Annotated in this window: 62 protein-coding genes; 19 read left to right on the top strand and 43 right to left on the bottom strand. The window is 68.4% G+C overall.

Annotated features, from left to right (window positions below; all coding sequences use genetic code 11):
• Positions 1-71 precede the first annotated feature (71 nt).
• Entirely contained in the window at positions 72-410 is a 339-nt protein-coding gene (locus KAH28_RS10765) for a hypothetical protein (RefSeq protein WP_290576474.1), read from the top strand.
• A gap of 85 nt (positions 411-495) precedes the next feature.
• Here the strand turns inward: KAH28_RS10765 and KAH28_RS10760 are convergent, their stop codons facing one another.
• The 21 genes from KAH28_RS10760 to rrtA all read right to left on the bottom strand — a co-directional run bounded on the left by KAH28_RS10760 (position 496) and on the right by rrtA (position 15793).
• Positions 496-1695, bottom strand: coding sequence for a zonular occludens toxin domain-containing protein (locus KAH28_RS10760; protein ID WP_290576472.1), 1200 nt, complete (start codon positions 1693-1695; stop codon positions 496-498).
• A gap of 3 nt (positions 1696-1698) precedes the next feature.
• Positions 1699-2037: a hypothetical protein gene (locus KAH28_RS10755; RefSeq protein WP_290576470.1), complete on the bottom strand. Its 339-nt coding sequence runs from the start codon at positions 2035-2037 to the stop codon at positions 1699-1701.
• Positions 2038-2040: 3 nt separating this feature from the next.
• Positions 2041-3507, bottom strand: coding sequence for a hypothetical protein (locus tag KAH28_RS10750; RefSeq protein ID WP_290576468.1), 1467 nt, complete (start codon positions 3505-3507; stop codon positions 2041-2043).
• A gap of 114 nt (positions 3508-3621) precedes the next feature.
• Complete coding sequence (locus tag KAH28_RS10745; RefSeq protein WP_290576466.1) at positions 3622-3885, bottom strand: hypothetical protein; 264 nt, start codon at positions 3883-3885, stop codon at positions 3622-3624.
• Positions 3870-4121 (bottom strand): hypothetical protein, encoded by a 252-nt coding sequence (locus KAH28_RS10740; RefSeq protein WP_290576464.1) that lies wholly within the window; start codon positions 4119-4121, stop codon positions 3870-3872. The genes KAH28_RS10745 and KAH28_RS10740 overlap by 16 nt, the downstream gene beginning before the upstream one ends.
• A gap of 1 nt (position 4122) precedes the next feature.
• A complete protein-coding gene (locus KAH28_RS10735) occupies positions 4123-4515 on the bottom strand; it encodes a hypothetical protein (protein WP_290576463.1) in 393 nt (130 codons plus the stop codon).
• 2 nt (positions 4516-4517) lie between these two features.
• Positions 4518-4793 carry a single-stranded DNA-binding protein gene (locus KAH28_RS10730; RefSeq protein WP_290576461.1) on the bottom strand — a complete coding sequence of 92 codons (276 nt, stop codon included), beginning with the start codon at positions 4791-4793 and terminating at the stop codon, positions 4518-4520.
• Positions 4778-5479: a hypothetical protein gene (locus tag KAH28_RS10725; protein WP_290576459.1), complete on the bottom strand. Its 702-nt coding sequence runs from the start codon at positions 5477-5479 to the stop codon at positions 4778-4780. The genes KAH28_RS10730 and KAH28_RS10725 overlap by 16 nt, the downstream gene beginning before the upstream one ends.
• 32 nt (positions 5480-5511) lie before the next feature.
• Positions 5512-5928, bottom strand: coding sequence for a hypothetical protein (locus KAH28_RS10720; RefSeq protein WP_290576458.1), 417 nt, complete (start codon positions 5926-5928; stop codon positions 5512-5514).
• Entirely contained in the window at positions 5925-6128 is a 204-nt protein-coding gene (locus KAH28_RS10715) for a hypothetical protein (RefSeq protein ID WP_290576457.1), read from the bottom strand. Before KAH28_RS10715 ends, KAH28_RS10720 begins: the two co-directional genes overlap by 4 nt.
• Positions 6129-6663: 535 nt before the next feature.
• Positions 6664-7014, bottom strand: a complete 351-nt coding sequence (locus KAH28_RS10710) for a PilZ domain-containing protein (RefSeq protein ID WP_290576456.1) — start codon at positions 7012-7014, stop codon at positions 6664-6666.
• Complete coding sequence (locus KAH28_RS10705; RefSeq protein ID WP_290576454.1) at positions 7001-7993, bottom strand: hypothetical protein; 993 nt, start codon at positions 7991-7993, stop codon at positions 7001-7003. The genes KAH28_RS10710 and KAH28_RS10705 overlap by 14 nt, the downstream gene beginning before the upstream one ends.
• Positions 7990-8613, bottom strand: a complete 624-nt coding sequence (tmk, locus tag KAH28_RS10700; protein ID WP_290576494.1) for a dTMP kinase — start codon at positions 8611-8613, stop codon at positions 7990-7992. Before tmk ends, KAH28_RS10705 begins: the two co-directional genes overlap by 4 nt.
• Complete coding sequence (gene mltG, locus KAH28_RS10695; RefSeq protein WP_290576452.1) at positions 8613-9626, bottom strand: endolytic transglycosylase MltG; 1014 nt, start codon at positions 9624-9626, stop codon at positions 8613-8615. The genes tmk and mltG overlap by 1 nt, the downstream gene beginning before the upstream one ends.
• Positions 9614-10459 carry an aminodeoxychorismate lyase gene (gene pabC, locus KAH28_RS10690; RefSeq protein WP_290576450.1) on the bottom strand — a complete coding sequence of 282 codons (846 nt, stop codon included), beginning with the start codon at positions 10457-10459 and terminating at the stop codon, positions 9614-9616. The genes mltG and pabC overlap by 13 nt, the downstream gene beginning before the upstream one ends.
• Entirely contained in the window at positions 10456-11754 is a 1299-nt protein-coding gene (locus tag KAH28_RS10685) for a chorismate-binding protein (RefSeq protein WP_366918171.1), read from the bottom strand. Before KAH28_RS10685 ends, pabC begins: the two co-directional genes overlap by 4 nt.
• 40 nt (positions 11755-11794) lie before the next feature.
• On the bottom strand, positions 11795-13039 hold the full coding sequence (gene fabF / locus KAH28_RS10680) for a beta-ketoacyl-ACP synthase II (protein WP_290576446.1): 1245 nt from the start codon (positions 13037-13039) through the stop codon (positions 11795-11797).
• A gap of 41 nt (positions 13040-13080) precedes the next feature.
• Positions 13081-13326, bottom strand: coding sequence for an acyl carrier protein (gene acpP / locus KAH28_RS10675; RefSeq protein ID WP_290576444.1), 246 nt, complete (start codon positions 13324-13326; stop codon positions 13081-13083).
• 156 nt (positions 13327-13482) lie between these two features.
• A complete protein-coding gene (gene fabG, locus KAH28_RS10670) occupies positions 13483-14211 on the bottom strand; it encodes a 3-oxoacyl-ACP reductase FabG (protein ID WP_290576442.1) in 729 nt (242 codons plus the stop codon).
• 10 nt (positions 14212-14221) lie between these two features.
• Complete coding sequence (gene fabD / locus KAH28_RS10665; RefSeq protein WP_290576440.1) at positions 14222-15151, bottom strand: ACP S-malonyltransferase; 930 nt, start codon at positions 15149-15151, stop codon at positions 14222-14224.
• A gap of 6 nt (positions 15152-15157) precedes the next feature.
• Positions 15158-15793: a rhombosortase gene (gene rrtA / locus KAH28_RS10660; RefSeq protein WP_290576438.1), complete on the bottom strand. Its 636-nt coding sequence runs from the start codon at positions 15791-15793 to the stop codon at positions 15158-15160.
• A 54-nt stretch (positions 15794-15847) separates the two neighbouring features.
• Here rrtA and gspG point away from each other — a divergent pair, with 54 nt between their 5' ends.
• The 13 genes from gspG (at position 15848) to KAH28_RS10595 (ending at position 27519) form a co-directional block, all read left to right on the top strand.
• Positions 15848-16273 carry a type II secretion system major pseudopilin GspG gene (gene gspG / locus KAH28_RS10655; RefSeq protein WP_290576436.1) on the top strand — a complete coding sequence of 142 codons (426 nt, stop codon included), beginning with the start codon at positions 15848-15850 and terminating at the stop codon, positions 16271-16273.
• A gap of 3 nt (positions 16274-16276) precedes the next feature.
• Positions 16277-16792: a type II secretion system minor pseudopilin GspH gene (gene gspH / locus KAH28_RS10650; RefSeq protein ID WP_290576434.1), complete on the top strand. Its 516-nt coding sequence runs from the start codon at positions 16277-16279 to the stop codon at positions 16790-16792.
• Positions 16789-17172 carry a type II secretion system minor pseudopilin GspI gene (gspI, locus tag KAH28_RS10645; RefSeq protein ID WP_290576432.1) on the top strand — a complete coding sequence of 128 codons (384 nt, stop codon included), beginning with the start codon at positions 16789-16791 and terminating at the stop codon, positions 17170-17172. Before gspH ends, gspI begins: the two co-directional genes overlap by 4 nt.
• Complete coding sequence (gene gspJ / locus KAH28_RS10640; RefSeq protein ID WP_290576430.1) at positions 17169-17900, top strand: type II secretion system minor pseudopilin GspJ; 732 nt, start codon at positions 17169-17171, stop codon at positions 17898-17900. The genes gspI and gspJ overlap by 4 nt, the downstream gene beginning before the upstream one ends.
• Positions 17897-18862, top strand: coding sequence for a type II secretion system minor pseudopilin GspK (gspK, locus tag KAH28_RS10635; protein ID WP_290576428.1), 966 nt, complete (start codon positions 17897-17899; stop codon positions 18860-18862). The genes gspJ and gspK overlap by 4 nt, the downstream gene beginning before the upstream one ends.
• A gap of 197 nt (positions 18863-19059) precedes the next feature.
• A complete protein-coding gene (gene gspL / locus KAH28_RS10630) occupies positions 19060-20268 on the top strand; it encodes a type II secretion system protein GspL (protein ID WP_290576426.1) in 1209 nt (402 codons plus the stop codon).
• 6 nt (positions 20269-20274) lie between these two features.
• A complete protein-coding gene (locus tag KAH28_RS10625; protein WP_290576424.1) occupies positions 20275-20802 on the top strand; it encodes a type II secretion system protein M in 528 nt (175 codons plus the stop codon).
• A complete protein-coding gene (locus KAH28_RS10620) occupies positions 20799-21557 on the top strand; it encodes a type II secretion system protein N (protein WP_290576422.1) in 759 nt (252 codons plus the stop codon). Before KAH28_RS10625 ends, KAH28_RS10620 begins: the two co-directional genes overlap by 4 nt.
• Positions 21554-22006 (top strand): NUDIX hydrolase, encoded by a 453-nt coding sequence (locus tag KAH28_RS10615; RefSeq protein ID WP_290576420.1) that lies wholly within the window; start codon positions 21554-21556, stop codon positions 22004-22006. Before KAH28_RS10620 ends, KAH28_RS10615 begins: the two co-directional genes overlap by 4 nt.
• Before the next feature lie 4 nt (positions 22007-22010).
• The gene (gene mnmA / locus KAH28_RS10610) at positions 22011-23099 is read left to right on the top strand and encodes a tRNA 2-thiouridine(34) synthase MnmA (RefSeq protein ID WP_290576418.1); all 1089 of its coding nucleotides are present in this window, start codon (positions 22011-22013) and stop codon (positions 23097-23099) included.
• Positions 23100-23245: 146 nt separating this feature from the next.
• Complete coding sequence (gene acnA, locus KAH28_RS10605) at positions 23246-25897, top strand: aconitate hydratase AcnA (RefSeq protein ID WP_290576416.1); 2652 nt, start codon at positions 23246-23248, stop codon at positions 25895-25897.
• A gap of 54 nt (positions 25898-25951) precedes the next feature.
• Positions 25952-26728 (top strand): SDR family NAD(P)-dependent oxidoreductase, encoded by a 777-nt coding sequence (locus tag KAH28_RS10600; RefSeq protein ID WP_290576414.1) that lies wholly within the window; start codon positions 25952-25954, stop codon positions 26726-26728.
• A 23-nt stretch (positions 26729-26751) separates the two neighbouring features.
• Positions 26752-27519 carry a ParA family protein gene (locus KAH28_RS10595; RefSeq protein ID WP_290576412.1) on the top strand — a complete coding sequence of 256 codons (768 nt, stop codon included), beginning with the start codon at positions 26752-26754 and terminating at the stop codon, positions 27517-27519.
• 19 nt (positions 27520-27538) lie between these two features.
• Here the strand turns inward: KAH28_RS10595 and KAH28_RS10590 are convergent, their stop codons facing one another.
• From KAH28_RS10590 to KAH28_RS10580, 3 genes are read right to left on the bottom strand one after another with little or no spacing between them, the layout of a single operon-like run.
• Positions 27539-27916, bottom strand: coding sequence for a MazG nucleotide pyrophosphohydrolase domain-containing protein (locus KAH28_RS10590; RefSeq protein WP_290576410.1), 378 nt, complete (start codon positions 27914-27916; stop codon positions 27539-27541).
• Positions 27913-28548 (bottom strand): CoA pyrophosphatase, encoded by a 636-nt coding sequence (locus KAH28_RS10585; protein ID WP_290576408.1) that lies wholly within the window; start codon positions 28546-28548, stop codon positions 27913-27915. The genes KAH28_RS10590 and KAH28_RS10585 overlap by 4 nt, the downstream gene beginning before the upstream one ends.
• Entirely contained in the window at positions 28545-28898 is a 354-nt protein-coding gene (locus tag KAH28_RS10580; RefSeq protein ID WP_290576406.1) for a pilin assembly protein, read from the bottom strand. The genes KAH28_RS10585 and KAH28_RS10580 overlap by 4 nt, the downstream gene beginning before the upstream one ends.
• Before the next feature lie 211 nt (positions 28899-29109).
• On the opposite strand from KAH28_RS10580, the gene KAH28_RS10575 reads away from it, so the two are divergent.
• Positions 29110-29694, top strand: a complete 585-nt coding sequence (locus KAH28_RS10575; RefSeq protein ID WP_290576404.1) for a class I SAM-dependent methyltransferase — start codon at positions 29110-29112, stop codon at positions 29692-29694.
• On the top strand, positions 29691-30200 hold the full coding sequence (locus KAH28_RS10570; RefSeq protein ID WP_290576402.1) for a histidine phosphatase family protein: 510 nt from the start codon (positions 29691-29693) through the stop codon (positions 30198-30200). The genes KAH28_RS10575 and KAH28_RS10570 overlap by 4 nt, the downstream gene beginning before the upstream one ends.
• 6 nt (positions 30201-30206) lie before the next feature.
• On the opposite strand, the gene tsaB is transcribed toward KAH28_RS10570, so the two are convergent.
• The 18 genes from tsaB to KAH28_RS10480 all read right to left on the bottom strand — a co-directional run bounded on the left by tsaB (position 30207) and on the right by KAH28_RS10480 (position 52680).
• Positions 30207-30944, bottom strand: coding sequence for a tRNA (adenosine(37)-N6)-threonylcarbamoyltransferase complex dimerization subunit type 1 TsaB (tsaB, locus tag KAH28_RS10565; protein WP_290576400.1), 738 nt, complete (start codon positions 30942-30944; stop codon positions 30207-30209).
• Positions 30941-32911 (bottom strand): ATP-dependent DNA helicase, encoded by a 1971-nt coding sequence (locus KAH28_RS10560; protein WP_290576398.1) that lies wholly within the window; start codon positions 32909-32911, stop codon positions 30941-30943. Before KAH28_RS10560 ends, tsaB begins: the two co-directional genes overlap by 4 nt.
• Positions 32904-33491: a tetratricopeptide repeat protein gene (locus tag KAH28_RS10555; RefSeq protein ID WP_290576396.1), complete on the bottom strand. Its 588-nt coding sequence runs from the start codon at positions 33489-33491 to the stop codon at positions 32904-32906. Before KAH28_RS10555 ends, KAH28_RS10560 begins: the two co-directional genes overlap by 8 nt.
• On the bottom strand, positions 33488-35770 hold the full coding sequence (mrcB, locus tag KAH28_RS10550; RefSeq protein WP_290576394.1) for a penicillin-binding protein 1B: 2283 nt from the start codon (positions 35768-35770) through the stop codon (positions 33488-33490). Before mrcB ends, KAH28_RS10555 begins: the two co-directional genes overlap by 4 nt.
• 99 nt (positions 35771-35869) lie before the next feature.
• Positions 35870-36595 carry a phosphate signaling complex protein PhoU gene (gene phoU / locus KAH28_RS10545; RefSeq protein WP_290576392.1) on the bottom strand — a complete coding sequence of 242 codons (726 nt, stop codon included), beginning with the start codon at positions 36593-36595 and terminating at the stop codon, positions 35870-35872.
• Between the two features lie 164 nt (positions 36596-36759).
• The gene (gene pstB, locus KAH28_RS10540; protein ID WP_290576390.1) at positions 36760-37590 is read right to left on the bottom strand and encodes a phosphate ABC transporter ATP-binding protein PstB; all 831 of its coding nucleotides are present in this window, start codon (positions 37588-37590) and stop codon (positions 36760-36762) included.
• Positions 37591-37603: 13 nt separating this feature from the next.
• On the bottom strand, positions 37604-39286 hold the full coding sequence (pstA, locus tag KAH28_RS10535) for a phosphate ABC transporter permease PstA (RefSeq protein ID WP_290576388.1): 1683 nt from the start codon (positions 39284-39286) through the stop codon (positions 37604-37606).
• An 8-nt stretch (positions 39287-39294) separates the two neighbouring features.
• Positions 39295-41592, bottom strand: coding sequence for an ABC transporter permease subunit (locus tag KAH28_RS10530; protein ID WP_290576386.1), 2298 nt, complete (start codon positions 41590-41592; stop codon positions 39295-39297).
• 173 nt (positions 41593-41765) lie between these two features.
• Positions 41766-42728, bottom strand: a complete 963-nt coding sequence (locus KAH28_RS10525; RefSeq protein WP_290576384.1) for a phosphate ABC transporter substrate-binding protein PstS family protein — start codon at positions 42726-42728, stop codon at positions 41766-41768.
• Positions 42729-42832: 104 nt separating this feature from the next.
• Entirely contained in the window at positions 42833-43975 is a 1143-nt protein-coding gene (locus KAH28_RS10520) for a porin (protein ID WP_290576382.1), read from the bottom strand.
• Positions 43976-44075: 100 nt separating this feature from the next.
• Positions 44076-45413: a phosphate regulon sensor histidine kinase PhoR gene (phoR, locus tag KAH28_RS10515; RefSeq protein ID WP_290576380.1), complete on the bottom strand. Its 1338-nt coding sequence runs from the start codon at positions 45411-45413 to the stop codon at positions 44076-44078.
• Positions 45414-45469: 56 nt separating this feature from the next.
• Positions 45470-46168 (bottom strand): phosphate regulon transcriptional regulator PhoB, encoded by a 699-nt coding sequence (gene phoB, locus KAH28_RS10510; protein WP_290576378.1) that lies wholly within the window; start codon positions 46166-46168, stop codon positions 45470-45472.
• An 84-nt stretch (positions 46169-46252) separates the two neighbouring features.
• On the bottom strand, positions 46253-48853 hold the full coding sequence (pepN, locus tag KAH28_RS10505; protein WP_290576376.1) for an aminopeptidase N: 2601 nt from the start codon (positions 48851-48853) through the stop codon (positions 46253-46255).
• A gap of 13 nt (positions 48854-48866) precedes the next feature.
• Positions 48867-49988 carry a beta-ketoacyl-ACP synthase III gene (locus KAH28_RS10500; protein WP_366918170.1) on the bottom strand — a complete coding sequence of 374 codons (1122 nt, stop codon included), beginning with the start codon at positions 49986-49988 and terminating at the stop codon, positions 48867-48869.
• Positions 49989-50060: 72 nt separating this feature from the next.
• Positions 50061-51449, bottom strand: a complete 1389-nt coding sequence (locus KAH28_RS10495; protein ID WP_290576372.1) for a hypothetical protein — start codon at positions 51447-51449, stop codon at positions 50061-50063.
• Positions 51449-52036 carry an NADPH-dependent FMN reductase gene (locus KAH28_RS10490; RefSeq protein ID WP_290576370.1) on the bottom strand — a complete coding sequence of 196 codons (588 nt, stop codon included), beginning with the start codon at positions 52034-52036 and terminating at the stop codon, positions 51449-51451. The genes KAH28_RS10495 and KAH28_RS10490 overlap by 1 nt, the downstream gene beginning before the upstream one ends.
• Positions 52033-52338 carry a hypothetical protein gene (locus KAH28_RS10485; protein WP_290576368.1) on the bottom strand — a complete coding sequence of 102 codons (306 nt, stop codon included), beginning with the start codon at positions 52336-52338 and terminating at the stop codon, positions 52033-52035. The genes KAH28_RS10490 and KAH28_RS10485 overlap by 4 nt, the downstream gene beginning before the upstream one ends.
• Positions 52339-52341: 3 nt before the next feature.
• Positions 52342-52680, bottom strand: a complete 339-nt coding sequence (locus KAH28_RS10480; protein ID WP_290576366.1) for a hypothetical protein — start codon at positions 52678-52680, stop codon at positions 52342-52344.
• Positions 52681-52695: 15 nt separating this feature from the next.
• On the opposite strand from KAH28_RS10480, the gene KAH28_RS10475 reads away from it, so the two are divergent.
• Positions 52696-53205, top strand: coding sequence for an alpha/beta fold hydrolase (locus KAH28_RS10475; RefSeq protein ID WP_290576364.1), 510 nt, complete (start codon positions 52696-52698; stop codon positions 53203-53205).
• 132 nt (positions 53206-53337) lie between these two features.
• Complete coding sequence (locus KAH28_RS10470; protein ID WP_290576362.1) at positions 53338-54315, top strand: hypothetical protein; 978 nt, start codon at positions 53338-53340, stop codon at positions 54313-54315.
• A 30-nt stretch (positions 54316-54345) separates the two neighbouring features.
• On the opposite strand, the gene KAH28_RS10465 is transcribed toward KAH28_RS10470, so the two are convergent.
• Complete coding sequence (locus KAH28_RS10465) at positions 54346-54798, bottom strand: thioesterase family protein (protein ID WP_290576360.1); 453 nt, start codon at positions 54796-54798, stop codon at positions 54346-54348.
• An 80-nt stretch (positions 54799-54878) separates the two neighbouring features.
• On the opposite strand from KAH28_RS10465, the gene KAH28_RS10460 reads away from it, so the two are divergent.
• Positions 54879-55346 (top strand): hydantoinase/oxoprolinase N-terminal domain-containing protein (locus tag KAH28_RS10460; RefSeq protein ID WP_290576358.1); only part of this gene is annotated, 468 nt, incomplete at its 3' end.

Here is a 55346-nt window from a genome sequence, read left to right as displayed (position 1 = left end):
TAATATCTATTATGCGCCATGCGCCGTATCCGCCGGGTGATTTCGCGCCGCATCGGCGCTACGCTCCGCGCATGGAAAACGAGCGCATGGGCTTCTGGGATTGGTTCATCGCTGGCTTCGCCTTCACCCTCGGCGCCAGCGCGGCCGGCATGATTCTCGGGTTGCTCGGCCTCTGGCTTTTCGTCAAGGGTCTATCGGTCGCGCTCCCGACAGCAGACCGCGCTTCGCCGGTGTCGCTTCCGAAAATCTCGCAGCCGATTGAGCGACAGCCACGGACTCGCACCATCGATGTGCCGATCCCGCCGCAGTCGCGCGAGGAATGTCTAGAGCTGACCGGGGGCGTCGCGAACGAGATATACGACGCCTGCCGGCAAGGACGGCTCGTGGAGAAAAAGACGATCACCAAGTAGCGCACCGCCGATGTGCGGGCCTGCCCCCGTTCCCACAAGTCCGACTCCCTATAAGGAGGTCGGCCGTGTGGAAACCGGGACAGCCTCAGCCTTCGCCGGCCGCCTTCGCCGGATCGTAGCTGCCAGGTGGTCGGCGCATCGACAGCGCCGATTCGCGGTCGCCGCTCCACATCGTGACCAGCTCGCCATCGATCTCGCATTGCCAGTCGCCGGCATCGGTGGCTTCGCACAGGTCGCCGGATATGCGGCGGTCGCCGGTGGTGCTCGCGATGATGGCAATGCCCGGCCGGCCGGCTGGCTTGATGACGCCCTTCAGCCGCCACCGCTTTGACAGTTCCGGTTCCTTCGGCTCTGGCGGTGCGTGCTGCTCAGCCGCTATAGCGGTCGTGCCAGGTGGCAACGGCTGGTACTGCGGCGCTGGTTGCTGCTGGATCGGCTGCGGGGGTTGCTCGGCGGGTTCTGGCTCGGCAACGCCGGGCGGCTCCTTCGTCGCCGCTCCGGCGCTGCCGAGCGCCTTGAACTGCGAGTAGACCCCGGTCACGAGGAACGGCAGGACACAGGCGGCGGCGATGGCCGCCTTGATCCGGAAGTTGCCCCAGATCGTGGCCCGCTTGTCGACCTTGTTCTCGAGGCCGGCTTCGAAGGTGGTGCCCTCCTCGGTCTTGGCGTGGGTCACGTAGCAGTCGCCGATTTCCTGCTTGAACTTGCCGTAGCACGCCCGCGTGAACTGCTTTTCGCGCGGCTTGTCGAGGCTCTGGGCGCGCTTGTAGATGTCGACGCGGAAGCGGTTGCTGGCGCCCACGTCGTCCAGCTTGGTGTGGATGTAGGTACTTTCCACGAGCGCCCTGATCCAGTACGCGACGGCGGTGCCGAGGTCCTGATCGATGATGAGGATTTCGGCGGCGCGGTGCGGCTCGGTCGGTTCCAGACGCTGGCGGTGCTCCTTGAAGAAGCTCAGGTGCTTGCGCGGAACCTTGCTGACGGGCACGCCGCTGGGCCAGTACTGCCAGACCTCATCGATGATCGAGACGGCACCCGAGGGCGTCAGCTCGATGAGCTCGTCGGCGCGCTCGAAGCCGGCCGGCTCGCCGTCGGCCTCGGTGTCATAGCGCGGTATCTGGACGAGCCGGCCACGGCCGCCGCTGGCGGCCATGCACGCGTCCTCGTTGACGCGCAGGTTGTGGGCGACGGTGCGGCCGTCCTTGAGCGCGGGGATCAGCCAGTTTTCGACGGCGCTGTAGGTCTTATAGGCGCCGGGGAGGCCGGTGTAGGCGATGATCGACATGGATCAGCCCGAGATCGCCCACGGAAGGACGCGGCTGAACCACTTTGCGACCACCACGCCGGTGATGATGGCAACGCCCTCCTGTATGGCGAACGCATCCATGAAGTAGGCGGTGCCGCTGGCGAGCTGCGCGCTGTAGGTCGCCCAGGTGGCGAAGATGTCCGGTACCGGCACGGCACCGAGCGCTTCCTCGATGCCCGCCAAGAACAGTTCATAGACCTTGCGCGGGAACCAGAGCAGCACGTTCACGAGCCAGTCGCCGAACGCGCTCATCCAGCAGCCAACGTCCCAGAGGCTGCACTCTGCGCTGATTTCCTCGAAGCTGACTTCGCCTTCTTCCATCGTTCAGCTCCGCCGGAGGAAGACGAAGATGCCGAGCAGGCTGTAGAACGCCAGCATCGAGATGCGTATCTGGCTGCGCCACTCTTCGAGCAGGATGCAGTGGGCATCGAGGGTGTAGCTACCCATGTTCCAGTCCGTGAGATCGACGGTTGGCGCGGGGCACGTGCCCTCGTCGGGCAAATTCGCTTCCACTTCTGAGATCGCAACGCCGAGCGGCGTGCCCTTGACGCCAGTCATGAAGTCTGAAGTCGACTGCGAGAACGTCTTGCTGCTCAGAGCCTTGCCAACGAACGTTCCGCCGCAGGTTTCGACCTCAGGGTCGCACTGCCCTTCCCCGCATTCTTCGGTCTCGGGATCGCACTCGCCGTCGCCCGGTTCGTCGTCGCACTGCTCTACCTCGGGGTCGCACTGGCCGTCGCCGGGCTCGTCGTCGCATTGCTCGGTTTGCGGGTCGCACTCATCCTCGCCGGGATCGGTATCGGTGCCCATGATGTGCGCGGTGGTGCTCCCGGGGACGCGGTTGCCGTTCTCGTCCACCTTTTCGAGCTTTTCTTCCTCGTCGGCCTCGTTCTCCGGGTGGTCGAGCTCGCCATCGTCGGTGATGCAGATGCGATCGCCCGACGAGTTGGTCGCGCAGTTGTCCGCCTCGGGTAGATCGTCCTCGCAGACCTCTTGGCCGTTGACCTCGCCGCATCCCGGTGAGGTGTCAATGCATACCAGGTCGCCGTTCACGGTGCCGCAGTTCTTCGGCATGAGCGCGTCGCCGGCGCACACCTCTTTGCCGCTGGCGCTGGTAACGCATTCCTCTCCGCCGAGCAGCTCGTCACCATCATGCGGTGGGTCTTCCGTGCCACACGTCTCGCCGGTGCTGATGTACTGCGCGATGGGGTCGGTCGTTTCGCCGACGATGCTCAGGCCGTATTCGGCGAATTCGACCACGCAGCCCGACTCACACGCCGACCCGCCGTCGGTGCTGTAGTAGCTCATGGGGGTACCGGCGGGCTGCTCGCACTGCGGGATCGGCTCGCACACCATCGTCGTCCCGAACGTCCCGGCCGTCGTCGTGTCCGGCAGCCCCGAGCTCGGCTTGCGAATCCTCTCTATATCCCAATTCCCCACGTAGTTATTCCCCGCCCAGCCGGAACCCGTTGGCGAGTACACGACCGACGCTGTGCTACTACCGGAAGAGAAGTTGGTGTCCGTATAGCTGCGCCCCGAGAAAAACTCTTGCACCTGATGCACCGACAGGCCCTGCGGCGGGACTAATCCTATCTCCTGATCCGGGACCGTCATACCGCTGTTGCAGCAGCCTGCGCCCGCCGATACAGGCGCCTCGTTCGGGCCACACTGCAACTGCGCCTGAGCTTGCGAACTCATGACCGTAAGGACGAGCAAAACTGCCCACAGCCACCACGGCAGCCGGAGACTGCGCGCGAGCCCGTAGACGGCGATCCGTCGCAGCATGTTCATTCGAACGGCCGGAATGCGGCGTAGGCCACTGCCATGCCGGCCACCCAGAACGTGAAGTAGTAGAGCTCAAGCATGGCGAGAAAAGGGGGCGAGGTCTCCCCCGCCCCCAACCGCTCAGGCCCGCTTGATCGCGCTGACCGCCATCGCGCCGCCCTTCCAGAGGACGTACACGCCGGCGATGCTGGCGAGAATGCCGATGATGATGCCGCCCACGGCGGTCCAGTCGACGGCGGTGCTGATCGGGTCGTAGTCGGTCTGCGCGAGCGCAGAACCGCTGGCGACCATCAGCGAGGTACCCGCAGCGGTGGTGCCGGTCGACACCTTCGCCACGAGCTTGCGGCATGCGCCAACCACGGCGCGGCTCATTTCCGTGAGCATGATTCACCTTCCTTGATGGTGGTTATTGGCCGGAGAGAAGCCCGGTCAGCGCTGGCCAGACGCTGGCGGGATTGCAGGACGCCGACGACGTAGCCGCCCGCGCCGACGAGTCCGGCGAGGGCGCCGGCCGCCACCAGGTGCCAGTCGTGCAGCAACGGCGTGACCATCGAGCAGGTCTGGATGAACTGCTCCATGTGCCACGCGTTGTCGAATCCGAGCTCCTCCCAACGTTCCATGTCAGGCCCTCCGGATTGCGTCGACGATCATGCGGCCGGCGGTCACGATGACCATGCCGGTGGCGATGAGAACGAAGCCGGCGCCGAAAGCGGCGGCGGCGACGGTCGGATCAAGCTCGGCGGCGGCGGTGCCTGGGGCGTAAATGTCCACCCAGGCACCGCCACTGCTGCACGTGGGCACGGTGCGGCCGAGGTTGACCGTGGTGGTCCCCTCATCCCCTTCCGTGCAGGTGTACGCGAGCATCGCGAATGCGTCGCTGCTCCCGATGATCAGGAGCGCGAGCGCGAGAAATAGGTGCCGGGTGAGGGCGAAGCCGCCCGGCGCGGCATTGCATACCCTTTCGGGTCGTCCGGCTGTCCCGGAGAAGCACACCCCCTGATGCTGAGCGCGCATGGTCAGGCCGCCTTGGCCTGCCGAATGAGCTCGCCGATCTTGAGGCGGAATTCACTGCGGCCGTACTTGCCGGCAGTGATCGATTCCCAGCCAAGATGATACTCGCCGGGCTGGTAGGGCTGCTGCCCTTCCTCCAGCAGGACGGAATCCTGCACCGGCGTGAACTGCTGGGGGTGGCAGACCAACACAAGCTGCTCGTGCAGGGGCTTGCCGGATTCACGGCCCATCAGCTTGGTGGGACGGGTGACGACTTGAGGGATTCTCACAAAGAAGGACATGGGTAGTGCGCTCCCGGATAAAGCGACCGGAGGTGGATAAGCGCACCGCCGCCCGGCCTGCGGACGATGCGATCCACTGCGTAGATGGCTCGGTAGAACTCACCCGTGGCAGTGGCGAAGAAGCCCCCGGTGCAGCGCCGCAGGCGCTCGCCGGGTTGCGTAACCAATCGGATCCAGCTGGGCAGCAGGACGTGCGCGCGTTCCTCGCGGCTGCACTCGTCCAACCCTCCTGCCCCGTGCATCCGGAAGTGCGCGGGGTAGGTGTGCTGCAGGCTGCCGAGCTTGCTGCGCAGCTTGGTGGCGTACTTGCAGATGTACCGGACGCCACAGCGGGCGGCCTTGATGTTGGTGGAGCCGTGCGTCCACCAGCCCTGACGGTCCGGCTTCGGCAGGCGCTCACCCCACGGCATCCAGATGATCACGTGGTAGTGCAGCGCGCCGCGCTGTTGCAGCTCGCCGACCCAGACGAAGCGGTACCGGATGCCCCGGCGCTTCAAGTGCTGGCGCACGCGCTTGTGGAACTCGGTGATATCGCGGGGGCTGGCCACGCCGATATCCGCATAGGTGAGCGTGACCATCACCGGATACCAGCGGTAGCCGCCGCGATGAATCTCGGCCTCGTGCAGGCACGCCGCTGCGTTGACGGCGGTGCGGAGCCGGCCGAGCCGGGCGGCATCGGTGTCCACGGGCTCAATCGCCGCGATCTGCGCTGGTCCCATCATGCCGGGGACCCCTCTGAGGACTGTATGGGCGTACAGTCGCGTGTCACTTGTTTATATATAGACAAGCCCAAGGGCGCGCGCTTCGCGCGCGCCGCTCCGGTCGACCCGGGCGCGGCGCTGGAACGCGCTTCACGGACGAGCTTCGTCCAGCATGACCCGCACCGGTCCGCAGCACGCCGTGCGGCCTCGACCGCGCAGTAATGCGCAAGGCGGTACGTCTGCACGATGGCGACGTGATGCGGCGCGTCCTGCAACCTCTCAAGCGTCACCATGTAGAAGCCATCACGCTCTGGCTCGACGCGGTAGACCGCTCGGGTGCGGCGGCACTCGGGGCACCGGGCCTTCGCGGTCCAGTCGCTCACTTCTACGTCGCGGAGTCGGCGGCGGCGGTAGTGGACGGCGACGTGGGTCATGCCTGGCGCTCCGGGAGCATCTGCGCGTAGGCCTGCGCCGTCTCTGCGTGATCGGCAGCGACCGCTCGGCAGTGGCGCTCCCACTCGATCTGCGAGCAGCGACCGGGCGCGCCGTTGTGCGCTTCTTCCAGCCAGAATTCCGCCGCTTCCGCCTCTGCACGGATCAGCTCGCGCACGATCTCGGCTTGCGTCGGATTCAACCCGTGGTTGTATACCCCACCGCTCGGCGTATGCTGTTGCATGGTGCCCCCGTTAACAGTGATGAACGGTTTACGCGTTCACGCCTGTGAACGCAAGGGGCGAACGCGTACGCGAGGCTAACTACATGACCGGTAACGAATTATTGGAACGCGCGATAGAGCGCTACGGCGTCGCGGGAACAGGCCGTGCGCTCGGTGTCGACAAGGTGTCCGTCCACTACTGGGCTCGCGGCCGAACGGTGATACCGCCTCTGGCGGTCCTGCGTCTGGCGGAGCTACTCGGCGAGCCCGAACCGAACCACTACGAGGTTATGGCGGCCGCGACTAAGCAGTCAGCACTGAAGGAGTGGGCGCGAAAAAAAGCCGCCGGGGGGGCGACTTTGGGCGTGGTGCTGGCGGTCGGCATGTGCGCGGCGCTCGTGTCGCCCAGCGTGCACGCAAGCATAGCCGACGCGGCCGGACATAACCAACAGCACTATCTATTATGCGCAATTATGGCATGGCGATCCGGGAATCGTGGCGGTGCCGCGCGGCGCTACATGGTTTCCGTGGGCTTGTCCGAGGTCATCAGCCCCGCCAGCGCCGCTTCGAAGTGGCGCTGGGCATCGGCGGACTCGCGCGAGAACTGGACACCCACGCCCTGGCGCCTGCGTCCTTGTGCGCCCTTCGGGTTGATCCACATGACCTTGCCGCTGATCGAGAAGCGCTGCTGTTCGTAGGTCAGCAGCAGCAGAACCTCGTCGCCGAGCTCGAACTCGGTCGTGGTCGGCACGAACAGACCGCCGTTGCGCACGAACGGCATGTAGGCGCCGTGGAGCGCTTCTCTGTCCGGAAGGTTGAGCGTGAGGAGGCCTGGCTGGGACGGCGGGTTCTCACCTTGCTTCATGCTGGTTCGGTCTCCGGGGGCCGGTGGTCGTTCGCTGGCGCGGTTGCAGCGTGCGCCACGAAATGAGGAGCGATTCAAGTGCCAGCTGCGGCGGTGTGTAGGCACGCAGCGCCGTGCGCGCGTTGAGTGTCAGACGATAGCGCTCCACGGCCTGGTGTGCCGACTCCGTGGTCGCGACCGTCTCGAGCGACTGGCGCCACTCCCGTGCCGCCAGCCAGTCGAGGAAGCGGACGGCTTCGTCGCGCCCGCTGCCCAGCGACTTGGCGCAATCAGAGATCTGCGCGGCGCTCTTGAGCACCGAATCGAGCGCGTCGGTGTACTGCTTGTGCAGCGTGGCGATATCCTCCGCCGCTACTGCGTGCATGGGTTGCACCGGATGCGCGGCGATCCGTGCATCGATGTCGGACAGCCCCTGAGCCTCAAGCCAGGCGCGCGACTGGCTCTCGTCCGGTGCCGGCAGCGCCAGGTTCTGGGCGCGACTCCGGATGGTGGCGAGCAGCGTGCGCGGCTGCTCGCTGAGCAGCAGGAAGACCGTTCCCGGTCCGGGCTCCTCCAGGCTCTTGAGCATGGCGTTGGCGGCATTGCGGTTGAGCGCCTCGGCCGGATGCAGGCGCGCGACCCGGTAGCCGTCGTAGTGGCGGGACAGCGACAGCGCGGAAAGAGCCTCGCGCACCGCATCGACCCCGATCTCCTGCCCGGCGCCTTCCGGGTTCAGCGCCAGCGCATCGGGATGGTTGCCCGACTGCCACTGCTTGCAGCCGCGGCATGTGCCGCACGGGCGCTCGTCGGCTCTCTGCGCCATGCACAGCAGATGTGCCGTGACGACGTCGGCGAAATGCGCCAGCCCGGTTCCGGACGGTGCCGACAGCAGCAGCGTCTGCGGCAATCGACCGGCCGCCTCGCGCGTGCGCAGATCGTCGTAGGCCCGGCGATGCCAGGGTAACGGCTCGGTGGGGCGGACGGGTGCGTCGTCGGTCATGGCGTCAGATGATCGCCGAGGACGCGTTCGATGCGCGCGCTGACCTGCTCCGGCGGCGCCGCAGCGTCGACGACCGCATAGCGCCCGGGCTCGGCGCGGGCTCGCGCGAGGTAGCCCTGGCGCACGCGCTCCGCGAAGGCCGGTGCCTCGCGTTCGAAGCGGTCGGGCGCGCCGCGTTCGGCCGCCCTCGCCCGGCCCTCTGCCGGATCGATATCCAGCAGGATGACCAGATCCGGGCGCAGCGATCCGCAGACCCAGGACTCGAGCGCCGCGATCCGGGTTGGATCGACGCCGCGTCCGGCGCCCTGGTAGGCAAAACTGGCATCCACGAAGCGGTCGCAGACAACATCATGGCCGGCGGCCAGTGCCGGCGCGATGACCGCATCGATGTGCAGGCTGCGTGCCGCGAACACCAGCAGCGTTTCCGCGGTGGGCGTGATGCTGCCGTCAGGGCTGTCGAGCAGGAGCGCTCGTATGCGCTCGGCGGTCTCGGTGCCGCCGGGCTCGCGGGTGGTCACGACCTCCCGTCCACTCGCGGCGAGCCATTCCCTGATGCAGGCCAGCTGGGTGGACTTGCCCGCCCCCTCCCCGCCTTCGAGGACGACGAATCGACCGCGCATCACGGCAGCCCCCGCTGGAAACGATCGACCGCACGGTTGTGTTCCGCGAGGGTGTCGGAGAACTTGTGGGTGCCGTCGTTGCGCGACACGAAGTAGAGGGCGCTGCCGTCGGCCGGTTGCGCAGCGGCGTGGAGCGACGCGCGCCCGGGCAGACAGATCGGGGTCGGCGGCAGTCCGTGCCGCGTATAGGTGTTGTACGGGGTGTCCGTGGTCAGATCGCGCCGGAGCAGTCGGCCGCTGCGTGCCGGATCGCGGCCATAGAGCACGGTCGGGTCGGTCTGCAGGCGCATGCCCCGTTCCAGGCGCCGCGTGAAGACGCCGGCCACGCGTCCCCGCTCCTCGGGGGCGCCGGTCTCCTTCTCGACGATGGAGGCCATGATCAGCAGCTCGTAGGGGTCGGCCAGGGGCAGCTCGTCGCGACGGGCCGCCCATGCTTCCTCCAGCGCACCCCGCATGGCGGTGTGCGCGCGCTTGAGCAGCTCGACATCGCTCGTGCCGCGCGGGAAATGATAGGTCTCGGGCAGCAGCCAGCCTTCCGGGCTGCCGGCATCGATGTCCAGCACCTCGGCGATGCGCGCCATGGCCGCGGCGTCGTCCTGCGGCAGACTCTGGGCGACGGCCTCGTGTCCCCGAATCGCGGCAAGCGCGTCGCGCAGGCGCCAGCCCTCGATGAGGGTGAGCGCGTATTCGATGACATCCCCCGAGATGAGCAGGTCGAGCAACGCTCGCGGGGACAGCGGTTCGCGGATGCGGTATTCCCCGGCCTTCATGGTCCGGCTCTCGGGCAGCATCCGCCCGTAGGCGCGCAGATAGAGCGCGTCACGCGGGTGCGAGAGCCAGCCGTCGCGCTCGAGCTGGGCGACCAGCGCGTGCCAGCCCGTGCCCGGTGCGAGCATCAGCACGGTGGGCGTCGTCGGGGGTTCCAGCGGGCTCCGGACCGCCCGAAGTGCATCCCATGCAACCGCCGCCACCATCACTGCGCCGAGAATCAGGCCGGCCATCAGCGCCCGCATGCGTGCTCTCCTAGGGGTAAGGGATGGCCCAGAGCGGCCTGCAGACAGTGTGCCATCGCGTGGTCCGGATGTCGGCGGTCATCGACGCTGTCGACCGGCCAGATCCCGATCACGCTGTTGGTCACGATGATCTCGCGGGCGGAGACGAGGTCGGCCGCCGAACAGGCGCGTTCGATGGTCGCGATGCCGCGCTCGGCCGCCACCGCGAGCACGCGTTCGCGCATGACGCCGCGTACGCCGCAATCGACGATCGTCGGTGTGTAGAGTGCCGAGCCGTCGCTCCAGAAGAGGTTGCTGCGGGTGCCGCACACGATGTTACCGCGCAGGTCGCGGCACAGGCCCTCGACCGCACCGGCGTGATCCGCGAGCTCGCGCGCGGCGAGCACCTGATCGAGTCTGTTGCAGTGCTTGATCCCCGCGGTGGCGGGTTGTGCGCCGAGGCGGAACGACAGGGTCGCGACCGCGATGCCGTCGCGCCAGTGGGCGGCGGGATAGGTCGGCAGCGCGTAGGCATAGACCGCGATCAATGGTCGTGCCCCGCTCGCGGGCGCATACCCCCGCCCCGCCCCGCCGCGCCATACGCACAGCTTGATGACGGCTTCGTCCGGCAGGGGCGTGTCGTCGAGCGCGTCCGACAGCATCGCCGCCGACACATCGATGCCGATCGCGTCGGCATCGGCGGCCAATCGGGCGAGCTGTTGCGCGAGCAGCGAGATCGCGCCCGAGGTTCGCGGCATGGTCCGGAACACGCCGTCACCGTAATGGGTCGCGCGCAGCTCGTTGGGGAGCGTCGTCACGGCACGGCCCTCGATCCAGCATCCGATGAGACTCATGGATCGAGCACGGCGATCAGTCCGCGTGCCTTGGCCTCGGTTTCCGCCAACTCGGCGTCGGGGTCGGAATCGGCGACGATGCCGGCACCGGCGCGGAAGGCGATGTCGCGCCCGTGCACGGCGAGCGTGCGGATGAGGATGTTGCTGTCCATGCTGCCGTTGCGCGAGACATAGCCGAGGCTGCCGGTGTAGCTCCCCCGCCCCACGCCCTCCAGCTCGGCGATGATCTCCATGACGCGCACCTTCGGACAGCCGGTGATGGTGCCGCCGGGAAAGCTGGCGCGCAGCACGTCGGAGGGCGTGGTCCCGGCGCGCAGGCGCCCGCGGATGTTCGAGACCAGGTGGTGCACGCTGGCGTAGTGTTCCAGGGCGAGCATTTCATCGACCGCGACCGTTCCCGGCTCGCAGATGCGTCCGAGATCGTTGCGCTCCAGATCGATGAGCATGACGTGCTCGGCGCGCTCCTTGAGATTGCTGCTGAGCTCGGCGCACATCGCGGCATCCTCGTCCGCACTCGCGCCCCGTCTGCGCGTGCCGGCGATGGGGCGCGTCTCGACAATGCCATCGTGCATGCACACGAGTCGTTCGGGCGATGCGCTCACCAGACTGCGCTCGCCATGATGCAGCACGGCCGAGAACGGTGCGGTGTTGCGAAGATGCATGGCGGCGTGCAGCGCCGCGGGTGTCGCGGTATCGCGCAATGTGGCCTGCCAGCCGCGCGACAGGTTGACCTGGAACGCATCGCCGGCATGCAGATAGTCGAGCACCGCACGCACGCCGTCACGATATCGCGCCGCCGGGTCGGCGCGGCAGGCGCTCAGGCCACCGTCGAACGGCAGAACGGGATCGTGCGCCCGTGCGGCCTCGCGTGTCAGCGCGGCACACGACGCCTCGTCGCCGGAAACGCACCAAGCGCGCTGATCGGCGTTGTCGACGATGATCGCGCTGTCGACGGCCCACACCACGATATCGGGCAGCGCCGAGATCGGGGCCGGCATGCGGAGACTCGGCTCGAAACAGGCGGCGGTCTCGTAACCGATGTGGAACACGTAGCCGCCCACGAACGGCAGTGCCGAGCCGTCACCCGAACCGGCGGCGGCATCCATTTCCGCCAGCAGCCCGGCCGCATCCGGATCGGAGGCACTGCACTGCCCGACCAGTCGGGGTTCGGCGAACAGGATGTCGTAGCGCCCGGTGCGACGCGACCGCGCGCCGCTGCGCAACAGGCAGAAGAACCGTGCCGGATCGGCCGCATGCAGCGCCAGCAGATCGGGTGGCGCGGCGAGCTCGCGGATCGCAGCGCCGGTGGACGCGGCCGGGCGGGCCGCGGAGGGCTCAGGCAAAGTGCTTGAAGAGGAGCGTTGCGTTGGTGCCACCGAAGCCGAAGGAGTTGGACAGCGCATAGTCGACCTGCTGCTCGCGAGCGGTCCCCGGCACGTAGTCCAGATCGCAGCCCTCGCCGGGCTCGTGCAGGTTGATCGTCGGCGGCAGAACGCCATCGCGCAGGGCGAGCGCCGTGAATATGGCCTCGATCCCGCCCGCGGCACCCAGCAGGTGCCCGGTCATCGACTTCGTGGAACTGATCGCCACCTTGTCCGCATGGTGTCCCAGTGCACCCCGGATGGCAGCGGTCTCGGCGACGTCGCCGGCCTGCGTGGATGTCCCGTGGGCATTGATGTAACCCACCTCGGTGGCGTCCACGCCGGCATCGGCGAGCGCGTTCTTCATGGCGCGGCAGGCCCCCTCGCCGCTCTCCGATGGCGCCGTGATGTGATAGGCATCGGACGACATGCCGAAGCCCGTCAGCTCGGCGTAGATGGTGGCACCGCGTGCCTGGGCGGACTCCAGGGTTTCCAGCACGACGACTCCGGCACCGTCACCGAGCACGAAGCCATCGCGGTCCTTGTCCCAGGGACGCGACGCTTCGGTGGGGGCGTCGTTGCGCGTGGAGAGCGCCCGGGCCTGACAGAACCCCGCCAGCCCCGCTGGGCTCGACCCGCACTCGGCGCCACCGGCGATGAAGATGTCGGCATCGCCGTACTGCAGCATGCGCATGCCGATGCCGATGGCATGCGCGCCGGTCGTGCACGCGGAAACCGCGGCCAGACTCGGCCCCGTGATGCCCATCTCTATCGAGATGTGCCCGGACACCATGTTGATGATGCTGCTGGGTACGAAGAAGGGCGACATGCGGCGCGGGCCCTTCTCCCGCAGCACCGCACATTCCTTCTCGATGGTGCCGATCCCCCCGATTCCGGAGCCCACGCAGATCCCGATGCGCTCGCGATTGGCATCGCTGATCTCGAGACCGCTGTCCGCAACGGCCTGCTTGGCGGCCGCCACCCCGTAGTGGATGAACGGATCGGTCTTGCGCAGCTCCTTGGACGACATCCAGTCCTCGGCGACGAAGTCGTCCGAGACCAGTCCCGCGAACTGCGTCGTGTAGGCCGAGACGTCGAACTTGTCTACCGGGCGGATACCGCTCCTGCCGGCGCGGATGGCTTCCCACGCCAGGGGCACGGAGCTTCCGACCGGTGACACGATGCCGAGTCCGGTAACGACGACACGGGGCTTGGACATGGTAGTTCCTGCGGGGGGAAGGCCTGCCGCCGGGCGGCGGCTCAGGACGCCTGGTTGGCGTTGCTCTTGATGTAGTTGATGACGTCCTGGAAGGTCACGATCTTCTCGGCTTCCTCGTCCGGAATATCGATCTCGAATTCCTCCTCCAGCGCCATGACGAGCTCGACGGTGTCAAGGGAGTCCGCGCCCAGGTCCTCGACGAAGGAAGCCTCCGGGGTGATCTGCTCCTCGCTGACGGAAAGCTGTTCAGCGATGATCTTCTTGACCTTGTCTTCCAGGTTGCTCATGAGCCACTCCTAAGTGTTGATAGATGCGGTATGCGGTGCAGTACGCCGCCTACCGCGTGCCCCCGCTGGGGCCGCCATGCTACCGGCGAACCGGCGGCAATTGTAGAAGATTGCTGTAAAGGGCATCCACCTCGCCGTGCGTGCGGCGCGGTGGCCTCACGCCATGTGCATGCCGCCGTTCACGTGCAGCGTTTCGCCGTTGACATAGGCGGCATCCGGACCGGCGAGAAATGCCACCGCACCGGCGATGTCCTCGACCGCGCCGAGCCGGCCCGACGGGATCTGCTCGAGCAGGGCGTCGCGCTGCGACTGCTCGAGCGCCTGCGTCATGTCGGTCTCGATGAACCCGGGCGCGACCACGTTCACGGTGATGCCGCGACTGCCCACTTCGCGCGCGAGCGACTTGCTCATGCCGACCAGCCCGGCCTTCGACGCGCAGTAGTTGGCCTGACCGGGATTGCCGGCAGCACCGACCACCGAGCCGATCGAGATGATGCGCCCGAAGTGCGCCTTCATCATGCCGCGCAGCACGGTCCGCGCGCACACGAAGGCGGCACTCAGGTTGGTCGCCAGCACGGCCTCCCAGTCCTCGTCCTTCATGCGCATCGCGAGCCCGTCGCGGGTGATCCCGGCGTTGTTGACGAGGATATCGACCCGCGAGAGCTCGCCCACCAGCTTGCGGACGGCGTCGCTGTCGCGCACGTCGAGGACGCGTCCCTCGCCGCTGCCGCCGAGCGCCTCCCCTATCGCCTGCGCACCGCTCTCCGAAGTCGCCGTACCCACCACATGGGCGCCTTCGGCTGCCAGTCGTGCACAGATCGCGGCGCCGATGCCGCGGCTGCCGCCGGTGACCAGGGCCGTCCTGCCTTCCAGTTTCGCGCTCATCGTTCTTCCGTCAGCTCGTGCTGCTCGTCTGGGCGAGCAGGTTGTCCATTCCGGCGGCACTGCCCAGCGACAGCGCCGGCACGCCGGGCATGCCCCGCTTGGCGAGCCCCGTCAGTACCTTGCCGGGACCGCATTCGATCACTGCCGACACGCCGCGGTCGAGCATCGCACCCTGCGTCTGTGTCCAGCGGACGGCTTCGCAGAGTTGCCGGCGCAGTGCATTCCGCACCGCATCGGCGTCGTCGCGCGGCTGCGCGTCGACGTTGTGCAGCACCGGGATGGTCGGCGCCGCGATCGCAATCGCGTCGAGCAAGGGCGCGAGCGCGTCCGCGGCACCGGACAGCAGCGGACAGTGCGACGGCACCGACATCGCCAGTCGCTGCAGCTTGCGCGCACCGGCATCCTTGCCGTTGGTCTCCAGCCAGTCCAGCGCCTCCGAGCGTCCGGCGACGACGACCTGCCCGGGGGCATTGAAGTTCACTGGATAGAGGCCGCCTTCGGGACGCTGGTCACAGAGCGTGCGCACGGCGTCGTCGTCGAGGCCGAGCACCGCCACCATGCCGGCCCCTTCCGGGGCATGTTCCTGCATGGCGCGACCGCGCGCTTCCACCAGGCGGGCAGCATCGCCCAGCGTCAGGCTGCCGGCGGCCACGAGGGCGCTGTACTCGCCCAGTGAATGTCCCGCCATGACGGTCGGTTCGAGCTGACCGCCGTCGCGTGCCAGACGCCACAACGCAACCGACGCGGCGAGGATCGCCGGCTGTGTGTAGCGCGTGCTGTCGAGCTGCTCGGCCGGTCCGCCATGGATGAGCGCCGCAACGTCCCAGCCGAGGGCATCCGACGCCTCATCCAGCGTCGCGCGGACGATCGCCTGCGGGAAATCGTCCAGCATGCCGACGCTCTGCGACCCCTGTCCGGGGAAAACCACTGCCTGTGTCACGCGCGCTCAGTCTCCTCTGCTTCGTCGGGATACCCTGGGAGCGACGGCACGCCAGCCCCGTGGCGCCAGCAGCAGCGCCAGTCCTCCAAGCAATCCCGCCAAGTGTGATTCGGTGGCGATGGCCGCGCCGATGTGTTCGGCATCCGACATCACCGGCCCGACGATCTGTTCCAAGCCTACCTTACCCACAAGATACAGCAGACACGCACCGGCGATGCGATCGCCAGCAAAGGCCTGCGGTACCAGGGCGACCAGAAACAGCCCGTGGAGAATGCCGGAGAATCCGGCGTAGCGCATCACGTCCGGCGACATCCAGAGAACACCGCCGCTGACCGCGAGCGCCTCGACGACGAGCACGCCGCCCCAGCGCGGCAGCGACCATCGCACCGGGCACAACAGCAGCCATATCGCGAGGCCGCCGGCATTGACCGCGACGTGCCACGCGCTCCAGTGCACGAAATGACCGGTCACCAGGCGCCACCACTGCCCGGACGCCACCGCGTCCGCACGCAGAACGAGCGCATCGAAGACGTGCGCGCCCCCCCCCCACAGGGCCACCATGATCGCGCAGAGCGCCGCCGGAACCGACCAGATTCCGGCGGTGGAACGGGCACCTTCTGCTATTCTCCCGGTCCAATGCATCGCATTTCATCCGGAGTTCCCAAGGTGCGCAGCCCCGAACAATCGCCGCGTGCAATGAAGCGCGCGAGCGGCTTCACGCTCATCGAGATCATGGTGGTGGTAGTCATCCTCGGCATTCTCGCCGCGGTCGTCGTGCCCCGCATCATGGACCGGCCCGATGATGCGCGCATCGCCAAGACCAAGCAGGACATCCGCGCCCTGCAGAGCGCGCTCGAACTCTACCGGCTGGACAACTACCAGTACCCCAGCACGCAGCAGGGGCTCGAGGCGCTGGTGCGCGAGCCCAGCGGCGATCCGCCGGCACGCAACTGGAAGCCCGGCGGCTACATCAATTCGCTGCCCACCGATCCCTGGGGCAACGAGTACCAGTACGTGCAGCCCGGGCAGTACGGCGACTACGACGTCTTCAGCTTCGGTGCCGACGGCCGCGAGGGCGGCGAGAACGTGAACGCCGACATCGGCAACTGGACCATCGAGTAGGACGTGTCCCCGCGCCTGCGCGCGAGCGGCTTCACCCTCCTCGAGCTGATGGTCGTCCTGCTGATCATCGGCGTCATGACCAGCTTCGCGGTGCTGTCCATCGGCAACCGCACCCTGTCCGACCGGCAGGACAACGAAGCGGCGCGCCTCCAGGAACTGTTCCGGCTGGCGCAGGACGAGGCGCTGTTCAAGCGCGTCGAGATCGGCTTCTTCACCGACGAGCAGCGCTACGGCTTTCTGACCCCGGACGGTGAAGGCGGCTGGCAGCCCTACACCAAGAGCGGGCCGCTGCGGGTGCGCCCCTTCAGCGAACCGTTCCGCGGCGTGCTCTTCGTGGAGGGCCAGGCGGTGGCGCCGCCCGATCCGGAGGAGCCGGAGCCCGCAGTGCTCATCCTGTCGAGCGGCGAGGTCACGCCGTTCCGCCTGGAGATCCGGGCTCCGGAGGGCCTCGAACCCGCGATCATCCGCGGCGATGCGCTCGGCCGGCTGGAGCGCGGCGCGGCCGGGGCCGGGTCGTGAGCGTGCCCCGCACTCAGGAGGGCTTCACGCTCATCGAGGTGATGGCGGCCGTCGTGGTCCTCGCGATGGCGCTCGCCGCGATCATCGCCGGCTTCGCGCGCCAGGCCGACCTTTCCTCGGGATTGCGCGACCGCACCCTGGCGATGATGGTGGCGCGCAACCGCATGGCCGAGTTCATGCTGGCGCCCGAGTTCCCGTCCACCGGCGAGAGCGACGGCGAACGCGAGTTCGCGGACCAGTCCTGGGAGTGGTTCGCCGAAGTGCGCGAGACCGAGGACCCCGCCCTGCGCCGGATCGACCTGCGCATCCGGCGCGAGGACGAGGAGCGCGACCTCGCCGACCTCACCGGTTTCGTCGCCGAGACCGGGCGCCAGCGATGAGCCCCTCGCACGCTCCCGCCGCCCGTGGCTTCACGCTGCTCGAGCTGGTGGTGGTGCTGGCCGTGTTCGGCCTGGTGGCGGTCATGGCCTATGGCGGACTCAACAATGTCCTGCGCGCGCGCGTGGCCATCGAGGACAACCTCGAACGCGTGACCGCGCTGCAGCGGGCCTATCTGCGCCTGCGCGAGGATTTCCAGCAGGTGCAGCCGCGGACCATCCGCGACGAGTTCGGTGAACCGCTTTCGGCCCTGCTCGGCATGCGCGACGAGGGCGTGAGCCTGGTCAGCGGCGGCTGGCGCAACCCTGCGGGTCACCCGCGCAGCACGATGCAGCGCATCCGCTGGAACGTCGAGGACGACAGCCTGGTCCGCAGCCATTTCCGCTTCCTCGATCGCGCGCAGGACGCACAGGCGCAGAAGCTGGTCGTGCTGGATGGCGTGGACCGGATGCAGTTGCGTTATCTCGGCGGCGATCGCGAGTGGTATGCCGAGTGGCCGCCCGACATCACCCGCAACCCGGATCTGCGCGCCGACGCCACGCCGCCGCTGGCGGTGGAGATGACCCTGGAGACCGACGACTGGGGGGAACTCGTGCTGCTGTTTCCGACCGGCTCGCAGCTCGCCGATCAAGGCAATGGGACCGGCGGAACTGGAGGCGGCGCCGGAAATGGCGGCGGTAGCGGGCCCGCCATCGGACCGACAAATGGTCCGGTCGTGGGGCCGAGATGATGACACTGTCGAAGCATCGACAGCGCGGCGTTGCGCTGATCACCGCTCTGCTGGTGGTCTCCCTCGCGACCATCGCCGCCGCGGCGGTGGCGAGCGCCGGTTTCCAGGCGCTCTCGCGGACTCAGCTGCTGCTCGACAGCGAACGCGCCTGGTGGTACGCCCAGGGCATGGAATCGTGGGCGGTCAGCATTCTCGCGCGCGAGGGCGCCGAGACCGAGATCGATCACCTCGGCGAGGTCTGGGCGCGACAGGTCCCTCCCCTGCCGGTCGAGGGCGGCGCGCTGCAGGGTGCGATCGAGGATGCGCAGGGGCGCTTCAACCTGAACAACTTCGCGACCACGGAGGAGGCGCGACTGACCCGTGTGACCGGTCAGTTCCTGCGTCTCCTGGAGTGTGCCGATGCCGGCGACAGCTTCCGGGCGCGCGAGCTCATCAACGCCATCGTCGACTGGATCGACGCCGATGACCAGCAGCTCTTCCCGGGCGGCGGCGAGGACCTGCTCTACCTCGGCAAGGTACCGCCCTACCGGACCGGACAGCAGCTGTTCGCCGGCGCCAGCGAGCTGGCGGCAGTGGAAGGTGTCAGCGAGGAGATGATGCGCGCGCTTCGACCGCACGTGGTTGCGCTGCCGGAAGTCACCCCGATCAACATCAACACGGCGACGCCGACCGTGCTGTGCGCGCTGTCCGAGAATCCGGACTACCGCTCCCGCATCGAGGGTTTCGTCGAGCGCCGCGCGGCCGAGCCCATGGAAAACGTCCAGGCGGCCTTCAGCGAGACCGGGCTGATCCCCGCCGGCGTCGAGGAGATCGAAACGGCCGATCTGACCGTGAAGAGCGGCTACTTCCTCACCGAGGCGGAAGCCTTCATTGGCAATGGCAGCGCGGTTCTTTATAGTCTCGTCTCGCGTCCGAACCAGGGCGTACCCATCGTGCTTCGCCGAAGCACGGCAAGACCCTGAGGGAAGCGCTGATCGATGTCGCAGCCGCACGCTGCCCGACCGCTGTTCGGGTGCGTCTCGGACGGCCGACCGGGCCGGTCCCGGTCGCCGGAACAGCGGAGGCCCCGCACAAGCGGCACCACGCGAACCTTTGCAGCACCGCCCGCGGCAATGATTCCGAGCGCAGCCGACAAGTCAGTGTTCTCCCGATTCCACTAGTGCGCCAGACCGTCTACATCCATCTCCGCGACATTGCCGCGGACGCCCCGCTCGCCTATCGGGTGGACGGCGCTGCCACCGGAGCCACGTCGCATGCGCCGCTCGCGGAGATCGCCGCCGAGGCAGCCGGCGCGCGCGTCGTGGTGCTGGTGCCCTGCGCGCCGATCCGCTTCCTCGATGTCGAGCTTCCGGTGCGCAGCCGCAGTCGTGCGCTCGTGGCGGCACCGTACGCCTGCGAGGACCGGCTGGCCGAGGATGTCGACAAGCTGCATTTCGCCCACCTCGCGCGCAGCGATGAGCACCATCACGCCTTCGCGGTGATCGCCCACGGCCGCATGGAGGCCTGGTTCGCGCGCTTCGCGGAGGTCGGCCTCCGGCCCGATGCAATGATCCCGGAAGTGCTCTGCCTGCCGGAGCCGGCCGATGGCGAATGGGTGGTGCACCGCGACGATGATGACGGGCGACTGCTCGTCCGGCAGTCGCGCAACGCCGGTGTCGTCACCCAGGTGGGCAATCTGCCCACGCTGCTCGCGCTAGCCGGCGAGCAGGCACCGCAGCAGGTGCGGCTGATCCAGCGCGGTGATCATGCCGATCTCGAGGTGCCCGATGGCGTCTCGGTCAGCCGACAGCCCGAATTCGGGGAGCTGCTGGACGTGCTGGTGCGCTATCTCCCCGACGGCGAGCACGCCGATCTCCTGCAGGGCGTCTACGCACCGCAGAGCAACGCCAGTCGCCATCTGCGCCCCTGGCGGACCGCCGCGATTCTCGCGACCACGGCGCTGCTGCTGTCGCTGGCCTACCAGGTGACCGAGACGCTGCGCCTGCAGGGACAGGCCGACGCCCAGCAGGCGGCGAACGTGGAACGCTTCAAGCGCGCCTTCCCGGGTTACAACGACGTGCGGCACCAGCAGCTCACCAGTTTCCTGGGCGCCGAAATGCGGTCCGCGGAAGGCGGCGACGATGCGGCCAGCCTGCTGCCGCTGCTCGATTCCTATGTACAGGCGGCCCAGACTGCCAAGGGCCTCAGCCTGCGCGGCATGCAGTGGCGGGACAACGCGCTGCTGCTCAGCCTGCGCGGCGAGTCCCTGTCCGACCTGGAAGCCCTGCGCACGTGGTATCAACAGCAGCAGGGGGTGAGCTTCGAAGTCCAGAACGCGGATGCCGGCAGCGACGGCGTCCAGATCCGCGTGCGGCTGCGCAGGAGCTGACCGACGATGGCCGCGACATCTCCGACGGAACTGCTCGGCGAGCGCTGGAACGCGCTGCGCCAGGCCTGGGATCAGCGCGCGCCGCGCGAGCAGCGCCTGCTTGCCGCGGGTGGTGCTGCCGTCATCATCACGCTGTTCTATCTACTGGTGTGGGAACCGATCGGCAACGCCCATCTCGAGGCGCGGCGCGCGCTGGAGGATGCGCGCGCCACCGCCCAGCGGATCGAGACCGTGGCAGCCATGCGCCCGTCCGGCAGCCGCCGCGTGCCCACCGGCACCGGCGGCTCGCGTTCGCTGCTGTCGGAGGTCGATCGCGCCGCACGCAGCAGCACGCTGGGCAAGGCACCCGAGCGCCTCACGCCGGAAGGCGATGACGCCGTCCGCGTCTGGCTGGACAAGGTGCAGTTCGCCAATCTGCTCCGATGGCTCGCGGAGATCGAACGGGGCGGCAGCCTGCGCCTGGAGAGTGCCGATATCGAACGCGATGGCGCCGGTCAGGCGAGTGCGCGCATGCAGATCGAGCGCGCATCATGAAGAAGCGGTGGCTGATACTCGCCTTCGTGCTGAGCGCGCTCGGCACGGGACTGTTCTCGGCCCCCGCTGCGTATCTGTACGCCTGGCTGGCACCCGTCGGCCTGCCGGTGGTGCCTGCCGGTATCGATGGAACCGTCAGCAACGGCACCGTGCGCGCGCTCGCCTGGCAGGGTCGCACCGTGGTGCGCGACGTCGCATGGGACTGGCGACCCACCGATCTGTTCACGCTGTCCGCCGGCTGGGACCTGCGCTTCGCCGGCACCGCGACCGGCAAGAGCGCGGTGCGGGTCTCGCTGGGCGGTACGCCGGATGTCTCCGATCTGCGCGCGGTTGCCGATGTCGCAGCCATTCTGGAAGCGGCCGGCTACAGCGGGCTGCCTCTGCGGGGTCGGGTCGTGGCCGAGGTCGAGCGCCTGCGCGTCTCGCCCGCCGGCCTGCCCGAATCGGTCACCGGAAACGTCCAGCTGCTCCAGCTGGCCTGGTCGGTGGGCAGCAACCCGCTCGTGATGGGCGATTTCCGCGCGGATGTCAGCACTGATGTAGAGGGCCGGCTGGTCGCGGATATCACGTCCGCCGATGACAGCCCGGTCGAAGCCACCGGCGAGGCCAGCCTGGGTCCGGACGGCAGCTACGAGGCCCACGTCCGGGTACGGGCCCGCCCCGATGCACCCGAGCAGATCCGGAACCTGATCGGCCTGATCGGCCGGCCGGACAACGATGGTTTCTATCACCTTCGGCAGCGGGGACGACTGTGAGCGACAGCGCGCCGCATGTCACCGTCGCCACGCTGGTCGAGCGTGACGGGCGCTGGCTCTTCGTTGAGGAAACCGTAGCGGGTGCGACCGTCATCAATCAGCCGGCCGGACACTGGGAGTCGGACGAGACCCTGATCGAGGCAGCCGTGCGCGAGACCCAGGAGGAGACCGCCTGGACCGTCGAGCCGACGCACCTGGTCGGAATCTACAGCTACCGGCCGCCCGAGCTCGCCTACACCTTCCTGCGCATCGCCTTCATGGCGCGGCCGATCGAGCATGCGCCGGAACAGCCTCTCGATACCGGCATCGCGCGTGCGCTCTGGCTCGACCCGGCCGAATGCGCGGCACAGGCCGCGCGTCATCGCAGCCCCATGGTCCAGCGTTGCCTGGATGATGCGTTGGCAGGTCATCGCCAGCCGCTGGACTGGCTCCAGCACCTGCCGACCTGATCGCATGCACATCGTGGTGGGTCTGTCCGGCGGGGTCGATTCGGCGGTCAGTGCCTGGTTGCTGCGCGAGGCCGGCCATCGCGTTTCCGCGGTGTTCATGGTCAACTGGACCGCCGACGAGGCCGGCTACTGCAATGCCGCAGAGGACTTCCGTTCGGCGAGCGCGGTGGCGGACGAGCTCGATATTCCGCTCGAGCGCGTGGACTTCTCGGAGCGCTACCACCGCGACGTATTCGCGCATTTCCTGGCCGAGTATGCGCGCGGGCGCACCCCCAACCCCGACATCCTCTGCAATCGCGAGATCAAGTTCGCGCCGTTTCTCGCCCATGCCGAGCGACTCGGTGCCGAAGCAGTGGCGACCGGGCACTACGCCCGCTTGAGGCGCGACACGGACGGCCCCCGCCTGTATCGGGCCGCGGACGACGACAAGGATCAGACCTACTTCCTGGCGGCCGTGGGACGCGATGCCTTCGATGGTGTGCAGTTCCCGCTCGGAGATCTGCCCAAGAAGGAAGTGCGCGCGCTCGCGCGCCGTGCCGGCCTGCCCAATCACCAGCGCAGGGACTCGACCGGCATCTGCTTCATCGGCGAGCGCCACATGCGGGACTTCCTCGCGCAGTATCTGCAGGCCCGGCCGGGCGAGATCGTCGATCTCGATGGTCGCGTCATCGGCCAGCACCCCGGCGTGGCGTACTACACGCCCGGCCAGCGCCGCGGCCTGGCCATCGGCGGCGTCGCCGGCGCGCACGAGGCGCCGTGGTACGTCATCGACCGCGATCTCGCGCGCAACCGGTTGGTTGTCGATCAGGACGCACGCCATCCGCGGCTTATGGCGCACACGCTGACGGTGCGCAGCCCGCACTGGATCCGCGTTCCCAACCCGTCGGAGGAATCGATGGCGTTGCAGGTGCGGATCCGCCACCGTCAGCCGCTGCAGGATGCAGCGCTCGGATATCTTCCCGACGGCCGATGCGAACTGCGCTTCGCCGACCTCCAGCGTGCCGCCGCGCCCGGACAGTTCGCGGTCTTCTATGCGCGCGACGGCGAGTGCCTGGGCTGCGCGGAGATCGATGCCGTTCATCCGGTCGGCTGAGCGCGGCAGGGCCGACTTTGGTCGCAGAGCGGCCGCAGCATTCACGGTCCGGGGCCGGCACGGCGTATAATCGCGCGCTGCGAGCGCCGTGCAGACCGTGTGCGCTTGCCACGACAACATGAACCCAGACAGTTAAGAGGCTCGCGATGACGGATAGCTTCAATGTCCGCGCCACGCTGGACGTCGGCTCGAAGCAGTACCAGTACTACAATCTCCAGGCGCTCGAGGACAAGTTCCGCGTCTCCCGCCTGCCCTACTCGTACAAGGTTCTGCTCGAGAACCTGCTGCGCAACGAGGACGGGGAATCCGTCACCGCCGAGGATATCGAGGCCTTTGCCGCTGCCGATCTGCGCAGCCTCCCGGCGAAGGAGATCGCCTTCACGCCCGCCCGCGTCCTGCTCCAGGACTTCACCGGCGTGCCCTGCGTGGTCGACCTTGCCGCCATGCGCGACGCCATGAAGCAGCTCGGCGGCGACGCCAACAAGATCAACCCGCTGTGTCCGTCGGAGCTGGTGATCGATCACTCCGTCATGGTCGACCACTACGGTTCCAGCGACGCCTTCGATCTCAACGCGAAGCTCGAGTTCAACCGCAACAAGGAGCGCTACGCGTTCCTGCGCTGGGGCCAGAACGCGCTCGACAATTTCAAGGTCGTGCCGCCGGACACCGGCATCGTCCACCAGGTCAACATCGAGTACCTGGCGCGCGTGGTGTTCGACAAGGATGGCGTGCTCTATCCGGACTCCTGCTTCGGTACCGATTCGCACACCACCATGGTCAACGGCCTCGGCGTGCTGGGCTGGGGCGTCGGCGGCATCGAGGCGGAGGCGGCCATGCTGGGCCAGCCGTCCACCATGCTGATGCCGGAAGTGATCGGCGTGCGCCTGACCGGCAAGCTGCCCGAGGGCGCCACCGCCACCGATCTCGTGCTCACCGTGACCGAGATGCTGCGCAAGCGCGGCGTGGTCGAGAAGTTCGTGGAGTTCTTCGGCGACGGCCTCGCCGAGATGACGCTGGCCGACCGCGCCACCATCGCCAACATGGCCCCGGAGTACGGCGCCACCTGCGGCATCTTCCCGGTCGACGACGAGACTCTCAAGTACCTTCGCCTGACCGGCCGCTCGGAGGAGCAGGTCGAGGTCGTCAGGGCCTACGCCAAGGCGCAGGGCATGTGGCGCGAGGACGGTGAGGCCGAGCCCGAGTACAGCGATGTGCTGCATCTCGACCTCGCCAGCATCCAGCCTTCGCTGGCCGGTCCGAAGCGCCCGCAGGACCGTGTGCTGCTGTCCGATGTGCAGGCCAACTTCAAGAAGGCCTTCGAGGCCGATCAGGCCAGCCGCCCCACCAAGGGCCCGGCGAAGACCTCGTACAAGGACGTCGACTTCGAGCTCGACGATGGCGATGTCGTCATCGCCGCCATCACCTCCTGCACCAACACCTCGAACCCGGCCGTGCTGATCGGTGCCGGCCTGCTGGCGCGCAACGCGCTGGCCAAGGGCATCACCGTCAAGCCTTGGGTCAAGACCTCGCTGGCGCCCGGATCGAAGGTCGTCACCGACTATCTCGAGAAGGCCGGCCTGCTCGACGATCTGGAGGCACTGGGCTTCTACGTCGTCGGCTATGGCTGCACCACCTGCATCGGGAACTCCGGCCCGCTGTCGGAGCCGATCTCCGAGGCGATCAACGCCAACAACCTCTCGGTCGCCTCGGTGCTGTCCGGCAACCGCAACTTCGAGGGCCGCGTCCATCAGGACGTGCGCATGAACTATCTCGCCAGCCCGCCGCTGGTGGTGGCCTATGCGCTGGCGGGCAATGTCGACCTCGACATGGCCAAGGACCCGATCGGCGAGAGCGCCGACGGTCAGCCGGTCTACCTCAAGGACATCTGGCCGAGCTCGCACGAGATCCAGAGCCTCATCAACAGCTCGCTCGATGCCGACATGTTCAAGGCCAGCTACGGCACCGTCTTCGACGGTGACGAGCGCTGGCGCACCCTGGACGTGCCGACCGGCGAGCGCTACGAGTGGAGCGCCGACTCCACCTACGTGCAGAACCCGCCCTACTTCGTCGGCATGACGAAGGACGTGCCGGGGCTGCCGGCCATCGAGTCGGCACGCGTGCTGGCCGTGCTGGGCGACTCGGTGACCACCGACCACATCTCCCCCGCCGGCGCCATCAAGAAGGACTCGCCCGCCGGCAAGTACCTCATGGAGCACGGTGTCGAGCCCGCGGACTTCAACAGCTACGGCTCGCGCCGCGGCAATCACGAGGTCATGATGCGCGGCACCTTCGCCAATGTGCGCATCCGCAACAGGATGGTGCCGGGTGTCGAAGGCGGCTACACCAGGCACATCCCGAGTGGCGAACAGCTCGCGATCTACGATGCCGCCATGAAGTACCAGGCCGAGGGCACGCCGCTCGTCGTGATCGCCGGCAAGGAATACGGAACCGGCTCGTCGCGCGACTGGGCGGCCAAGGGCACCAACCTGCTGGGCGTGAAGGCGGTCATTGCCGAATCCTTCGAGCGCATCCACCGTTCCAATCTGGTCGGCATGGGAGTGGTCCCGCTCACCTTCAAGGATGGACAGAACGCCGAGAACCTGGGACTCGACGGTACCGAGCAGATCGATATCGAGGGCCTCGAGCCCGGCGCCAAGGAAGTCACCGTCAAGGCGCACAAGGATGGTGGCGACACGGTGACCTTCACGGCCCGTGTGCGCATCGATACGCCGAAGGAGTGGGACTACAACCGCCACGGCGGCGTGCTCAACTACGTGCTGCGCCAGCTCGCGGCCTGACGGCAGGGGAATCCGGTACGCTCATCCCGGTTCCGGATTCCCTCTCCCATCGCCATGTCCCGGAAAGTCCTCGTAACCGGCGCTTCACGCGGCATCGGGCTGGAGATCGCGACCGTGCTCGCCGGCCAGCGACATCAGCTCGCATTGTCCGCGCGCGGCGACAGCGTGCAGCAGTGCGCCGCCGCCATGAAGGGCACACAGGCTGTCGGTCTGCGTGCCGACCTGGCTCGGCACGAGGACGCGATCGCATTGCCCGAGCGTGCCGCCGAGCAGCTCGGTGGTCTCGATACGCTGGTGCTCAATGCCGGTCTGGTACGGACCAGCAGCCTTGCCGATACCAGCTACGACGACATCGCCGCGCTGTTCGACGTCAATGTCACCGCCACCATGCTGCTCGTGCGGGCGGCACTGCCGTGGCTGCGCAAGGCGGACAACGCGCGCGTGGTGGTGCTGGCGCCGCCGCCCACCAGCAACAAGCGGTGGCTGGGTGCCTTCGCCCCCTACGCGGTGTCCAAGCTGTCCCTGTCGCTGGCCGTGGTCGGGCTGGCCGAGGAGCTCAAGCGTCTGGGCATTGCCGTGAACGGCCTCTGGCCGCACACCCTGATCCTCACCGATGCCATCGTGCACGCGCACAACGTGCAGGCGGAGAACTGCCGCAGGCCGCGCATCGTCGCCGATGCGGTCAGTGCACTGCTCGCGCTGCCCGCGCGCAGCGAGTCGGGGCGCTTCTTCCTGGATGAGGAAATCCTGCGCAGCCGCGGGGTTACCGATTTCAGTCACTACGCGGTGGACCCGGACAAGCCGCTGGCAAGTGATACCTTCATCAGCTGACCGTTGCAGGGAGTTCGCCGCCGATGAAACGCGCGGTATTCAATCAGAAAGGCGGGGTCGGCAAGACCACCATCGTGTGCAACCTCGCGGCCGTGGCCGCGGCGCGCGGCATGCGGACGCTGGTCATCGATCTCGACATGCAGGCCAATGCCACGCGCTACCTGCTCGGTGACGAGCCGCCCGCCACCGGAATCGCCGACTTCTTCGCCGGCACGCTCAACTTCTCGCTGAGCAGCACGCCCTTCGACGCCTACATCACCCCGTCGCCCTTCGAGCGGCTCGACGTGGTGGCGGCGAGCAGCGAGCTGGAGCACCTGCAGAACAAGCTCGAGGCCAAGCAGAAGGTCCAGAAGCTCCGTCAGGCGCTGTCACGCCTGCGCGGCTACGACCAGATATTCATCGACACCCCGCCCGCGCTCAACTTCTACAGCCGGTCCGCGCTGATCGCCGCCGACGAGGTCCTGATCCCGTTCGATTGCGATGATTTCGCGCGCCAGGCCCTCTACGCGCTGCTCGAGAACATCGCCGAACTCCGCGAGGATCACAACGAGGACCTGGCCATCGGTGGCGTGGTGGTCAACCAGTTCCAGGCTCGGGCGCGCCTGCCGCAGCGCATGGTCGAGGCACTGAAGAGCGAATCCCTGCCGGTGCTCGAGCCGCTGCTGGCGAGCTCGGTCGTGGTGCGGGAGTCGCACGAAGCGGCCACCCCCCTGCCCTGGTACGCGCCGCGCCATCGCATGACCACGGCATTCGAGGAGCTCTTCACCGGACTCGCGCGCCGGCGCCGATAGCCGGCGCGCCGGCTTCGCGTCACTCGCGCCGCTTGGCATCCTGCCAGCGCGCCTCCATCGCGTCGAGGCGAGCCGGATCACCGCGCGGCGGCAGACTGTCGGCATCGGCCATCACGGCCGCGAAGCGTGTCTCGAAACGCTCCGTCGCCAGGCGCAATGCGGCCTCGGCATCGATCCCGAACCGACGCGACAGGTGAGCCAGCACGAACAGGATGTCGCCCAGCTCGTGCACGCGCCTGCCGTCGGCGCCGGCATCGTCGGCGACAGCTTCCGCCGCCAGCTCCGCGACCTCCTCGCGCAGCTTGGCGAAGACACCGTCGCTGTCCGGCCAGTCAAAGCCCTCTTCCGCTGCCGCTGCCTGCAGGCGGCAGGCCCGGTCCCAGAGCGTCTTCATCATGCGCGCAGCTTGTTGTGCATGTTCCACAGCATGCCCGCGGTGGCGCCCCAAACGCGGTGGGCGCCGTAGTCGATCTCGTAGAACGGCACCCGCATCCCGTCCTTCTCGCCGATGCGACGCCGGAAGCTGGCCGGATCGAGCAGATGGTCCAGCGGAATCTCGAAGATGTCGGCGACCTCGTTCCGGTCCGCGCGCAGCTCCGGCGGATCCGCGACCACGCCGACCACCGGCGTGATCAGGTAGCGGGTCAGGGTCGGATAGTCGTCGAGCGATCCGATGACCTCGATGCGGTCGCGCGGCAGCGCGATCTCCTCCTCGGTCTCGCGCAGCGCGGTGGTGATCAAGTGGCCGTCGTCGGGCTCGAAGCGCCCGCCCGGGAAGCTCACCTGCCCGCGATGGGCGCGGAGGTGGTCGGCACGACGCGTCAGCAGCACGCGGAAGCCGTCGTCGCGCCGCAGCAGCGGGACGAGCACGGCGGCGCGCTTGAATCCGGCGAGACGCTTGCGCGTGACCAGACGACCCAGGCCGAGCGGCAGCTCGAGATCCACCAGCGGACGATCACCGTCCGGCGGCAGCGCCAGCGGCGCGGGGCCGAGCGCTCCGCGCAGCGATTCCTCGACGACCGCGCTCACGCGCTGTCGGAGCCGTCCTCGCGCGCCGATGCCTTGAGTCGCGCGGCGTGCTTGCGGGTCAGCTCATGGAAACGCGGACCGAGTCCGACGTCCTCGTAGATCGGATCGCCGAGTTCGTCGTGCTCGACCACGCGATCGCCGCGGCGATAGGGGAAATTGCCTTCGAGCTCGTCGAGCGAGGCCGACAGCAGATCGGTGAGCAGCTGCTCGGCGGAGCGCCCCGGGAAGATCTCCGACAGCGCTGCCAGGCGGGCAGCATCGTACACCGGGAGCCGAACGCAGAATTGCTCCTCCGTGAGCGGATCGCTCGCGTCGTCCCGCCAGGCGTCGAGCAGTTCCCTGATCTTCATCGTGCCTCCGTTGCCAGCCAATCGCGGCGCCAGCGCCGCCACTGCAAAGCCTAGCAGAAGGCGCGCCCGGCACCGCTCCCGGCCGCCCCCGCACAGGTTGTCAGCGACGCAGCCGGAGGGTACTTTCCCGCATCCGTCCGCGCCGGCAGGTTGGCCGCGCGGGCTCAGCGGAGTCGCCGACGAGGAAGCCGTGCACCAAGGGGGCAGCATCATGGATCAGCAGTCTCCGGCCGATGCCGCGCGGGATCTGGTCCGGCGCGTGGCGGCCGGTCGCCGCCAGTTGCTGGCGCGCGCCGTCGGGCTGCATCGGAGCACGAACCTGCACATCTGCGATGCCACTGCCGGGCTCGGCCGGGATGCCGCATTGATGGCGGCGCTCGGTGCCCGCGTCGACTGCTTCGAGCGGCACGCCGACGTGCATGCCTGGCTGGAGCGCTTTCTCACGGCACTGCCCGGGGACACGCGCGCGCGCATCCGCTTGCGGCACGGCGACGCCCGCGAGCTGCTCGGCAGCGGGCAGTGGGACGTCGTCTACCTCGACCCGATGTACACGCCGAGCGGCAAGGCGGCGCTCCCGCGGGCCCACGCGCAATCCCTGCGCGCCGCCGTCGGCAGCGACCACGATGCGGATGCGCTGCTCGCTCCGGCGCGGGCGGCAGCACGCCGGCGCGTGGTCGTCAAGCGCGCGCCGCGGGCGCCCCCGCTTGCCGGCAACAGCCCGATGGAGCGCATGCGCGGCAACAGCGTGCGCTTCGACCTCTACCCGCCCGCAACCGCACACGACAGGATCGCATGAGCCTCTCTCTCTACCTGGTACGTCATGCCAAGAGCGCCTGGGACGACCCCGAGCTCGAGGATTTCGAGCGACCGCTCAATGCCAGGGGACGGCGGGATGCGCCGCGAATGGCGCAGTTCGCGGCCGACCTGTGCGGCGATCGCCCGCCGGTACTGTTGAGCTCGCCCGCGGTACGCGCGGTGACGACCGCGCGCCGTTTCGCCGAGGCCATGCGCATCGACCCACGCCGCATGCATCTCGACGCGCGACTCTACGAGGCAACCGCCGGGGACTGGCTGCAGATCGTCCGGGAGCAGCCGGCCGATGCCGAGTCACTCATGGCGTTCGGGCACAACCCTGGCATATCCGAATTCGCGGGCTGGCTCTGCGACGCGCTCCGCGGCTACGAGTTCTCTACTGCCGAGCTGGTGGCCCTGCGCCTCGATGCGCCGTCCTGGGCCGCGCTGACGCCGGGATGCGGCCGCTGCGAACGCCGCCAGAAGCCGAAGGCGCTTCCCGAGGCCTGAGCGCCGTCAGGTGCGGGCGGCCCCGATACCCAGCGTCGCACCCGCGGCGCGCTCGGCAGCGGTCAGGGCGACGCGATCCCGGACGTACAACGGACGCAGGGCGTCGACGTCGACCGCCGCGCCCGAGGCGAATCGTCGACGCCCGATCGCGAGCAGTATCGCGGCAGTCGGAAAGAGTCCCGGCGTGAAGCCGGCCCAGGCACGGTCGCGCAGCGCGTCCGCACCGTCGAGCAACAGGCCGTTGCCGCCGAGCGCGATCCCGCGCTCCGGTACGTCCCTGATCCCGGCAATACGGGCGGAGACCTCGTCCGCGGCCAGTTCCTCGGGAGCCGCGACGCACTCGGGCGCATCCTCAGCACCGCGATAGCCCCCCAGATAGACCGCCCCCATGCGTGCATCCAGCACCGGGACAGCGAGCTTGGTGCCCGCGTGCCCGAGCAATGTCGCGGCCATGCATTCCAGGCTGCCCACCGTGACAATCGGGATACGGAGCGCCCATGCCATCGCCTGCAGGAAGCCGAGGCCGGTGCGCAGGCCGGCGAAGCTGCCCGGCCCGATACCGGCGATCAGGCCGTCGAGATCCCGCGCCGCGATGCCGGCCTCGGTGAGCACTTCGTGCACCACCGCGGGCAGTCGACCGGCATGAGCCGTGTGGTCGAGCAGGTCGCGCCGCCACTCGCCGGTCCCGTCGCATACGCCCACCGCGAGCTGTGCTGTGGCGCTGTCCACCGCCAGGAGCTTCATGCGCCCGACTCCGGCTGTAGCGTCCGCGCATAGTCGGCGGTGGCAGCGGCATCATCCAGCACCGGGATGGCGGGAAGCGCCGCCAGCACGCGACTGCCGTAGCGCGCGCTGTGCACGCGCGGGTCGCCCAGTACCAGAAGCCCGCGGTCGCGCTCGCTGCGGATGAGCCGGCCCACGCCCTGGCGGAGCGCCAGGATGGCGTGCGGCAGCTGGTAGTCCATGAAGGCACTGCCGCCGGCGCGCTCGATCCCCGCGCGGCGCGCCTGCACGATGGGATCGTCCGGGGGCGCGAACGGGAGCTTGTCGATCACCACGATGCGGAGCGCGGCGCCCGGCACGTCGACCCCTTCCCAGAAGCTGGCCGCACCGATCAGTACCGCGCGCTCGGCATGCGCGAAATCGTCGAGCAACCGGGCCCGGTCGTCCTCGTTCTGCACGAACAGGCGGAAGCGACCGTCCTCGCGCAGCAGGCGGGCCGCTTCGCGCACGGCGCGATGCGTGGTCATGAGCAGGAAGGCGCCACCGCCGCTCGCCTCGAGAACCGGCAGCAGCGCCTTCACCAGGGCAGCGGTATGCGCCTCGTTGCCCGGTGAAGGCAGCCCCTCCGGCATCCACAGGCGGGTCTGACGGGCGTAGTCGAATACCGGTGGCAGCACGGCCTCGTGCGCCGCTTCGGAAATGCCGAGCTGGCGCCGGAAGAGTGCGAAGCTGCCGGATACCGAGAGGGTCGCGGAGACGTAGATCCATGCGCCCGGATGTCCCGCCGTGGCACGGGCGTAGGCGCTGCTGACATCGGCCGGGCTGGCACAGAGCACGCCGCCGTTGCGCGTGCCCTCCGCCCAGCGGATGAGTGCGTCGTCCTCGCCGTCGTCGCCCGCTTCGTCCTCCGCACCGCCCTCCAGCAGGCGGGTCAGCAGGCCCGAGTGCTCCAGCGCGCGCTCGCGCAGCCGGTCGCCTTCCTCGTCGGTCCGTCCGGAAGCAAGCGCGCCGGCCGCTTCGCGGAGTCGCTCGGCGAGATCGGACAGCGTGTCCGCCACGCCGGCGCGCGCGGTGAACGCGGCCCAGGGCAGCCGTCCCTCGACCTCGGCGAGATGGGATTCGAGCGCGCCGGCGATGGCCGCCACCGGCTGCAGGGATGACATCATGTCGGGGTGCGCCCGCCCCGCCCAGCTGCGCGTCTCGCGCAGCCAGTCGGCGATCTGCCGCGTCGACAGGCGCGCCCCGAAGGCATTCGCGGCCAGCTCGGGGAGCTGGTGCGCCTCGTCGATCACCACGGCCTCGGCGCCCGGGAGGATCTCGCTGTATCCGGCCTCGCGAATGGCGAAGTCCGCGAACAGGAGATGGTGATTGACCACCACCAGATCGGCATCCAGCGCCCGCCGGCGCGCGGCGAACACGAAGCAGTCGTCGAAATCGGGGCAGCGCCCGCCCAGACAGTTGTCGCTGGTGGACGTCACCCGCGGCCGGAGGGGGTCATCGTCGGCCAGCCGGCCATAGTCCGCGAGCTCGCCGCTCTCGGAGGCTTCCATGAACTGGCGGAGCGAGAGGATGCGCTCTGCGTCCGCGCCCGGCTGCTCGGCGGCCCGCTTGAGGCGGTAGCGGCAGAGGTAGTTGGCACGCCCCTTCAGCAGCGCGGTCCGCACCGGCTGGTCGAAGCATTCCAGCAGGCGCGGCAGGTCCCGCCGGTACAACTGATCCTGGAGATTCTTGGTTCCGGTGCTGACCACGGCACGCTTGCCCGACAGCAGCAGGGGCAGCAGATAGGCCAGTGTCTTGCCGGTCCCGGTGCCGGCCTCCAGCAGCAGGGTACCGCCGGTCGTCACGGCATCGGCAACCTGCCCACTCATGCGGATCTGGACCGGGCGTTCCCGGAAATCCGGAAAGGCGCCTGCCAGCGGACCGTTCTGCCCGAGGAACGACTCGGCCTCCGCCGCCAGACCCATGCCGGCGGGGGTGCCTTCACCCACCGGACTGTCGCAGCCGAGCCTGCTCGACGCGGTCGACCGCGGCGCGCGCGCCCGCCTGATCGCCTGCGCTGCGCCGCGCATCGGCAATGACACGCCAGTTGCGCGCTTCCAGGTAGGGATTGCCGCGCGCGAAGCTGTTGGCGCGCAGCGCCGTGTTCTCGGCCTGACCGGCATCGCCTGCGGCGAGCTGCGCCTCGGCCAGTCGACTCCACACGAAGGCGTTGCGGGGCTCGATACGCAGCGCGCGCTCCAGGACGGCGATGGCCGATGCGTGTCTGCCGGCATCGGCCTCGGATTGCGCCTGCCGATAGAGACTGGACACGGCCGGCCCGCTGACCTCGCCGGCGCTGCGCGGATAGCGCCGCTCAAGCGGCTCCGGCTCCGGCGGCGTATAGGCCGCGGTCTCGATGCCGTCATCGGGCGGTGCCGGGGCTTCGGTCGCTCCGGAATCGTCCACCTCCGGGCCCTGGCCGGCGGTCGCGGTGCCGGCGGGATCGCGCGGCCGGTCCTGTGGATCGGCAAAGGGCGCGCATCCGCTCGCGATCAGCATCACGCCCGCGAGCACGAGACAGCGTGTCATTGCCACAGGCGTTCGAACCATCCGCGTATTCCTCCGGCGTCGCCCTCGTCGGCGCATGGCGCCTTGTCCCCGGGGGCGAATTCAGCGATGTAGGGCACCACGATCACCTGCGTGCAGCCCTCGCCCGCCAGCATTCCGCTCTCGCGGTCGACCTGCACCTCGGCGACCGACTCGGGGACGTAGGGCTCGTAGCTGCGCAAGCCGATGCGTTCCATGGTAGCGGACCAGAGCGGCAGCGCGCCCGATGCTCCGGTCAGCCCCGTCGGCTTGTTGTCGTCACGCCCGACCCAGATCACGCCGACGCGGTCGCTGCCGAAGCCGGCGAACCAGGCATCGCGGAAGCCGTCGGTGGTGCCCGTCTTGCCCGCGATGCGCGTGCCGGGGTCGAGACGCCGGTAGACGCCCTGCCCGGTTCCGAAGAGCGTCACGCGTTCCAGTGCCCAGTTGGTGAGGAAGGTCGGTCCCTCGTCGAGCCCGCGCTCCACGCGCAGGCCGTAGCGGGTCAGTGGCGCACCCTCGGCATCGGTAACCTCGCGAATGGCGGTGAGCGGGTAGCGGTAGCCGCCGCTGGCGAGCGTCGCGTACATCTGGGCGACCTGCAGCGGTGACAGGTCGACGGCTCCGAGCGCCAGCGAAGGCAGAGCAGCCGGCGCCTCTTCCAGGCCCGCCCGGCGCATGGTGTCGGCGACCGCCTCCGGCGTCACTGCAAGCCCGAGCCGCGCGGTGGCCAGGTTGTACGATTTCGCGAGTGCTTCGTACAGACGCACATCGCCGTGCACGGCGTCGGCATCGTAGTTCCGTGGCTCCCAGATCGACCCGTTGGGCATCTCGATGCGCAGCGGCTCGTCCTCCAGCATGCTCAGCAGGTTGAAGCGCTCCGGTGCCGACAGTGCAGTGTGGTACACGAACGGCTTGGCGAGCGATCCGATCGGCCGGCGCGCATCGAGGGCCCGGTTGAAGCCACGGTAGCGACCATCCCGGCCACCGGCGAGCGCGATGATCTCACCGCTTTCCGTGCGCGCAACGATCCCGGCGGCTTCCAGCGTGTCGGCTTCCATGCCGCGGCCGCGTTCGATTTCGTCGAGGCCCCCGCCGATGCTGCGCTCGAGGCCGGCCTGCGCCCTGGGCACCAGGGTGGTGAAGACGCGCAACCCCTCGCTCTGCAGGTCCTCCTCGCGATAGTCCGCCTGCAGCTGGCGCCGCACGAGCTCGATGAACGCCGGATAGCGCACGGCGCCGACGCCGTCACCCGACGCCACCCCGAGCGGCGATGCGACGGCCGCCTCGTGAGTCGCCTCGTCGATCAGACCGTTGTCGGCGAAGATGCCCAGCACGAGGTCGCGTCTTTCGCGCGCGCGCTCGGGATGGCGGCGCGGGTTGTAGTAGGAGGCGCCCTTCGCGAGCGATACCAGCAGCGCGGTCTCGGCGGCGTTGAGCTCGGCCACCGGCTTGTTGAAATAGAACACCGACGCCAGTCCGAATCCGTGCACGGCCCGGCTGCCGTCCTGCCCCAGGAATATCTCGTTGATGTAGGCCTCGAGAATGGCCTCCTTGTCGTAGTGCAGCTCCAGCAGCAGCGCCATGACCGCTTCCTTGATCTTGCGCTGGAGGTTCTGGTCGAGCGTGAGGAAGAAGTTGCGCACCAGCTGCTGGGTGATCGTGCTGCCGCCCTGGACGACGCGTCCGGCGCGGATGTTCGCGACCAGTGCACGGCCGATGCCGCGGATCGACACGCCGTGGTGCTTGTAGAAGTGCCGGTCCTCGACCAGGATCACGCCCCGTGCCAGCAGCTCGGGCACCTCGTCGCGCTTGAGCAACAGCCGATCCTCGGCCCGAGCGGCATGGATGCTTCCGATCGCGAGCGGGTCGATGCGCACCAGCGCATGGCTGCTGTTGACACCGGGCTCCACGATCTCGCGGATGCCCCCGCCGCCGAAGCGGATGAAGAGGCGGCGGGACGGCACCTCGCCATCCCAGTAGCGAAACGGTCGGCTGACCAGCTGAACGCTGCTCCCCGATCGCGCGTACGTGCCGGGGTTGCGCGCTTCGCCCACTTTCCGGTAACCAAGGCGATCGAGTTCGTCGGCAAGCGCATCCGGGCCGATATCGAGACCGGGGTAGAGCTCCATCGGAGCGGCGAACACCTTGGACGGGACCGCCCAGCGCACGCCCGCGAAGCGCTCGCGGATCTCCCGATCGAGATGGAGGACATAGAGGCTACCCGCTGCAATGCCGAGGGCAAGCAGCAGCAACAGCGAGATTCGCAGCGCGGAACGCAAGGTGGCTCCCGGCGGGCGGCGGACACGGGCCCGTAGTGTATCCGGCCGCGACCCTGCCGGCGCGCAGCGGCCGTGACCGCCGGTGCGCGCGGCCGTGCGCTAGCGTGCCTTGCGGATGATCTCCTCGACCTCTTCGAGGTCGACGTAGCGCACATCGGTGCCGGTGACCATGTAGATGGTGTGCTCGGCGATGTTGCGCGCGTGGTCGCCGATGCGCTCGAGGGCGCGGACCGCCCACATCAGATCGACGGCCCGCTTGATGTTGCGCACGTCCTCCATCATGTAGGTCATGCTCAACCGGATGATCTCTTCGTGCTCGCGGTCGACCTTGTCGTCCTCGCGGGCCGTCTGCAGGGCCGATTCCGCATCCAGGCGCGCGAAGCTGTCCAGGGCGCCACGGAGCATCTTCTGGACGTGCAGGCCGAGGTTCTCGGCCTCGGCGAAGGCATCGACCTGCTTGCCGCGCGCGTCGGTGAGGCGCGTGGCCATCCGGTACACCTTCTTCGATTCGTCGCCGATGCGCTCGAGATCGACGATCACGCGGGATACCGACAGCACCAGCCGCAGGTCGCTGGCGGTCGGCTGCCGGCGCGCGATCAACTCCGCGATCGCCTCGTCGATGAATACCTCGAGGCTGTTGACCTTGCGATCCTCGGCCTTGACCTCGGAAAACGACTGCGCGCGTCCGCTGGCCAGTGCCTGGATCGCCTCGTCCAGCACCTGCTCGACGATGCCGCCCATGGTCAGCACGCGTTCGCGAAGATCCTCGATCTCCTCGTTGAACTGATGGGAAATGTGCTTGCCCAGGGAGGACTTGTCGATCATTGGGGGTCTCCGGGATATTCTTGGTGGGGAGGCAGCGGCGACGGCATGCTAACCGCGATTATCGGTCCAGTCCGCCTGCGGCGTGTGACAGACGGGACCCCGGCGAGCCGGCCGGCGCCCCTGCCCTGCACGCCGCCGGTCGGCACCGGCCAGCCGGCCGCACATCACCCGAAGCGTCCGGTGATGTAGTCCTCGGTCGCCTTCTGACCCGGGTTGGTGAAGATGTGCCGGGTATCGTCGAACTCGACCAACTCGCCGAGGTAGAGGTACGCGGTGTAATCCGAGACGCGCGCCGCCTGCTGCATGTTGTGGGTCACGATGACGATGGTGTACTGCGCCTTCAGCTCGGTGATGAGCTCCTCGACCTTGGCGGTGGAGATCGGGTCCAGCGCCGAGCACGGCTCGTCGAGCAGCAGCACTTCCGGTTCGATGGCGATTGCCCGCGCGATCACGAGACGCTGTTGCTGTCCTCCGGACATGCCGAAGGCGTTGTCATCGAGCCGATCCTTGACCTCGTCCCAGAGCGCGGCACCGCGCAGCGCGCGCTCGACCGCCTCGCTGAGCACGCGCTTGTCGCGCACGCCCTGCAGTCGCAGGCCGTAGGCAACATTCTCGAAGATCGACTTGGGAAACGGATTGGGCTTCTGGAACACCATACCGACCCGCCGCCGCAGCTCCGCGACGTCGATCTTCGCATCATAGATGTCGCCGCCGTCGATGCGGATCCTGCCGTCCACGCGGCAGGTATCGACCAGATCGTTCATGCGGTTGAAGCAGCGCAGCAGCGTCGACTTGCCGCACCCGGAAGGCCCGATGAAGGCGGTCACCCGACCCTTCGGGATATCGATGTTGATCTTGTTGAGCGCCTGCTTGTCGCCGTAGAACAGGTCGAGATCCTGCACCTGGATGCAGACTTCCTCGTCCGCGAGCGAACGGCGCTCATCGGCGCCCTGCTCGTTCGGATCGATGGCGTGGGTGGGGGGCGGCTGCTGCATGGCGGCTCCGGAGCTAGTCGCTGTCGGCGCGGTACTTCTCGCGCAGTCGGTTGCGGATGGATATGGCCGTGAGGTTGAGGCCCACGATGATGATGAGAAGCATCAGGGAGGTCGCGTAGACCAGCGGGCGGGCAGCCTCCACGTTCGGGCTCTGGAACCCGACGTCGTAGATATGGAAGCCCAGGTGCATGATCTTGCGCTCGAGGTGCAGGAACGGAAACTGGCCGTCGATGGGCAGCGACGGCGCCAGCTTGACGACGCCGACCAGCATCAGTGGCGCGACCTCGCCCGCCGCCCGTGCGACCGCCAGGATGAGCCCGGTCATCATCGCCGGTGCGGCCATCGGGATGATGATGCGGCGCAGGGTCTCCGCCTTGGTGGCGCCGAGCGCCAGGCTGCCCTCGCGTACCGTGCGCGGGATGCGGGTGAGCCCCTCCTCGGTGGCGACGATGACCACCGGCAGCGTCAGCAGCGCCAGGGTCAGCGATGCCCAGAGCAGACCGGGGGTGCCGAATACCGGCTCCGGCGAGCGCTCTGGGTAGAACAGGTCGTCGATGGTGCCGCCCATGGTGTAGACGAAGAAGCCGAGGCCGAACACGCCGAACACGATCGAGGGCACACCAGCCAGGTTGTAGACCGACACCCGCACGATGCGCAGGAAGGTGCCCTGCCTGGCGTACTCGCGCAGATAGATCGCCGCGATCACGCCGAATGGCGTCACCACGATCGACATCAGCATGACCATGGTGATGGTTCCGAAGATGGCGGGCATGATGCCGCCCTCGGTGTTGGCCTCGCGCGGATAGCCCAGCACGAAGTCCTTGAAGCGCCCGACGTAGTAGCCGACCTTCTGGAAGACCGACATGGCGTTGTTGCGTGTCGCCTCGATCAGCTTGGAGAGCCGCATGCGCTTCTCCTTGCCGTCGGCGGTGCGCATCGTGACCTCGGTGCGGTTGAGCTCCCGCATCAGGGCATCGCGCTCCTCGCGCAGCGAGCGGTACTCGGCCTGCGCCTCGGCGCGTCGCGCCTCGATGTCGGCCATGCGCTCGCGGTACTCGTCGTCGTCGAGCGCGTCTCGGTTGTACTCGAGGCCGCGCTCGTCGAGCCGCGCCTGCTCCAGTCGATAGTTGATCGCGCCGATCTGGTGCCGGTCGATCTGCTCCAGCTCGTGGACCTGCTCGCGATTCTCGGCCAGCAGCGAGCGCAGCTCGTCGAAGGCTTCCGGACCGCTCGCGATGACCTCGCCGTCGCGCCGCACATCGACCAGATAGCCGTAGAAGTTCCCGTACTCGCGGCGTTCCAGCATGATCGCCCCGTCGGGCTCGCTGCGATCGGTGATGCGCGGCCCGGCGATCCAGCGAAAGTCGCGGCCGTAGACATCGCGATTGCCGATCTTGAACTGGTAGCGGGTGATGAGCGCATCGCTGTCGGGGTCGACCCCGAGCCGCAGTTCCGCAGCCTGCTGCGCGCTCAGCGTCTCGCTGTCGATGATCTCGCCGAGCACGGTCTCGAGATTGCCGCTGGCGGGGTCACGGACCTCGACCTCGACCAGCTCGGCCGGCCAGAAGTGACCGAATCCGCGCACCGCGATGAGCATCACCAGCCCGATCACCATGACGAGGCTGATGGCCAGCGCACCGCCGATCATCCAGATCCACGGGTCACCGCTGGCGATCCATTTGCGTGTATCCGACATCGACGGTCCTAGAGGTTGCTGTAGCGCTCGCGCAGGCGCTGCCGCACGATCTCGGAGATGGTGTTCACCACGAAGGTGAACAGGAAGAGCACCAGCGCCGCGAAGAACAGGATGCGGTAGTGCGTGCTGCCCACGGCGGTCTCGGGCAGCTCTACGGCGATGTTGGCCGACATCGTGCGCATGCCCTCGAAGATGTTGAAGTTGACGACCGGACTGTTGCCCGTTGCCATCAGCACGATCATGGTCTCGCCGACCGCGCGCCCGAAGCCGATCATGACCGCCGAGAAGATGCCCGGGCTCGCGGTGAGCAGCACGACGCGCGTCACCGTCTGCCAGCGCGATGCGCCCAGGGCGAGCGATCCCTGGGTCAGGTGGCGCGGAACCGTGAAAACGGCGTCCTCGGCGATCGAGAAGATGGTGGGAATCACCGCGAAGCCCATTGCAATGCCCACCACCAGCGCGTTACGCTGGTCATAGGTGATCCCGATGTTGGTGAACCACTGGCGCATGTCGCCGCCAAAGAACCACAGCTCCATCCAGGGGCTGAGGGTCGCGGCCACCCATCCGGTCAGTGCGACCACCGGGATGAGCATTGCCGCTTCCCAGCCGTCCGGTACGCGGTTGCGCAGGGTCTCCGGAAGCTGCCGCCAGGCCAGTGCCGCCAGCAGGAAGCCCAGTGGCAGCCCGACCAGCAGCATGAACACCATGGGGATGTTGGCCTCCACGAAGGGGGCCAGCCAGAGGCCGGCAAGGAAGCCGAGAATGACGGTGGGCAGCGCCTCCATAAGCTCGATCGTCGGCTTGACCGCCTGCCGCATGCGCCCGCTCATGAAGTAAGCGGTGTAGATGGCACCGGCGATGGCGATGGGCGTGGCGAACAGCATCGCGAACAGCGCCGCCTTCAGGGTGCCGATGGTCAGCGGCACCATCGACATCTTCGGCTCGAAGGTATTCGAGCCCGACGATGCCTGCCAGACGTACTCCGGCTCCTGGCGGCCCTCGTACAGTACCTTGGTCCACAGCGCAGAGAAGGACAGGTCCGGGTGCTCGAACCACAGATCGTAGAGCACCACCTTGCCGGCCTCGGTCTCCAGCATGAGCTGATCGTCCACCGGCGAGATGGCCATCGCGATGATCGCGCTGTCGGCCACATCCTCGCGCAGGGTCGTGCGCGACGAAGTTGCGTAATGCAACTGGAGGACACCGTCGACGTCGGCGGTCGCGAAACCGCGGCGGCCGTGATCCGCGACGATTGCCGTGATCGGCGCGTCATGGCCGTCGAAGTCGCGCATGTGCCGCAGTCGGAAGGTATTGTCGACATCGCGCGTCAGCGTCCACTGAGACACCGAGCCGTCCGATCCGCCCACGATCCAGGACTGCGATCCGTTCAGGAAGCTCGTGCGGGTGATCGACACTTCGCCTTCCTTGATGGTGGCGTCGTCGACCAGCGCCGTCTCGCCGGGCGGATCGATGTCGTAGTACAGCAGCCGCCCATCCTCGGTGGCCGCGATCAGGTCCGACAGATTGGTGCTGACCATCAGCTGGGAGACCGGATGGTCGAGACGCCCGGCGTCGAAACTGGTCGTCTCGGCCTCGGTCTCGCCCCCCAGGAAGCTGCGCTTGGTGCGCACGCGCGCCACGACCAGTCGCTGATCCTCGGTTACCGCAGCCACGACGGCGCCGCTGGCACCACCGGAGCCACGCTGCACGGCGATGCGCTCGAGTGCCCGGCCCTCCGGGTCGACCGTGATCGCCGTGTCGCCGAACGGGCGCTTCAATCCGGGAATGAGCACGCGTTCGTCACCGGGGAAGGTCAGTTCGTAGGCGTCCTCCACGATCCGCGCGCTGCCATCGGCGAAGCCGTAGACATGGGTCCGGGTGCGCGGCTCGCCGCTGGCGAAGGCGGTGACGCGGGCATCGCCGCCATTGGGGCCGACCGTGACCGTGTCGAGCACGGAGCCATCGGCCAGTCGCCAGAACGCGACCCGGCCGTCATTCCCGAAGCGGGTGCCGATATCGCCGTAGCGCTCGAGCATCAGCGTTTCCGACGCAGCGCCGCCCGCACCCGGCGGGTCGTACTGGCGTGGGTCATCGATGCTGCTGCCGCGCATGATGGGCAGCACCTCCGAGAAGAGGTAGACGAAGATGAGCCCGAGCGCGACCACCACGGCGCCGCCGCCGGCCCGGATCACCCACTTGACGAGCGAATCGACCGCGTGTCGGCGCCGGCGGCGCCGTGCGAGCACTTCTGCGGGCGGCAGGCCGCGAGGGCCCGCCCTGCTGTCACTGGTCTGCTGTTGCGCCACGCGCATCCCTTGTGTTGAGGGCGCCGATACCCGCACGAAGGCGACACCGGCCCCACGATCCCCTGTTCAGCCTACCGCCACGGCGTTGCAACGGCGTGACCGCGCCCGCTTTCGAGCAATGCGTCATCGCCTCACGATGATGTCAGCATCGCCGGGAGTCCGCTGCGCAATCGTCAGAGTCCGAGCTGTTCCCGCATGCGGGCGGCAACCGGCTCGGGCAGCGGCACATAGCCGTCCTTGGCAACGATCTCCTGGCCGGTCTTTGACAGCACCATCCGGAAGAATTCCTTGACCAGCGGCGAGAGCTTCTCGTTCGGGTGCTTGTTGACATAGACGATCAGCAGGCGCGCCAGCGGGTACTCGCCGGTGGCCGCGCTCTCCGCATTGATTTCGACGCAGTCGCTGCCGTTCTCGCGGGCCAGCGGCACGGCCTTCACGCCGGAAGTGATGTAGCCGATGCCGGAATAGCCGATGCCGTTGATCGACTCGGTGACGCCCTGCACCACCGACGCGGAGCCGGGCTGCTCGTTGATGCCCGCCTTGTAGTCGCCGCCGCAGAGGGCATTGTCCTTGAAGTAGCCGTAGGTCCCCGAGACCGCATTGCGCGAGTACAGCGCGAAGTCACGGCTCTCCCATGCCCCTTCGAGACCGATCTGCCCCCAGCGGGTGATGTCCTCGGGGTGGCCGCAGCGGCGGCCGGTCGAGAAGATGGCGTCGACTTCCGGGATGGTCATGCACTGGACCGGATTGTCCTTGTTGACGTAGACCGCCAGGGCATCGATCGCCACACCCACCTTCGTGGGCGGATAGCCGTAGCGCTCCTCGAAGGCCTGGACCTCCGACGACTTCATCTCGCGCGACATCGGGCCGAAGTTCGACGTGCCCTCGGTGAGCGCGGGCGGCGCGGTGGACGAGCCCGCGCCCTGGATCTCGATGGTGACGCTCGGGTAGATTTCGGAGAATTCCTCCGCCCAGAGCGTCATCAGGTTGTTGAGGGTGTCCGAACCGATGCTGACCACACTGCCGGAAACCCCGGAAACCGGCTCGTACTCGGGCAGGTTCTCGTCGACCTGGGCCAGGACCGGCGTGGTGACGGCGGCGGCGATACCCACGGCCGCGACAAGGTTGCGAATCATCTGGGACTCCTCGTTGGATGGGTGCGAGCGCCGTGCGACGCCTCGGCGCGCGTATTCCATGACATCGCTGTTACAGCGTGATGACACCGGACGCCGCGTCGGACTCAGAACGACAACTGCGCCCTGAGCGAGACCAGGTCGGGGGCATCGCCATTGCTGTCATTGTCCGCTGCGGTGTAGTTGAGCATGAATCGAACATTGTCATTGACGTAGTAGTTGACGCCCGCGTCCACGGTCTGCAGTTCGGCGCCCGGCACATCGTCCCGCTCCGCGTGCTGCCAGCGCAACGCGAGCTCGAAGGCGCCGAGGCCGCTGCCGGACCGCGGGTTCCGCATACGGCCGGCGAGCGGATCGTAGCGACGCGGCGTACCGCCGCCCAGCGCGTAGCTGACCTGGGCGTAGGCTGCCGAGAAATCGTCCGACGGCGCGTTGTCGCCGTCGGCGCTGCCGGTAAGCCACTCGGCCTGCGCGGCGAACGGCCCCACGATGCCCGCGACTTCCAGGTTCAGCCGCCCGACGTCGGCGCGTTCGCCGGGAATGTCGAACAGCGTGAAGCGCCCTTCGTCGGAACGCCCCGCCGGGCGCAGGCGAATGCCGGCGCCGGTGTCGCTGCTGCGCTCGTGCGCGTAGCTGACGCCGAGATGCAGCGCGCGACCGTCGCGCATGATGGGGGCGGTGTGCAGGCGCCCCACGAAGCCGATGCCGTCGTCGGTCGCGCGGGTACCGCCATCGGACGCCTCGCGCAGGTTGTACCCGGACACCGCGTATCCGATGCGGCCGAGCATGCCGTGGTACCCCACGCCTATCGCGCGGGCGGTCATCGCGTTCGAGACATGGGAGCGCTCGATGAAGGTGATCTCGTTCGAGCTGGTGAGCTCCTCGAAACCCTGAAACTGCTTGAACTGGCCGATGACGAGTCGGCCGGGCCCGAGCTCGCGGGCCAGGTAGGCATCCTTGAGATCGGCCGATTCGGTCGCGTTGTCGAAGGTGATCGCGTAGTCCCAGTTCCGGACATAGCCACTGACCCCGATGCGCGCGCGCCGGATGAAGGCGCCGGACTCGTGATCGACCACATCGCTGCCGTAGAAGTTGGCGTCGGCATGCACACGCCCGCTGATGCGGGCCGCGAAGGTGCCGTCGTCGGCCGCAATCACCAGGCGTCCGTCGGTATCGATGGTCACTGCGGGCGCGATGGCCGGCATCCCCAACAGCGTGGCGGCGCAAAGCGCCGCGGCCCCGATTCTCATGCTCGTCTTTTCCCCGGTGTGTGTGCGGAACGGAACGGCGCATTACGCGCTGCCCGTTCTGTCACGAAATTGTAATAGTTCGCCGCCTGACTGGCGGCCCCTAGCCTACCTTGCGGGTATCGCCCTCTTGCCGGCAGAGCCGATACGACGGGAAATGGCAGGCGAAGGTGCTCCCCTCACCGGGTGCGCTCTCGATTTCCAGCTGCGCTTCGTGGTGCTCGAGCGCGTGCTTGACGATGGCCAGTCCCAGTCCGGTGCCGCCGCTGGCGCGCGAGCGGCCGACGTCGACGCGATAGAAGCGCTCCGTCAGGCGGGGTATGGCGTCGGCATCGATGCCGATGCCGGTGTCGCGTACGCGCAGGATCGGGTGCCAGCTTCCCGCGCGTTCCGCGGAGCCCCACTCCAGGGTGATGCGGCCGCCTTCCGGGGTGTAGCGCACCGCATTGGTCAGCAGATTGACCACCACGCTCTGCAACTCCGCCTCGCGCCCCGCCAGATCGAGCGACTCGTCGACCTCGGCGGTGATGGTGTGCGCCCCGGCGGACAGCTGGCGCACCTGCGCGAGCGCGTCCGCGATGATGTCGGGCATCCGGACGGGATCGCCGCGCGGCGCCGGTGTGTCGCTCTCCAGGCGTGCGAGCTTGAGCAGATCGCCGATCAGCGACTCCATGCGCGAGAGCTGACGTCGCATCTCCCCCAGCGGCGACGCCCACGCCGACAGCGCGTTGTCCGGGCGTTCCGCCTCCGGTCGCATCATGTCGATGTAGCCGGACAGGACGGTGAGCGGTGTGCGCAGCTCGTGCGACGCATTCGCCACGAAGTCGCGCCGCATGCGGTCGAGCCGCTTGTGCTCCGAGACATCGCGCACGATCAGCAGGCGCTGCCCGTTGCCGTAGGGAATGAGGCGCACGCTCAGCGTGTACTGCGGGTCGATCGGCGACGGCAGCTGCACGTCATCGTCGTACTCGCCGCCCTCGACGTAGCTGGTGAACAACGGATGGCGGATCAGATTGTTGACCCGGGTACCGATATCCTGGGGCGACCGCAGCCCGAGCAGGCTCTGCGCGGCGCTGTTGAACCAGGCGATGTTGCCGCGCGGCGAAACCACGATGGCGCCGTCGGGCAGTGCGGCCGTCGAGGCCTGGAACTCGCCGAGTATCGACGCCAGCTTGCGCTTGCGCTTCTTGGCGCGCCGCTGGGTGTCATAGAGCGCCTCGAAGATCTCGCCCCATACGCCGGCCGACTCGGGCAGCTCGTACTGCTGCGGCCGCATGCTCCAGCGTGCCAGCCGGTAGAGCTGCAGGAGATGGAAGCCCACCAGCAGCAGCAGCGCGATGGCGGTCCCCAGATGGGCCGCCTCGAACAGCCCGCCGCTCAGCCAGCCGACGACGAGCGTGAGCACAAGGCGTCGCACCTCGACCAGCCACGCGCGTCGCATGTCGGTTTCCCGCACGCGCGCTCCGCGTTCCTGGTCGGACACGGGAAACGGGCGCCTCAGAACTTCTCGGAGAAGCGGTAGCCGGTACCGCGCACGGTCTGGATCATCGCGTCATAGCCGAAGGGCGCGAGTGCCTTGCGCAGCCGCCGGATGTGCACGTCGACGGTACGCTCCTCGACATAGACGTTGTGGCCCCAGACGCGATCGAGTACCTGCTCGCGGGTGTAGACCCGCTCCGGGTGGCTGGCGAAGAAGTGCAGCAGTCGGTATTCGGTCGGCCCGAGTCGTACCGGATCGCCGTCGGCGGTCACGCGCTGGCTGGCGGCATCCACCGACAGGCCGGAGACCTGGATGCACTCGCTTTCGCCGCCCGGCAGCGAGCGCCGCAGCACGGCCTGGATGCGCGCCACCAGCTCGGGGAACGAGAACGGCTTCGTGATGTAGTCGTCCGCTCCGACGTTGAGCCCGCGCACGGTGTCCTCTTCCTCGGCGCGCGCGGTCACCATGATCAGCGGGATGTCGCGCGTGGTGGGATCACTCTTGAGCTCACGGGCGTAGTCGACGCCCGATGTCCCGGGGAGCATCCAGTCGAGCAGGATCAGGTCGGGACATCCGTCGGCCACGCAGACGCGCGCCTCGGGCACGTCGCCGGCCTCGATGACTTCGAAGGACTCGCGTTGCAGGGCGAAGCGGATCATCTCGCGGATGCCCGCCTCGTCCTCGACCACAAGAATGCGTTTTCCGGACACGGTCATGACAGCTTTATTGCCTGCCGGCAAGATTATTGACAACCCGTGACAAATCCGTGACAGCCGCCATCATGCGCCATGCCTGCGCGGTCATGCCAGCGCGGCGTCGAGCATCTCGCACACATCGACCGAGCGCACCCGGGCACGCAGGTCGCGCACCCGTTCGCGCTGCATCGTCGACCAGGGATCGGCGAGCCGCGCGAAGCCGAGCAGCGGACGGCACATGCGCGCCGCGAGCTGCGGATTGCTGCCGTCGAGGCGCTCGAGGATCCCGGCATACAGCGCGTAACCGGCCTCGGTATGGAAATGCGCCAGGTTCTCGCGCGCGAAGGTCGCGGCCACCGCGCGCACCCGGTTCGGGTTGCGCCAGTCGAAGTCCTCGTGCGCCAGCAGTTCGCGGATCTGCTCGGGAGATGTGTGCGCAGCGCCGGCACGTACCGCGAACCAGCGGTCGAGCACCAGCGGATGTTCCCGCCAATGCTGGTAGAACGCGGACGACGCGAGCGCGAACTCGCTGCTCCGGGTCTGTGACAGCGCGAGCAGTGCCCCCATCGTCAGGGTCATGTTCGCGCCATCGACGCGGCGCCGGGCCAGCGCCAGGATGGCGTCCGGTTCCAGCAGCGCGAGGTACTCGAGCGCAGTATTCGCCAGCGCACGCGCTCCCGCCTGGCCTTCGGCGATGGGGTTGCGCTGCGCCCAGACCGTGAACGGGCCGCACAGCGCGCGGCCGATGGCCGCCTTCTGCTCGCGCATGGCAGCCGTGAATCGCGCGGGATCGACCACCGGATACTGCTCCCAGAGCCACGCCGCGCGCGGCGGCGCGAGCAGGTGTGCGCACAGCGCATCGTCCCCGGGCGGCGCCGCCGCGATCCGCTGCATCGTGGCCAGCAACGGCTCCAGCGCCGACGCATCGTCGCGCATCAGACCGGCATGCGCCCGGGCATGCATCTGCTGGATGGCGTCCCAGCGCGCGAAGGCGTCGTGGGACTGCACCGCGATCCGCTGCAGGTCGAGCGCGCTGTAGTCCCCCTCGAGAATGACCGGCGCCGAGAAGGCCAGCGGGCATACCGGCAGTACCGGTGCATCGCCCGGCACCTCGATGCGCAGGGTCTCGTCCGTCATCATCAGCAGGTCGTCGCCGACGCGGGCGGGATGCTCCGGCAGCGCCATCGCACGGCCCTCGCCGTCCAGAAGCTCCATGCGCAGCGGGACCGGCAGCGCCTGCTTGTCGGGCTGACCGGGCGTCGGAGGCGTCCACTGGCGGAGCGTGATGGCGGTGACGCCGGCCGCAGCGTCCCACTCCCGGGAGAGCTGCAGGCGCGGCGTGCCTGCCTGTGCGTACCAGCGCATGAAGGGCTCGAGATCGACACCGGCGGCTTCGGCGAGCGCCGCGACGAAATCCTCGATGGTGGCGGCCGAACCGTCGTGCACTTCCAGGTACCGGCGCAGGCCGGCACGGAATGCCGCCTCGCCGATGCGCGTGCGCAGCATGCGCACGATCTCGGCGCCCTTCTCGTAGACGGTCGCGGTGTAGAAGTTGTTGACTTCCTTGTAGGCATCCGGCCGCACCGGATGCGCGGTCGGTCCGGCGTCCTCGGGGAACTGCATGGCACGCAGCCCCCGCACCTGCTCGATGCGCTGGACATCGGCACCGAGCAGATCCTCGCTGAAGCGCTGGTCGCGGTAGACGGTCAACCCTTCCTTCAGCGACAGCTGGAACCAGTCCCGGCAGGTGACCCGGTTGCCGGTGTAGTTGTGGAAATACTCGTGCGCGATGACCGCCGAGATGGCCTCGAAGGTGGCGTCGGTCGCGGTCTCCGGGGACGCCAGCACATAGGCCGCATTGAAGATGTTGAGGCCCTTGTTCTCCATCGCGCCCATGTTGAAGGCGCGCGCGGCCACGACCATGTAGGTATCAAGGTCGTAGTGCAGCCCGAAGGTGTCCTCGTCCCACCGCATGGCCTGCTTGAGCGCCGACATCGCGTGACCGACGAGATGCTCGTTGCCGTGGTCGACGTAGAACTCGAGCGCGATCTCGCGCCCCGAGCCGGTGGTATGGCGGTCATGCACCCGCGCCAGGTCGCCGGCCACCATCGCGAACAGGTAGCAGGGCTTGGCGAAGGGGTCGGCCCAGACCGCGTAGTGGCGACCGTCGCCGTCCTCGCCCTGCTCCACGCAGTCGCCGTTGGCGAGCAGCACCGGAAAGCGCTCGCGGTCGGCGCTGAGCCGGACGCGGAAGCGCGACAGCACGTCGGGCCGGTCGATGAAGGGCGTGATGCGCGAAAACCCATGCGCTTCGCACTGCGTGCAGTACATCGGTCCCGAGGCGTAGAAGCCTTCGAGCGCGGTGTTGGCTTCCGGCCGGATGGTGCAGCGCGTGGTGAGCCGGAACCGCTCGGGTACGTCGTGCACCGTGAACCCGCCGGCGTGATGCGCAATCCGCTGCGCGGCCACCGCTTCGTCATCGATGGCGACCTCGTCGAGCGCGAGATCGCGCGCATCGAGCACCAGGGGCGCATCGGTGGCGGCCGTGTCGCTGCGGCGGATCGTCAGGTGCGCCGTGACCGCGGTGTCGGTATCGACCCGGACATCGAGATCGACGGCATCGATCAGGTAGTCGGGCGGACGATAGTCGGTGCGGCGGATGGTGGCGCCGGCGCCGTCGGACGGGTGGCTGCTGTCGCCTGCCATGCCCTTGCCCCGGTCAGTGCCGCCGCATCACGACACTGCCGGCCGAATAGCCGGCACCGAAGCCACTGAGCACGACCACGTCGCCGCTCGCGAGATCGTCTCGATGGCGGTGGAAGGCGATGACCGATCCAGCCGAACTGGTGTTGGCGTACTCGTCCAGGATCACCGGCGCATCGTCGCGCGTGGCGTCACGGCCCAGCACCCGCCGCGCGATGTACTCGTTCATGCCCAGGTTGGCCTGGTGCAGAAAGAAGCGCCGCACGCTCTCGGGCTCGACGCCGAGGTCGCGCAGATGACCGCCGATGAGGTCGGCGACCAGCGGCACCACATCCTTGAAGACCTTCCGCCCGTTCTGCACGAAGAGCCGATCGGCCTCGCTGCGCATCTCGGCCTCGCTGCGATTGAGAAAGCCGAAGTTGTTGCGGATGTTGTTCGAGAACTGCGTCTTCAGCCGGGTTCCGAGGACCTCGAACTGGCCCGGTTGCGGCGCGTCGCTCGCCGCGACCAGTACCGCGGTCGCGGCATCGCCGAAGATGAAGTGCGAGTCGCGGTCACGGAAGTTGAGATGTCCGCTGCAGATCTCCGGGCTCACCACCAGGACCGCGCGGGCACTTCCGGAGCGCACCGCGTCGGCCGCCGTCTGAATGCCGAACGCTGCCGAGGCACAGGCCACGTTCATGTCATAGCCCCATCCGTCGATGCCGAGTGCGGCCTGCAGCTCGACGGCGATGGCGGGATACGGGCGCTGCATGTTCGAGCACGCCACGATGACGCCATCCACCGCGCCGGCATCGATGCCGGCCTGCTCGAGTGCCTCGCGGCATGCGGCCAGACCGATCTCGCACATGATCGAGGGCTCGTCGTTGCCGCGCACGGGCAGTCGCGGACACATGCGCGCCGGATCCAGGATGCCCTCCCGGTCCAGGACGTAACGGGAACGGATGCCGGATGCCTTCTCGATGAACTCGGCCGAAGACGGCTGCAGCGGTGCCACCGAACCATCGGCGATGGCATCCGCATGCTCGGCATTGAACTGCGCCACGTAGGCGTTGAAGCTCTCGACGAGCTCCTCGTTCGAGATGGCGTGCTCCGGTGTGTAGAGCCCGGTTCCGCTGATCACCACCGACTGCGCCATACCTCTCCCGACCGTCATGTTGCGAATAGGCGACGAGTGTAGCGCGCCGGACGCGTCCCGACAGTGGGTCTTCTAGGCCTGCGACCAGTCGGCTGCCTCCATGGCGGCGCGCAGCGTGCGCGTCGCCACGCCCGAGCCGCGGAAGGTGACATGGCCGCCCGGGTACCAGGTGGGATCGACGTTCCAGTGCGCCGCCAGCCGCGCGACCTCGGCGGGGACCACCAGGCGATCGGCCAGCCCGCCGAACACGAAGCGCCTGCCGTTCGGGAGCGCGCAGGGGCGTGCGAGCGGCGATACCGGTGCGAGCACATCCCCGAGCAGAGCGTTGTCGATCCCCTGCGAGCGAAAGTAGCGCTGGTGGATCTCGGGCAGGTTCGGCCACAGCACATCGGCGAGATCCGGCACCGGAATGCCGGCGACGACGAAGTCGAGCTGCTCGAACTGGCTTAGCAGGGCGACGTTGTAGCCGCCCAGCGAGAAGCCGAGCGCTCCGATGCGCCGCGCGCCGCGCGCCCGCAGCCAGGCGAGGTGCCGGCGCAGATCCCAGAGCGCCTGGCATTCGGCGTGGAACAGGTCGCGCAGGTCGCCGTCCAGGAACTGGTCGCCGGTGCGGCGCCCCGCCCTGCGCGGCCCGTGCAGAGGCAGCACCGGCATCAGGAGGTTGAGCCCGTACTTCTCGTGCAGCACCTGCGGAGGGAACAGCGAGAAATCGAGCAGCGGATGCCCCATGCGGTAGCCGTGCACGCACAGCAGCCAGGGGCGGTCGCCGTCGTCGTGCTCGAAGACCCATGCCGCGGTCTGCCGGTTGCGCTCGTACGCCATGTAGTGGTCGGCACCCGGAATCTCGGGATTCGCCACGAAGTCGCTCTCGAAATGCAGGGCCCGGAAGTCGCGTCCCATCACGGTCCGCGGCTGCCATTCCACATGCTCGGGTGCGTCCGGTGCCGGATGCAGTTCGCTGACATCCCGATCGAACCCGAGTCGCCGTATCGCGTCGCGCTGGGCCTTCAGCGCGTCCACGCACTCGGCTGCGTCCTGCCCGCTCGGAACCGAGGCCGTACCGGTGAAATAGCCCAGCAGCGCCTCGTCCAGCGCCGCGCGGGCGTACGTGGCGAGCTCCTGCGGCGGCGCGGGAATGCCGTCGCCCGATGCCATTAGGCGCAGGCCTTCGCGCCCGGCGAGCACGAAGCTCGCGGCCGACAGCAGCGCGGCGATGAAGGCGCCATCACCGAAGGCCCAGAAGAAAAGCCCTAGGAGCGTGCCCAGCGCACCGCCCACCGCCATCATGCGGATCTGACGGTCGTCGCCCGGGGTCAGGAGCAGGCTCACGCCGCCGGCGACCAGCAGCGCCCCCGGCAGTCCCGTGAACAGCAGCCCCCAGCCGGCGCCGGCCACGATCCAGGCGATGCCGGCGGCGATGGGCAGCGCCGACCAGGGATTGTGGCGTTGCGGCAGTTCCATCACGCGGCTCCGCGCGCCGCCCGCACCCAGTGCAGGAGGTTGTCGACCACCGCCGCCAGCGCCTGCTGCTGGCGCTCGTCGCCGAGCACGGCGCTGCCGTCCCCGGGGAACGCATCGCCGGCGCGCGCGACCGCCAGCTGCGCCGGCACCACCAGGGCGCCCAGGTTCCCCAGGATCTCGCGCACATGGCGCAGGCCGCGCAGTCCGCCGAGCCCGCCCGGCGAGGCTCCGATCAGCGCCATGGGCTTGCCGCCGAAGCACGCCGATGCCGGATGGTCGTCATCGGGCCGCGACGTCCAGTCGATGACGTTCTTGAGCAGCGGCGTGATCGAGCCGTTGTACTCCGGACACGCCATCAGCACGCCGTCGGCGCCGGCGAATGCCCGCTTGATCCGCTTCGCCGCGTCCGGCAGCCCTTCGCGTGCCTCGAGGTCCTGATCCATCAACGGCAGCGCGCGGAGCGTGTCGCCATCCATCGGTACCGGCTGATGGCCGGCACCGGCAACAAGCGCCTGCGCGGCCTCCAGGAGGCGGACATTGTACGAGCCGCTGCGCAGCGATCCCGCTATACATAGAATTTGCGTCAAGATGCAGCTCCAAGCATTTGAATGCAAACGGTCATTATGACGAAAGCGATGCCCCACCCCAGGACCTGAAAGGCGGGCCATCCCGGCCAGCGCCGGCGCAGCGACTGAAAGCAGAGCGCCCCGCCACCCGACAGGACCAGCGCAAGCAGCGCCAGCCGGATGACGCCGGCCAGCGTGTCCGCGTAGCGCGGATAGGTGTCCACGTAGAAGCCGAGGAGGATCGCCACCACGCCCAAGGTGACCGTGAAGGTCACACCGAACGCCAGCAGCACGGCATTGAGGATCTGCAGACTGCGGAGCACGCGCTATCGGTCCTCTTCCTGTCCGGCGGCCCGGCGCTTGTGCAGCATCCAGAACGTTCCGGGCACGATCTCGGCGACCACCTTGGGCTGCGTGACACCGGCCCGCAGCAGCAGCATCGCGAAGCTGCGCACGATGCGGTCGCGATACTGGAACACGCTCCCGAACATCGGAATCGCGCGGTCGTCGAGCATGGTGACGCGGTCCTCCGGCGCCTCGCCGAAGCGGAACCGCAGCGTCACGCGCGCTTCCAGCGGTTCCTCACCCTCGCGACGTGCCCTGCGTCGCGCGGCTAGACTGGGTCGCTTCGGGTCCTGCCCGCTCTCACCGCGTTTTCTGGCCATCGGGACCGCTCCCCCATGCACGACCGCGAACCGCTCGTCTGCTTCAACCACGGCAAGGAAAGCGGCCCGTGGGGCATCAAGATCACGCGTCTGGCGGAAGACGCCCGGGCGCGCGGATTTGCCGTCATCTCTCCGGATTATACGCACACCATGGATCCCGACGAGCGCGTCCGGGAACTGGTCGCGATGCGGCCCCGCGGCACGCCGCTGGTGCTCGCCGGCTCCAGCATGGGCGGCTATGTCGCCGCCCACGCGTGCGCCGCGCTGCACCCCGATGCCCTCTTCCTGATGGCGCCCGCGCTGTATTTCCCCGGATACGACCGGGAACCCGATGCCGTCCCGGCAGCATGCACCGTGGTCCACGGCACCGGCGACGACATCGTGCCGCCTGCCGTCGCGGAGCGGTTCAGCGCCACCCACGACGCCGCGCTGCACCTGATCGACGCCGGACACACGCTCAACGAGTGCCTCGACGATGTTGCGGCGCACTTCGGCGCGCTGCTCGACCGCGTGGCGCGGCGCTGACGCTTCTCCCGGCCGCTCCCCGTGACGGCACCTGTCGCGCATTCGCGTGACGGCGGCATCCGGCATCTGCCTGCACCATCCCGGGCATCGCCATCGTTCAGGGTCGCCGCCAGCCGGCGTTCGGGTACGCACATGAAGGATTTCCAGATCGGCGAGATCATTGCGCTGCTGTCGCGGACCAGCGCGTTCCTCGCCTTCCGTTTCCTGATCTATCTCGGCATCACCCTCGTCTACGTGATCGGCACCGGCGTCGGTGCCGGCACCGGCTACGTCGTGGGGAGCATCGGCGACAACGCCGCCGGCTTCAGCGCCTGGGGCGGCCTGATCGGCTTCGGCATCGTCGGGGCGGTGGTCTACATGCTGCGCGAGTACCTGCTCTATCTGGTCAAGGCCGGCCACATCGCCGTGCTCGTCGAGCTCATGCAGGGCCGCGAGGTGCCGGGCGGTCGTTCCCAGATCGCGCATGCGCAGGCGATCGTGCGCGAGCGCTTCGCCGAGGCCTCGGCGCTGTTCGCCGTCGACCAGCTCATCAAGGGCGTGGTCAACGCGTTCAACCGCGTCTTCTTCACGGTGGCCAGCCTGCTGCCGATTCCGGGATCGGGCGGACTGGTGAAGTTCCTCAACTCGGTGCTGCGCCTGTCGCTGACCTATCTCGACGAGGTCATCCTCGGCTACAACATCCGCACGCAGTCGGACAATCCCTGGGCGTCCAGCCGCACGGCGCTGATCCTCTACGCGCAGAACTACAAGGTGTTCCTCAAGAACGCGTTCTGGCTCGCCTTCTTCGTCTGGGGCCTGACCTTCCTGGTGTTCCTGCTGGCGCTGGCGCCCGCGGCCGGGCTGGTGGCGGTGTTCCCGGGCAGCGCCGGTCCGGTCACGCTGGCGGTGGCGGTGGTATTCGCGTGGGCGATCAAGCAGGCCGTCATCGAACCCTTCGGCATGGTGGCGCTGATGCAGGTATTCGACCGCGTCACCGAGGGCCAGCAGGCCGATCCCGAATGGGAAGCCAAGCTCGACGAGGTGTCGGACAAGTTCCGCGAGCTCAAGGACCGGGCTGCCTCCGCTGCGGCCCCCACCCGGCGCGAGGCCGAGCCCGCACAGGCGGACTGACCCCCTTCCCTTCCCCCCTCGGTTCGCTTGCTACGCCGGCGTGGCCGGTGCGTAGGCCGCGACAAAGGCTTCCGGCTGCCGGCGCGGCCGGCCGGTCGCCATGTCGACGCAGGCCCACTGCGTGCGCGCGTTCATGATGGTCCGGCCGTCGCCGATGCGGATGATCCGGTAGCCGCGCCACATGGTGACCCGGCCGTCGTTCTCCTCGATCCAGGTGGCCACCGCGAGCTCATCGCCGGCGAAGCTCGGCGCGATGTAGTCGAGCTCGTGCCGGCGCGCCACGCAGCCCGCACCGATGCGGCGGTAGGCATCCATGTCCAGACCGAGGGCACAGGTATGCGCCCAGGCGCACCGCTCCAGCCACCGGAGATAGCAGACATTGTTGGTGTGCTCGAAGTCGTCGGTGTCGGCCCCGGCCACGGTCACCCGGATGCAGAACGGGTCGACCACCGGCCAGTCCAGCGAAGCTGCTTGCTCGTCCATCCGGGCAGTATGCGTCAGGCAATCGTCGCGGGCATGCAGGTCCCGCGACGGGCGCGACGGTCTCGCGCTAACGTTGCGCCATGCAGGGTGCATTCGACAGCGGCAAGCGCGCCACCGGCTGGACGATCCACGCCGACCGCGGCGGCACGTTCACGGATCTGCTGGCGATCTCGCCCGGCGGCGGCCGCCACCATCACAAGCTGCTGAGCAGCGCGCCCGATCGCTACGACGATGCGGTGGTCGCCGGCATCCGGGACCTCGTCGGCCTGGCCCGCGACGCCGCCATCCCCGAAGGCACGGTCGCCGAGCTGCGCCTGGGCACCACGGTGACCACCAACGCGCTGCTGGAGGGCCGCCACGCCCCCTGCGCGCTTGCGGTCAGCGCGGGATTCGAGGACCTGCTCGCCATCGGCGACCAGTCGCGCGACGACATCTTCGCGCTGCGCATTCCCCCGCGGCGCCGACTGTGCGCGCGGGTGGTCGGGGTGGATGCGCGCGTCGACGCGACCGGTTCGCGATGCACCCCCCTGGATCGGGACGCGCTGCGC

Origin of the sequence: Algiphilus sp. (genome assembly GCF_023145115.1) — a bacterium.
Classification (GTDB): Bacteria; Pseudomonadota; Gammaproteobacteria; order Nevskiales; family Nevskiaceae; genus Algiphilus.
Note: the sequence above shows the minus strand (reverse complement) of the source record. Positions and strands in the feature narration are given on the sequence as shown.

Coding starts and splice junctions, on each gene's coding strand:
- tmk (WP_290576494.1), bottom strand. CDS start 8,613: ATGCGCGGTCGATTCGTCGTCCTCGAAGGCGGGGAGGGGGCGGGCAAG.
- KAH28_RS10470 (WP_290576362.1), top strand. CDS start 53,338: ATGAAGGATTTCCAGATCGGCGAGATCATTGCGCTGCTGTCGCGGACC.
- pabC (WP_290576450.1), bottom strand. CDS start 10,459: ATGAGTCTCATCGGATGCTGGATCGAGGGCCGTGCCGTGACGACGCTC.
- fabG (WP_290576442.1), bottom strand. CDS start 14,211: ATGAGCGCGAAACTGGAAGGCAGGACGGCCCTGGTCACCGGCGGCAGC.
- KAH28_RS10760 (WP_290576472.1), bottom strand. CDS start 1,695: ATGTCGATCATCGCCTACACCGGCCTCCCCGGCGCCTATAAGACCTAC.
- phoU (WP_290576392.1), bottom strand. CDS start 36,595: ATGATCGACAAGTCCTCCCTGGGCAAGCACATTTCCCATCAGTTCAAC.
- KAH28_RS10595 (WP_290576412.1), top strand. CDS start 26,752: ATGAAACGCGCGGTATTCAATCAGAAAGGCGGGGTCGGCAAGACCACC.
- gspK (WP_290576428.1), top strand. CDS start 17,897: ATGATGACACTGTCGAAGCATCGACAGCGCGGCGTTGCGCTGATCACC.
- KAH28_RS10520 (WP_290576382.1), bottom strand. CDS start 43,975: ATGAGAATCGGGGCCGCGGCGCTTTGCGCCGCCACGCTGTTGGGGATG.
- KAH28_RS10710 (WP_290576456.1), bottom strand. CDS start 7,014: ATGAAGCAAGGTGAGAACCCGCCGTCCCAGCCAGGCCTCCTCACGCTC.
- fabF (WP_290576446.1), bottom strand. CDS start 13,039: ATGTCCAAGCCCCGTGTCGTCGTTACCGGACTCGGCATCGTGTCACCG.
- acnA (WP_290576416.1), top strand. CDS start 23,246: ATGACGGATAGCTTCAATGTCCGCGCCACGCTGGACGTCGGCTCGAAG.
- pstB (WP_290576390.1), bottom strand. CDS start 37,590: ATGCAGCAGCCGCCCCCCACCCACGCCATCGATCCGAACGAGCAGGGC.
- KAH28_RS10495 (WP_290576372.1), bottom strand. CDS start 51,449: ATGGAACTGCCGCAACGCCACAATCCCTGGTCGGCGCTGCCCATCGCC.
- KAH28_RS10575 (WP_290576404.1), top strand. CDS start 29,110: ATGGATCAGCAGTCTCCGGCCGATGCCGCGCGGGATCTGGTCCGGCGC.
- KAH28_RS10620 (WP_290576422.1), top strand. CDS start 20,799: ATGAAGAAGCGGTGGCTGATACTCGCCTTCGTGCTGAGCGCGCTCGGC.
- mltG (WP_290576452.1), bottom strand. CDS start 9,626: ATGCGGGCGCTGATGGCCGGCCTGATTCTCGGCGCAGTGATGGTGGCG.
- KAH28_RS10735 (WP_290576463.1), bottom strand. CDS start 4,515: ATGCGCGCTCAGCATCAGGGGGTGTGCTTCTCCGGGACAGCCGGACGA.
- rrtA (WP_290576438.1), bottom strand. CDS start 15,793: ATGCATTGGACCGGGAGAATAGCAGAAGGTGCCCGTTCCACCGCCGGA.
- KAH28_RS10600 (WP_290576414.1), top strand. CDS start 25,952: ATGTCCCGGAAAGTCCTCGTAACCGGCGCTTCACGCGGCATCGGGCTG.
- KAH28_RS10500 (WP_366918170.1), bottom strand. CDS start 49,988: ATGGCGCAGTCGGTGGTGATCAGCGGAACCGGGCTCTACACACCGGAG.
- KAH28_RS10475 (WP_290576364.1), top strand. CDS start 52,696: ATGCACGACCGCGAACCGCTCGTCTGCTTCAACCACGGCAAGGAAAGC.
- gspG (WP_290576436.1), top strand. CDS start 15,848: ATGAAGCGCGCGAGCGGCTTCACGCTCATCGAGATCATGGTGGTGGTA.
- pstA (WP_290576388.1), bottom strand. CDS start 39,286: ATGTCGGATACACGCAAATGGATCGCCAGCGGTGACCCGTGGATCTGG.
- KAH28_RS10765 (WP_290576474.1), top strand. CDS start 72: ATGGAAAACGAGCGCATGGGCTTCTGGGATTGGTTCATCGCTGGCTTC.
- phoR (WP_290576380.1), bottom strand. CDS start 45,413: ATGCGACGCGCGTGGCTGGTCGAGGTGCGACGCCTTGTGCTCACGCTC.
- KAH28_RS10570 (WP_290576402.1), top strand. CDS start 29,691: ATGAGCCTCTCTCTCTACCTGGTACGTCATGCCAAGAGCGCCTGGGAC.
- KAH28_RS10720 (WP_290576458.1), bottom strand. CDS start 5,928: ATGACCCACGTCGCCGTCCACTACCGCCGCCGCCGACTCCGCGACGTA.
- KAH28_RS10730 (WP_290576461.1), bottom strand. CDS start 4,793: ATGTCCTTCTTTGTGAGAATCCCTCAAGTCGTCACCCGTCCCACCAAG.
- tsaB (WP_290576400.1), bottom strand. CDS start 30,944: ATGAAGCTCCTGGCGGTGGACAGCGCCACAGCACAGCTCGCGGTGGGC.
- KAH28_RS10750 (WP_290576468.1), bottom strand. CDS start 3,507: ATGAACATGCTGCGACGGATCGCCGTCTACGGGCTCGCGCGCAGTCTC.
- phoB (WP_290576378.1), bottom strand. CDS start 46,168: ATGACCGTGTCCGGAAAACGCATTCTTGTGGTCGAGGACGAGGCGGGC.
- KAH28_RS10740 (WP_290576464.1), bottom strand. CDS start 4,121: ATGGAACGTTGGGAGGAGCTCGGATTCGACAACGCGTGGCACATGGAG.
- acpP (WP_290576444.1), bottom strand. CDS start 13,326: ATGAGCAACCTGGAAGACAAGGTCAAGAAGATCATCGCTGAACAGCTT.
- KAH28_RS10525 (WP_290576384.1), bottom strand. CDS start 42,728: ATGATTCGCAACCTTGTCGCGGCCGTGGGTATCGCCGCCGCCGTCACC.
- KAH28_RS10705 (WP_290576454.1), bottom strand. CDS start 7,993: ATGACCGACGACGCACCCGTCCGCCCCACCGAGCCGTTACCCTGGCAT.
- KAH28_RS10755 (WP_290576470.1), bottom strand. CDS start 2,037: ATGGAAGAAGGCGAAGTCAGCTTCGAGGAAATCAGCGCAGAGTGCAGC.
- KAH28_RS10590 (WP_290576410.1), bottom strand. CDS start 27,916: ATGATGAAGACGCTCTGGGACCGGGCCTGCCGCCTGCAGGCAGCGGCA.
- pepN (WP_290576376.1), bottom strand. CDS start 48,853: ATGGCAGGCGACAGCAGCCACCCGTCCGACGGCGCCGGCGCCACCATC.
- KAH28_RS10625 (WP_290576424.1), top strand. CDS start 20,275: ATGGCCGCGACATCTCCGACGGAACTGCTCGGCGAGCGCTGGAACGCG.
- KAH28_RS10480 (WP_290576366.1), bottom strand. CDS start 52,680: ATGGCCAGAAAACGCGGTGAGAGCGGGCAGGACCCGAAGCGACCCAGT.
- KAH28_RS10555 (WP_290576396.1), bottom strand. CDS start 33,491: ATGACACGCTGTCTCGTGCTCGCGGGCGTGATGCTGATCGCGAGCGGA.
- KAH28_RS10465 (WP_290576360.1), bottom strand. CDS start 54,798: ATGGACGAGCAAGCAGCTTCGCTGGACTGGCCGGTGGTCGACCCGTTC.
- mnmA (WP_290576418.1), top strand. CDS start 22,011: ATGCACATCGTGGTGGGTCTGTCCGGCGGGGTCGATTCGGCGGTCAGT.
- KAH28_RS10745 (WP_290576466.1), bottom strand. CDS start 3,885: ATGCTCACGGAAATGAGCCGCGCCGTGGTTGGCGCATGCCGCAAGCTC.
- KAH28_RS10580 (WP_290576406.1), bottom strand. CDS start 28,898: ATGAAGATCAGGGAACTGCTCGACGCCTGGCGGGACGACGCGAGCGAT.
- gspJ (WP_290576430.1), top strand. CDS start 17,169: ATGAGCCCCTCGCACGCTCCCGCCGCCCGTGGCTTCACGCTGCTCGAG.